The sequence below is a fragment of the Streptomyces hiroshimensis genome (assembly GCF_014650335.1).
GTDB classification, from domain to species: Bacteria; Actinomycetota; Actinomycetes; order Streptomycetales; family Streptomycetaceae; genus Streptomyces; species Streptomyces hiroshimensis.
Map to the genome: position 1 here is coordinate 6309 of NZ_BMUT01000015.1, position 57671 is coordinate 63979.

Sequence of the window (57671 nt, forward strand, 5' to 3'; positions counted from 1 at the left end):
CGCCGGGGGTGCGGATCACTACGGCGGATCTGGTGCCTGCGGAGGCCGAGCGGCTTGCCGCCGATTTCGCTTCTGTGCTGGGTGAGGCTCAGGAGACGTACGGGGGGTGACGGGTGGGGGCTTTTCCCCTACCCGCCCCTTCCCGTAACCGGGGCTCCGCCCCGGACCCCGTATCGCGCTGAACGCGCTCGTCCTCAAACTCCCCCAGCTACCGCTGGGAGGTGCCCCCAACGGGCTGAAATGGTGCTCGGACGAGCTGGATGGGTGCCCGGGCAGGCTGATTGATGCCCGGGCGCGCCGAATAGGTGCTCGGTCTAGCGCGTGCGGCCCAGTTCCTCGTAGAACTTCAGCAAGTCCGCGTTGTCCACCGAGCCCGGGTTCACCGCCTTCTCCAGTGGTGTGCCCTGGAGGAGGCGTTTGACCGGGACCTCGATGCGCTTGCCCGTGAGGGTGTGCGGGATCGCCGGGACCTCGATGACCTCGTCGGGGACGTGGCGGGGCGAGAGGTTCTCGCGGATGGTGCGCTTGATGCGGTCCAGTAGGGCGTCGTCCAGTCGTGCTCCGGGGGCGAGGTGGACGAAAAGGGGCATCCAGTAGCCGCCGTCGGGCTGTTCGACGCCGATGACGAGGGACTCGCGGATCTCGGGGAGCCGTTCGACGACCTCGTAGATGTCGGCGGAGCCCATGCGGACGCCCTGCCGGTTGAGGGTGGAGTCGGAGCGGCCGTGGATGACGACGCTGCCGCGCGGCGTGAGGGTGATCCAGTCGCCGTGGCGCCAGACGCCGGGGAACATCTCGAAGTAGCTCTCGCGGTAGCGGGTGCCTTCGGGGTCGTTCCAGAAGCGGATGGGCATCGACGGCATGGGGTTGGTGACGACCAGCTCGCCGACCTCGCCGACGACGGGCTTGCCGTGCGGGTCCCAGGCCTGCAGGTCGGTGCCGAGGCAGGGGGCCTGGAGCTCGCCGATGTACACCGGCAGGGTCGGTACGGCGCCCGCGAAGCAGCTGCAGACGTCCGTGCCGCCGCTCACCGACGCGATCCACATGTCTTCCGCAACCTCCTCGTGCAGCCAGCGGAATCCGTCCGGCGGCAGCGGCGAGCCCGTCGTGGCCACGCACTTCACGCGCGAGAGGTCGAAGTCCCGGCCGGGGTGGACCTCCGCCTTGCGGCAGGCCATGACGTACGCGGCCGAGGTGCCGTAGAGGGTCGTGCCGGTGCGTTCGGCGATGCGCCACTGGGCGGCGGTGTCGGGGTGGCCGGGGCTGCCGTCGTAGAGGACGACGGTGGAGCCCACCAGGAGGCCGGAGACGAGGAAGTTCCACATCATCCAGCCGGTGGAGGTGTACCAGAAGAAGCGGTCGCCGGGGCCGAGGTCGCAGTGCAGGGAGAGCTGCTTGAGGTGTTCGAGGAGGATGCCGCCCTGGGACTGGACGATGGCCTTGGGCAGGCCGGTGGTGCCCGAGGAGTACAGCACCCACAGCGGGTGGTCGAAGGGGACCTGTTCGAAGACCGGTTCGACGTCGGAGGACACCAGGTCGTCCCATTCCAGGGCACCTTCGGGTGCCTCGGTGCCCAGCAGCGGGATGTGCACGACCGCGCGCAGGGTCGGCAGGCCGGCGCGGAGTTCGGTGACGGTCCCGGCGCGCTCGTGCTCCTTGCCGCCGTATCGGTACCCGTCGACGGTGAACAGGACGACGGGTTCGACCTGCTGGAAGCGGTCCAGGACGCTGCGGGCGCCGAAGTCGGGCGCGCAGGAGGTCCACACGCCGCCGACGGCCGCGGTGGCGAGGAGGGCGACGACGGCCTGGGGGACGTTGGGCAGGTAGCCGCTGACGCGGTCGCCGGGGCGCACGCCCAGGCGGCGCAGGGCGTCGGCGAGGGAGCCGACCTGGCGGCGCAGCTCGGTCCAGGTGACGGGGCTCGGCTCGTGGGTCTCGTCGACGTGGAGGAGGGCGGGGCCGGCGGCCCGGCCGGGGTCCTCGGCGGCGCGCAGCGCGTGCTCGGCGTAGTTGAGGGTGGCGCCGGGGAACCAGGTGGCGCCGGGCATCGAGCGGTCGGCGAGGACGCGCTCGTAGGGGTGGGAGAAGCGGACGCCGGACCATTCGGCGAAGGCCTGCCAGAAGGTCTCGAGCTCGCCGACGGACCAGCGGTGCAGGGCGGCGTAGCTCGCGGCGGGGTCGCCGGGGACGGCGGCCGGGGCACCGTGGCGCTCCGCGGCCCAGGCCTGGAAGCGGGTGACCTGTGCGCGGGCGACGCGGTCGGCGCCGGGGGTCCACAGGGGCTCCGGCGTTTCGGCGGGCTGCGGTGCGGTGGTCATCTGGCGGCTCCCGGGCTTCTGCGCGTCGTGGGCGTCGTGGGCATCGCGTGGTGGGCATCGTCCTGGTGGGCCGCGCGCACGGGCGGGGTGTGCGCGTGGCTCGACTGACCAGGACGATGCCACGTGATCGACTCCCGCACCAGAGCCGACGGCACAGTGCGGCGCGCATCGCACCGGCCACGGGTGAGGGCGGTGCCCCGCCCATCCCGTGCGCGCCGGGCTTCCCGGGTGCCTCCCCCTTCTCCCTGCGGGGGTGAACGGCGTCTGAACGCGGGGCGCCGACGATCGTGCGGGTGGCAGTCTGAGCAGCATGGATGCGCGTGATCTGCTGCGGTTAGTGAGAACGGTCCGTACGGCTCGGGGGGTGCGGTCCCTGCGGTCGGCGCTGCGGCGGCGGTGCGCGGACAGAGCGGGGCTGCCGCGGCCGGGTGCGGAGCGGGCGCGGGTGCCGGGTGCGGTGCGGAGGGCGGATCCGCTGCCGGGCGGCGGGGTGGTGCACTTCGCGAGGTCGTCGCTGCGGGTGCGGGTGGCGGCGGGCGGGGCGGTGTTCTGCGGCTGGGACGGGGCCGGTCCGGAGCCGTCGTACGCCTTGGCCGGGCCTGGGCCGGAGGCGGACGAGCGGGCGGTGCTGGAGCCGGACACCGACGGCGGCTGGCGGGTGGTGTCGGAGCGGGTGCTGGTGGTGGTGGGCCGGCACGGGACGGTGGAGGTGCGGACGCCCGGGGGCGTGCTGCTGCGGCGTGATCTGCCGCCGCGCTGGTGGGAACCGGCGGAGGCGGAGGCTCGTGAGCGACAGGGGCGGCCCGGTGAGACGCGTGAGTGGCAGGGGTCCGGTGAGACGCCTGAGCAGCAGGCGGCCGGTGAGGCGGATCAGCAGCAACGGGCTGGTGAGGCGCGTCGGCAGCAGGGACCCGCTGGGGCGCGGTGGGCGCTGCGGTCGCAGGTGGCGGCGGATGCGCGCTTCTTCGGGCTGGGCGGCCGGTCGGCGGGTCCGCGGCTGCGGGACGGCTCGTACCGGCTGTGGAACACCGATCCGGACGGCGCCTTCGGACCGGGCGACGATCCGCTGTACATCACGATGCCGGTGCAGCTGGTGGTCGCGGACGCGGGCACGCACCTGGTGTTCCACGACGACTCGTGGGACGGGCGGGTGACGCTGGCGGAGGGCGAGGAGGGCGCGGGCTCGGGCCACGACCGGCCGGGCCGCTGCGAGGTGCGGATGGACGGGGGGCCGCTGCGCTACTGGGTGCTGGTGGGGACGCCGGCGCGGGTGCTGCACAACTGGGCCTTGCTGACGGGGGCCGCTGCGGTGCCGCCCGCGTGGGCGCTCGGTCACCATCACGCGCGCTGGGGGTTCGGCAGCGAGCACGAGGTGCGGCGGGTGGTGGAGGGGTACGCCGAGCGCGGGCTGCCGCTGTCGGCCCTCCATCTGGACATCGACCACTACCGGGGGCACCGCGTCTTCACGGTGGACCGGGAGCGCTTCCCCGATCTGCCGGGGCTGGCGGCGGAGTTGCGGGAGAAGGGGGTGCGGCTGGTGTCGATCGTGGACCCGGCGGTGAAGGCGGAGCCGGGTCAGTGGGTGTTCGACAGCGGGGCGGCGGCCGATGCGTTCGTCCGGGACGCGCGGGGGCGCCGGGTGCGGGGGGAGGTGTGGCCGGGCGAGTCGGTCTTTCCCGACTTCACCGATCCGCGGGTGCGCAAGTGGTGGGGCGGGCTGTACGGGGAGCGGCTGGCGCAGGGTTTCTCGGGCGTGTGGCACGACATGAACGAGCCGGTGTCGTTCGCGCCGTTCGGGGATCCGTCGCTGCCCCTGTCGGCGCGGCACTCCCTGGAGGGGCGCGGCGGCGACCACCGCGAGGCGCACAACGTGTACGGCCTGGCCATGGCCCGGGCCGGTTACGAGGCGCTGTGCGAACTGCGGCCGGGTGAGCGCCCGTTCCTCTTCTCGCGCTCGGGCTGGGCGGGCATGCAGCGCTACGGAGGTACGTGGTCGGGCGACGTGGCGACGGGCTGGCCGGGGCTGCGGGCGTCCTTGTCGCTGGTGCTGGGCCTGGGGCTGTGCGGGGTGCCCTACTCGGGCCCGGACGTCGGGGGTTTCACCGGGTTCCCCTCGCCCGAGCTGTATGTGCGCTGGTTCCAGCTGGGTGCGTATCTGCCGCTGTTCCGTACGCATTCGGCGATCACGGCGGGGCGCCGGGAGCCGTGGGAGTTCGGCGGGCAGGCGCTGGAGCACGCGGGAGCGGCGCTGCGGGAGCGGATGCGGCTGCTGCCGTACTTCGTGACGCTCGCGCACCTGGCGCAGCGCACGGGGGCGCCTTACGTCCGTCCGGTGTGGTGGCGCTCGCCGGAGGACCGTGCGCTGCGGGACTGCGAGGACGCGTTCCTGCTGGGCGATTCGCTGCTGGTGGCGCCGGTGCTGGAGCAGGGGGCGGACCGGCGGGCGGTGCGGCTGCCGCGCGGGCTGTGGTACGACACGGCGACGGGGCGGGCGTACGAGGGGCCGGGGCAGGTGCTGCTGGACGCACCGCTGTCGCGGATCCCGGTGCTGGCACGGGCGGGGTCGGTGATTCCGGTACAGGGCGGGGCCACCGGATCCGTGGAACTGGAGGTGTGGGCTCCGGCCCCGGGCCGTACGGGCGGCGGTGTGCTCGTCCCCGACGGGGGTGACGGGTGGGAGCCGAAGAAGGCCGTGCGGTTCACCACGCGCACGCGGGACGGTGTGGTGGTCGTGGAGCAGGAGGGTGCGGAGGAGGTGGGGTATCCGGTCCGGGTACGGGGAGAGGGCGCGCAGTGAAGTGCAGGGGCGTGCAAGTGAAGTGCAGGGGCGTGCAGTGACATGAGGGGACGGGCGCTCTTCCGCGGGCGCCCGTCCCACTGCTATCTGGGAGGGATGAGCAGATCCCGTTTCCCGGCCGTACTGCGGGCCGTCGTCCTGCCCGCCGCGGCCCTCCTGACGCTCCTGTCCCTTCCGTCCGCTCCGTCGGCGCAGGCCGCCACCGCGCCGGAGCCACGCCCGCCCCGCGGGTTCGTGGCCCTCGCCGATGTGGATCCGACGATCCTGCAGGAGATGCGGTACGTGACCGTGCACAACTTCACGGGCCACCGCGTCGACGGCTACCGGCGCCCCCTGTGCATCCTGACGCGGGAGGCCGCCGACGCCCTGCACCGGGCGCAGCGCTCGCTGCTGCGCCGGGGCTACGGGCTGAAGGTGTACGACTGCTACCGGCCGCAGCGGGCCGTGAACGACTTCGTGGAGTGGGCGAAGGATCTCGGCGACACCCGGATGAAGGCGGAGTTCTACCCGCGCGTGGACAAGTCCCGGCTGTTCGAGGACGGGTACATCGCGGCGAAGTCCGGGCACAGCCGGGGCAGCACGCTGGACGTGACGATAGTGAAGCTGCCGGCGTGGCCGACGCGGCCGTACGTGCCCGATGAGCCGCTCGTGCCGTGCTACGGGCCGCGGGAGCAGCGCTTCCCCGACAACTCCGTGGACATGGGCACGGGCTTCGACTGCTTCGACACCCTGGCGCACACCCTGGACCCGCGGATCACGGGCGTGCAGCGGGCGAACCGGCTGCTGCTGAAGTCGGCGCTGGAGCGGGAGGGGTTCGTCAATCTGCCGGAGGAGTGGTGGCACTACACCTTCAAGCCGGAGCCGTTCCCCGACACGTACTTCGACTTCCCCGTGCTGCGCCACCCCCTGCCGTGATCCCCTGCCGTGACCCCCGTCCTTGATGCCCTGTCCTCGATGCCCGCGCCGTAGTGCTCATCGCCCCGCGCCTTGACGCTCCGTCACGGCGGGTGAACACTTCCCGTCCTGACAGGTCCGGACAGGTTCCGAGGTCAGGAGACGCCATGACGGGTCCGTACGTCGCCGCGATCGACCAGGGCACCACCTCCAGCCGCTGCATCGTCTTCGACCGGGACGGCCGGCCCGTCGGCGCGGACCAGCGCGAGCACCGGCAGATCTTCCCGAAGCCGGGCTGGGTGGAGCACGACGCCGCCGAGATCTGGGCGAAGGTGCGGGCGGTGGTGGCGGGTGCGCTGGCCGCGGCGGGGCTGCAGGCCGGCGAGCTGAGCGGCCTGGGCATCACCAACCAGCGGGAGACGACGGTCCTGTGGGACCGCTCGACGGGCAAGCCGGTGCACAACGCGATCGTCTGGCAGGACACCCGCACCGACGCGCTCTGCCGCGAGCTGGGCGGCGCGGACGGGCAGGACCGGTTCCGGGCGGCGACGGGGCTGCCGCTGGCGAGCTACTTCTCCGGGCCCAAGGCCGCCTGGCTGCTGGAGCACGTACCCGGGCTGCGGCGGCGGGCCGAGAACGGCGAGATCGCCTTCGGCACGGTCGACTCGTGGCTGATCTGGAATCTGACGGGCGGTCCGGACGGCGGGGTGCACGTCACGGACGTGACGAATGCCTCGCGCACCCTGCTGATGGATCTCGGCACGCTCCAGTGGGACGCCGGGATCCTGGCCGCGATGGGCATACCCGAGGCGGTGCTGCCGGAGATCCGGTCCTCCTGCGAGGTGTACGGCAGGGCCGTGGGGCCGCTGGCCGGGGTGCCGGTGGCGGCGGCGCTCGGCGACCAGCAGGCGGCGGTGTTCGGGCAGACCTGCTACGGGGCGGGCGAGGCCAAGAACACGTACGGCACGGGCAGCTTCCTGCTGCTGAACACCGGGACGCGGCCCGTGCCGTCCAAGAACGGCCTGCTGACGACGGTGGGCTACCGGCTGGGCGGCGAGCCGGCCGTCTACTGCCTGGAGGGGTCGATCGCGGTCACGGGCGCGCTCGTGCAGTGGTTCCGCGACCAGCTGGGGCTGATCCGCTCGGCCGGCGAGATCGAGGAGCTGGCGGCGAGCGTCCCCGACAACGGCGGCGCGTACGTCGTGCCCGCCTTCTCCGGCCTGTACGCGCCCTACTGGCGCTCGGACGCCCGGGGCGTGATCACCGGCCTGACCGGCTACGTGACGCGGGCGCACCTGGCGCGGGCGGTGCTGGAGGCCACCTCCTGGCAGACGCGCGAGGTGGTGGACGCGATGTTCCAGGACTCCGGCGTGCGGATCAGCTCGCTGAAGGTGGACGGCGGGATGACGGCCAACGGGCTGCTGATGCAGCACCAGGCCGACGTGCTGGGCGTACCGGTCATCCGGCCGGTGGTCGCCGAGACCACGAGCCTGGGCGCGGCGTACGCGGCCGGTCTCGCGACCGGCGTGTGGCGCGACCCTGACGAGCTGCGGGCGCACTGGCAGCGGGACGCGGAGTGGACGCCCCGGCGCGCGCCCGAGGAGCGGGAGGCCGAGTACCGGGTGTGGCGCAAGGCGGTGGAGCGGAGTTTCGGCTGGGTGGAGCCGCCTGCGCAGGGCGAGCCGGTCTAGCCCGCCTGCTGCGCGAGCTCGGCGAACCGCTGCTCCACCACGGACACCAGCACCCCCTTCACCGACTCCTTCTCCCGTGCGTCGCACAGGATCACCGGTACGCCGGGGTCGAGGTCGAGGGCGTCGCGGACGTCCTCCTCGGGGTAGCGCTCGGCGCCGTCGAAGCAGTTGACGGCGAGGGTGAAGGGGATGCCGCGGCGTTCGAAGTAGTCGACGGCGGCGAAGCAGTCCTGCAGCCGCCGGGTGTCGGCGAGGACGACGGCGCCGAGCGCGCCGCGGGCCAGCTCGTCCCACAGAAACCAGAAGCGGTCCTGGCCGGGGGTGCCGAAGAGGTAGAGGACCAGGTCCTCGCGGAGGGTGATGCGGCCGAAGTCCATGGCGACGGTGGTGGTGCGCTTGCCCTCCACGCCGGAGGTGTCGTCGACGGGCCTGCCCGCCTCGGTGAGCAGCTCTTCCGTGCGCAGCGGCCGGATCTCGCTGACCGCGCCGACGAGGGTGGTCTTGCCGGCCCCGAAGCCCCCGGCGACCAGGAGCTTGAGGGCCACCGGGGCCGTCGCGGGGCGCGTGCGGCCGCGGTCGGAGCGCAGGGGCCTCATGGTTGTTCGTCCTCCGGTCGTGGGGGCGTTCGCGGTGTGTCCCGCTCCCCCGGTGGAAGGTGATCGTTCCGCAGAGACCATGGTCACGACAAGTCTCTTCCGGTGCGCGGGCGCCGGGCCCGGCGCCCGCGCGCTGCGCTCAAAGGGCCCGCAGCCCGTGGATCACCTCGCGCAGAATGCTTTCGTCGGGCAGTTCCGCCGGGGGCACCGGGCGGGTGACCCGTACGAGCCCGGCGTCGAGCAGGTCGCCGACGAGCACGCGCACCACGCCGACCGGCAGGTCGAGACCCGCGGCCAGCTCCGCGACCGAGCGCGGCATGTCCCGCGTGAGCTCCGCGATGTCGAGGTGTTCCGGGGACAGCGTCTGGTCGGCGAGGGCGTGGGCGGCGCCGGGGTGCTCCGCCGGATCCTCGGCGACGACGACCGCGATGAGGTCGAGGCCGGCCCCGTCCGCGCTGCGGGTGCGCCCGCGGGTCATGGCGTACGGGCGGACCACCGGGCCCGCCGCGTCGTCGTACCAGCGCACGTCCCCGTCGCCGGAGCCGTCCCCGGTCAGGCCGGCGGTCACCCGTCGGCGGCTACGCCGGTGCGCGGAGCGGTGGCCAGGTGCGTGCCCACCCGCTTGACGAGCAGCGTCATCTCGTAGGCGACCTGGCCGATGTCGGAGTCGGCGTCGGCGAGCACGGCCAGACAGCTGCCGTCGCCGGCGGCGGTGACGAAGAGGAACGCCTCGTCCAGCTCGACGACGGTCTGGCGGACCTTGCCCGCGTCGAAGTGCCGGCCGACGCCCTTGGCGAGGCTGTGGAAGCCGGAGGCCACGGCGGCCAGGTGCTCGCCGTCCTCGCGCGAGAGGTCCTTGGAGGTCCCGGTCGCCAGCCCGTCGCCGGAGAGCACGAGCGCCTTGCGGATGCTGCCGACGCGCTCGACGAGTTCGTCGAGGAGCCAGTTCAGCTCGCCCGTGCCGGCCGGTGCGCCGTTCGCTGCGGTGGTTGTCCCGTTGTCGGCCTTCGGTGCGGTCATCGACCGTCCCCCTCAGATGTGGTTCCTGGTGCGGTTTTTCTCGGTGGTCTGTTCGGTGCGTCCGCCTCATTGTGCTCCCGGCCGCGCTGCCAGCCGCGCTGGAGGGCGGCCATCCTGGCCCGCACCTCGTCGGCGTCGCGCTCGGGTTCCGGACCGGCGGGATCCGGGTCGGCGGGTCCGTCGTGGGCGCCCGCCGGGTCCTTCCTCAGCTGGGGGACGAGGCTCGCCTGGCGCACGCGCCGGGGCAGCCCGCCGGTGGGCGTCCGCTCGGCCCCGGGACCGTCCGCGCGGCCCCCCGGCCCGGCGGTCGGAGCGGCGGCCGTGGCGGAGGGCCTGCGGCGCGGCAGCGGCACCGGCCCGTCGCCCGCCTGGTGGTGCTCCTCGCCCTCGTCCGGGCGCAGTTCGAACGGGCAGAGCGCGGAGTCGTCCGCTGCCGTGACGGCGGCCAGTGGGGGCCTGTCGCGCGAGGGCGCGGTCCGCGCGGGCTGCACCGGGCCCCGGCCCTTGGTGAGCGCCTGCTCGCCGGTGTCCTCGTCCCCGGAGCGGGGGTCGGTCTCGGTGAGCAGGTCCAGGGGGATGAGGACGACGGCGGTGGTGCCTCCGTACGGGGAGGTCTGGAGCGAGACCCGCACGTCGTGGCGGCGCGCGAGCCTGCTGACGACGAACAGGCCGAGCCGGTCGGTGTCGGAGAGCTCGAACTCGGGGGTCTCGGCGAGCCGGAGGTTGGCCTCCAGGAGGGCGTCCGGGGACATGCCGAGGCCGCGGTCGTGGATCTCCAGGGTGAAGCCGTTGGCGACGCGCTGGCCGTGCACCTGCACGGCGGTGTGCGGCGGGGAGAAGACGGTGGCGTTCTCCAGGAGTTCGGCGACGAGGTGGGTGAGGTCGCCGACGGCGGGGCCGCGCACGGCCAGCCGGGGCAGGCGGCGCACCTCGATCCGCTCGTAGGCCTCGACCTCGGCGACGGCGGCGCGGACGACGTCCATGAGGCGGACGGGCTTGCGCCACTGGCGGGCGGGGGCGGCGCCGGAGAGGATCACCAGGCCCTCGGCGTGGCGGCGCATGCGCGTGGTGAGGTGGTCGAGGCGGAAGAGGTCGGCGAGCTCCTCGGTGTCCTCGGTGCGCCGCTCCATGGCGTCGAGGAGGGTGAGCTGACGGTGCAGCAGGACCTGGCTGCGGCGGGCGAGGTTGACGAAGACGTCGGCGACGCCGCGGCGCATGTCGGCCTGTTTGACGGCGGCCTCGACGGCGGCCCGCTGCAGGGTGTCGAGGGCCTTGCCGACCTGGCCGAGCTCGTCGGGCCCGAACGCGCGCGGCGGGGCCTCGGCGTCGAGGTCGATCCGCTCGCCCGCGGCCAGGCGGCGCATGATGCCGGGCAGCCGTACGCCGGAGGCCTCGTGGGCCTCCTTGCGCAGCTTCCGCAGGTCGCGCACGAGGCCGCGGCCGATGCGCAGGGAGATGACGAGCGAGCAGACGAGCGCGGCCAGGCCCAGGACGCCGGCGACGGCGGCCTTGGTCAGGACGCGGGCGGCGATCGGCTCGACGCGGTCCGCGTAGCGGTCGGTGGCCTCGGTGTTCATCCGGGCGAGCTCGTCGAGCACGGCGCCCGCGGCCCGCTCCCAGCGGATCGGGTCGATGGTGTGCGGGGCGCGGGAGGAGCCGGCGAGGATCGCGGTGTCCTCGGCCTCGCGCAGGGCGTGCGGGCCGGCGCCGCGCCAGTACTCCTCGAAGATCTTCTGGTCGCCGGCGGGCAGCACGGAGAGGTTGGTGCTGTAGAGGATCTGCCGCTCGGCGACACGGTCGGAGACGGCCCGCAGGTCCTGGCGGCTCATGGTGCCGGTGGTGAGGGCGGCGGCGAGGAGGGCGTCCTCGCGGGAGAGCGCCTCGCGGGCGCGGGCGACGCCGATGAGGGCGCGGGCCTGCTTGTCCATCTCGGCGTCCTCGAAGGCGCCCAGGCTGCCGAGGAAGGCGTAGTAGGGCTCCACCAGGTCGTTGTAGGCCTGGAAGGCGCCGTGGCGGCTGATGCCGCCGGCCTGGACCTTGCCGCGCAGGCCGTCGAGGTCGCCCAGGGCCTTCTCGATGCGCCGGAAGCGGACGTCGGTGGCGGGGCTCATGTCGCCGCGGACCTTGCCGGCGCCGGTGCGGAAGGCGGCGGCCGCCTTGTCGGTGGCGTCCTGCTGCTCGTGCAGGACGGCGAGGTTGTCGGCGCGGCGGGGGTCGGCGAGGTGGACGAGGGTCTGCCGGCGCTCCTTCTGCAGCGCGCGGACGAGCCCCTCGGCGGGGAGGCCCGCGGTGCGGATGGCCTCGGCGGCGGAGAGCAGCCGGGCGGCCTCGGTGCCGGTGATGACGGTGGCGAAGACCCACAGGCCCGTCAGGGACACCAGCGGCACCAGCAGCAGCGCCACGATCTTCCGGCGGATCGACTTCCCGCGAAAGCGCATGGCCTCCCCAACGTCAACCCCGCTCTGGTGGGGTGGTGTTCCGACAACAATGCGGCGTGAGCCTACTACTGCGGGGTACGGGACTCGAAGGCCAGTACGGTGATCGGACCGTCGGGGTGGCCACCCGTATGGCGGTAATTCCCTGCCCATGGGAACTATCGGGCACCGTCCCTCGCTCTTGTGGAGGGAGCCGGACCGCTGCGGCCGGCCTCGGCACGGAAGGCGGCGGGGGCCGCCGACGAGGGGGTGAGCCGTCGTGGAGCGGGATCATGACGAGCCGTCGCACCGGGCGCGACCGCCGCTGTGGGTGGAGGGGCCCGCGCGCCGGCGCCGGATGCCGGATCCGGTGCGCACCGCCGCGGTGCGCGCGGTCCTCTTCGTCGCCGTGACGCTGGTCCAGGCGATGGTCGCGGCGCTGTTCGCGTTCGCCGGTTCGTGGCTGGCCCTGCCGGCGCTGCTGTGCACCCTGGCGAGCGTCGTGGCGACGACCTGGGCGGTGCTTGACGTGTGGGTCACGCGGCAGGTGTGGCGGCAGAGGCACGGGGTGGTGTCCGTGCCCAGCAGTTCCGCGCGCGCGGGCAGACGGGCCCGGCGACCCGGCTTCCCCTGATCGTCAAGCGCCGGGTAGGTTCGGCGGTTGACGGTGTCGTACACCGGGCACGGGCGGGCGGACGGGCCATGGGGGGATGTACGGATGGCGGAGCGGGAGCGGGCGGTGCATCGCATTCCGGAGGTGCTCCGGGATGCCGGGTGGACGGTGTGCCTGGTCGGTGAGGAGCAGTCGGGCAAGCTGGCCCAGGTGACCGCCGGGTTACGGCGCGGCCCGGATCCCTCGGGCTCGGGAAAACTGATCACCTCCGGCTTCTCGTACTGGGGCCTGGAGTCCACCGTGGCCTGGGCCCACGCCTGCAACGACCTGTACTACCCCGTGATGCGCGAGAGCATCGCCTCTTTCAGCCGCCGCTGGCGCGGCCTGAGCGACAGACTCCCGGACGGGCCCCTGCACTATGTGAGCCTCGGCCCCGGGACCGGGCAGAAGGACCAGGCCCTGCTGCGCTCCCTCGACGGCCGGGGCCGCTGCGGCTGCTACATACCGGTGGACGTCAGCGCCGAGATGCTGCGTCTGGCCCAGCGCGAGGCGCTGCAGCACCTGCACGTGCCCGTGGCGGACGTGCTCCCCGTCCAGCTGGACTTCTCGATGCCCGCCAACCTCGACAGGCTGGGCACGCTCATCCGCCGCACGGTCGGCAGCGAGCCCGTCGTGTACTCCCTGCTCGGCAACACCCTCGCCAACTTCGACAGCGACACCCAGCTGCTGGCGCTGCTGGCCGAGAAGCTGCTGCGGCCGCAGGACCGCTTCCTGCTGGAGGTGGCCAGCACGGCCGGGCAGGACGAGGTGGCGGCCCGCGCCGCCGCGCAGGAGTACGAGAACAGCCCGCGCTTCCGGGAGTTCGTCACCAGTGCCCTGCTGCAGTACACGGACCTGCAGATCGACATGAACAGCCTCTCCTGCGAGGGCCTGGTCGAGGACGACCGGGCGCTGAAGATCAAGGTGATCTACCGCAACCGCACGGGGGCCGAGCTGCAGCTCACGCTGCCCGACCGCAGCACGGTCCGGTTCCCCGACCAGGACACCATCCGCCTCCTCCTCAGCCGCAAGTACACCCGCACCGGGCTGGAGAAGATGCTGGTGGACGCGCGGGTCACCACGGTGGGCGAGACCCACGAGGCCGGGCACGCCGCCTTCGACGGGCCCGCGTTCGGGATGACGCTGCTGCTGCTCGCCCCCGGCGACGGCACCCGCCCCGCCGGGCCCAACCCCTTCGACTGACGGCCCGGCGCCGATGGGACTCCTCGGCCGGCTCAGCCGGCAGTTCTTCGCCGCCGCCACCATCACCTGCCTGCTGGTCGCACTCGGCATCTGCGTGTGGTGGCTGACCGTCGCCCAGGGGCGCGACGACCGCTTCGAGCCCGCGACCTCCGGGCTCGCGCTCGTCGCCGCCGTCACCGGGGTCTACGCCGAGCGGCGGGCGGCGGCCCGCGAGCGGCGCGCCCAGGCGCTGCACGCCCTCGCCGACGAGCTGGTGAAGAACACCGAGCTGCTCGCCGCGGGCTTCGCACCCCTGGACCGGTTCGCGCCCCGGGCGCGCGTGTACCCCCGGCTGATGCAGTCCGCGACGGACGCCGCGCTGGTGTCCGGGGTGTTCTCCGAACCCGGGCACGGCGAGCTCGTCGCCCTGCTGCACCGCTGGCGGGACGCCGTGCACGACTTCAACCGGCGGCTGGACCTCACCGAGCTGCGCACGTACGTCTCGCGCGTGCCGCCGGAGGAACTGCTGGCGATCGACGAGGCCATGCACCGGCCCGGCGGGCAGCTCGACGGGCTGCGGCGGCTGCGGGGCAGCGTGGAGGAGCTGCTGCGGGGGCGGTACGGCGTACCGGGGCTCCGCCCCGGCACGCCCCCGCCGGCCGGAGGGACGTGAGCCTCGGGCCGGCGGGGGCATGAGCCCTAGGCCGGCACCTCCTCCGGCGGGCGGCGGTACATCCGCGTCGCCGTGATCTGGCCGTGCACCTGCTCCTCGTCCGGGTCCTGCTGCGGCGGCAGGCCCGGGCGCAGGTGCTCCTCCACGCTGATGTACTTCAGGCCCGCCCTCAGGTCCGCGTCGTTGCGCAGCCGGATGACCAGCGGGAACTCGGCCAGGGCCGTGGTGTCGAACAGGCCGGTGGTGTAGAGCAGCTGGACGCCGAGGGCGTCGGCGACGGCCCGCTGGAGCTCCAGCAGGTACGTGGCGTTGGCGCGGCCGATGGGGTTGTCCAGGAACAGGGTGCCCGCGTGGCGCTGCTTGTCGCGGCCCCGGTCGTTGCTGCGCAGGGCCGCCATGGTGCAGTACAGGGCGATGGCGGCGGTGAGCAGCTGGCCGCCGGAGAAGACGTCGCCCATCTGCCGGACCGGCACGCGTTCGGCGCGCAGCACCGCGTCGGGCTTGAGGATCTCCACGGCGACGCCGCGCGGCTGCAGGGCCGCCTGGACGCCGCGCAGGAGCAGGGACATGCCGTCGCGGCGCAGGTCGGAGTTCTTCTTGACGGCCGAGCGGGTCGCCTCGTCGATGACTTCGCCGAGGCGCTCGGTGAGGGTGCTCTGGTCGGGGTCGTCGAAGCGGATGCGCAGGAACTCCTGGCCCGACCACTCCCCCAGGCCCTCGGGCAGGCGGGAGAGGCGCTGGGCGGAGCGCAGGGTGGTCAGGGAGGACTCCACGAGCCCGCGCAGCCGGTCCACGATGCTGTCGCGGTTGCGCTCCAGCTGCTCCAGCTCGTCGGTCAGGACGCGCAGGCGGGGGGCGAAGGCCTCGGCCCAGGCGGCGGCGTGCTCGGGCAGGGCGGCCGCGGGCAGCTCGCGGATCTGCTGGCGGGCGGGGGTGCGCACCTGCTCGTAGCGGGTGGAGTTGGCGTGCCGGACGAGGACGTCGCTCGCCTCGCGGACGGCGGACTCGGCGGCCGACAGGTCGCCGGCGCAGCCGCGCAGGGAGCGGCGGGCCTCGGCCGCGGCCTGGCGGGCCTCTTCCAGGCCGCCGGTGTACGGCTCGGGCTGCTCCGTGTCGTCCTCGGGGGAGTTGTCGCGCAGGAGGTCGCGCAGGAGGGCCGCGGTGTCGTCGAAGCCGGTGGCGGCGTCCTCGGCCGAGCGGTGGGCGCGCAGCAGGTCGCCGTGGGCGGTGCGGGCGCGCTCCAGGGCGTCGGTGCGGGCGGCGAGCTCACCGGTGACGGTGCGCAGGAGCTCCTTGGCGCGGTCGGCATCGCCGGGGACGAGCTCCTCGGGGAGCTCGGTGTGGGCGTCGCCGTCGGCCGGGGCGAGGCGCTCGGCCTCGCCGCGCAGCCGGCCCAGCTGCTCGCTGGCCGCGGAGGCGCGGCTCTCCAGCATCTGGACGAGCTCCTCGGCGCGGGCCGCGGCGGCCTGCCGGGAGGGCCCGTCGGCGCCTTCGGTGCCTTCCAGGAGCTGGGCGGCGCGGGTGCGCACCTTGTTGGTGAGGCGGTCGAGCTCGTTGCGGGCGGCGCTCTCGTCGCTCTCGGCGCGGGCCTGCTCGGCGCGCAGGTCGGCGCCGACGCCGACCTTCTCGTAGACCTGGGAGGCGGTGCGGTAAGCCTCGCGCAGGGCGGGCAGCGAGGCGGTGGGGGGCTCGCTCGCCTCGGGCACCTCGTCGGGGGCGCCGGCGATCTCGGCGCGCTCGGCGCGCAGGGCGCGGGACGTGCGGCGGGCGTCGTCGGCGGCGCGCTGGGCGGCGCGGCGGTCCTCGTCGGCGGCGCGGGCGCGGTCGACGAAGACGGCGGCGCGCTCCTCGGCCTCGGCGGCCTCCTCGGCGAGCTCGCGGGCGCGGGTCTGCCAGTTGGCGCGCTCGCGCAGGCGGTAGGCGAGCCCGGCGAGGGCGTCGGCGACGCGGCGGGCGCGCTGGGCGGTCTCCTGCCGCTCGTCGCGCACGCGGGCGGCCTCGGCGGCGGTCTCCTCCGCCTCGGCGCGCTCGGCGCGCAGGCCGGTCAGCCCCTCCTGGGCGGTGTCGGCTGCGGCGCGGGCGCGGGTGGCCTCGGCGGCCAGCTCGGCGAGGCGGCCCGCGGGGCAGCCGGCGCGCCACGAGGCGAGGCGGGCGGCGAGGGTGCGGTCGCCGGCGAGGCGGGCCGCTATGGCGCGGATCTCCTCGTCGCGGGCGAGGGACCGCTCGCGCAGGGTGTGCCGCTCCTCGTCGGCCGCGCGCTCGTCGTGCATGGCGGGGTTGGGGGCCACGAGGAACACGCCGGTGTCCTGCCGGCCCGCCTCCGGTACGGGGGCGAGCAGGGCCTCGGACGTGCCGACGGCGAGGGCGGAGCGGGGCAGCAGGGAGGCCGTGCCGAGCACCTCGCGGGCCCGGGCGTGGGAGTCGCCGTCGGTGATGACGACGCCGTCGACGAGCTCGGGGCGGGCCGCGAGGACGGCGGCGTGCCGGGCCGGGTCGACGGCCTGGGCGAGGTAGCGCCAGCCGGGCAGGGCGGGGATGCCGTGCTCGCCCAGGTACTCCACGGCCGCGAGGACGTCCGGGCGGGGCGGCAGCAGGCCGCCGTCGCCGAGGGCGCCCAGGATGCGGGAGTCGTCGGCGGCGGCCGTACGCAGGTCGAACAGGTGCCGCTCGGAGGTGGCGACGCTGTCGTCGAGCAGCTCGCGCAGCGCGTCGGCGTTGCGGTCGAGCTCTTCGGCGGTCAGCGGGCCGGAGGCGGCGCGGCGGGCGGGGGCGGGGCCGTCGGGGCGGCGCCGGGCGGCCGCCCGGACGGCGCCGGGGTAGTACGGGGCCTCGCCGTCGGGTGCGTCCTCGGAGGAGCGGCGCGGGGCGGGCGGGCGGCCGTCGCCGTCCGGGCCCGCCTCGGTGCGCGGGCCGGGCACCTGGCCGGAGGCGTCCGGCTCGGGCAGGCCCAGCAGCTCGATCAGGCGCTGCTCGGCGCCGATGGACTCGGCGGCGCGGCGCTCGGCGTCGTAGGCGCCCTCGGCGGCCGTGGCGGCGTCCGCGGCGCGGGCGGCGGCCAGCTCGGCCCGGCTCTCGGCTGCGGCCGTCTCCTTGGCCCGGTCGGCGGCCTGACGGGCGGTCTCCCGCGCGGACTCGTACGCGGCGACGGCCGGCTTCTCGGCATCGCTGGCGGCGAGGGCGGCGCGGGCCGGGTCGGTCTCGCCGGCGTCGTCGATCCAGCCGGCGCGGACGGCCTCGGCGATCTCCTGCTCGACCTCGGTCAGGCGCTGGCGCAGGTGGCCGGATTCGCTGCGGGCGCGCTGGGCCTCGGTGGCGGCCGACGTGGCGTCGCGGTGGGCGGCCTCGCTCGCCTCCTGGAGGGCTGCGGAGCGCTCCTCCTCCTCGTTGGCACGCTGCTCGCCGCTCTCGGCGGCGGTGTTGAGGGCCCGTACGAGCTCGGTGGCGGCCTGGGCGCGCGCGGCCAGCGCCGGGGCGGCGTCGCGCTCGGCCTCGCGGATGGCTGCGGCGACGCGCGCGGAGCGGTCGGCCGCGGCGCGGTGGCGCAGGACGGTCTCGGCGGCCTGCCAGGCGGAGTGCAGCGTGCGGGCGTCGTTGAGCTCGCGGCGCTGGGCGGCGGCGGCCTTCTCGGCCGCGGCCAGGGCCAGGGAGGCGTGCCGGTAGGCGATCTCGGCGGCGACCAGCGAGCTGCGGCCGCGCTCGGTGTCGGCGGCGGTGACGGCGTGGGCCGCGGCGGCGACCTGCTCGGCCAGCTCGGCGGTCCGGCCGCGCTCTTCGAACGCGCGGGCGGACAGGCGGCGGGCCAGGCCGCGGGTGCGGCGCTCGGAACCGGCGTGCACGCCGCGGGCCTGCTCGCGCTTGACGGCCGCCTCTGCGATGCGCGACAGCAGGTCGAGCGAGCCGGCGGTGAAGTCGCGCTCGGCGGTGAGCTCGGCGCGGCGGCCGAGCTTGTGGGCGAAGCCGTGCACGAGGTCGGCGAGGCCGTCGGTGTCGCGGGTGTCGGTGACCGCGCGCAGCAGCAGGTCGGTGAAGTCCGAGTCGTTCTTGACGGCGAAGAGGCCTGCGGCCTCGCCCTCGTCGGCGTTCATCTCGCGCTGGTAGCGGAAGAGTTCGGGGTCCAGGCCGAGCTCGCCCAGGTGCTCGTTCCAGCGCTCGTGGATCTCCTCCCAGACCACGTCCAGGTGGGGGTAGGCCTTGCCGGCCTCGGTGAGGGCGTCGCGGAAGCCCTTCATCGTGCGGCGGCGTCCCCGTGCGCCGGAGGCGCCGGAGAGCACAGAACCGGAGCTGCCGTCGGCGGCGGAGCGCATTGCGGTGGACTCGGCGACGGGCAGCGCGTCGAGGCTGAGGCCCGGGCCGGGGCGGAAGGAGTACCAGGCCTCGGCGAACTTGCGCGGGTCGTTGGAGACCTGGCGGCCGCGCCACTCGCTGACCTTGCCGACCACGATGGTCTCGCCTGTCAGGACGTGCTGCCACTCCAGGGCGACGTGCCCGCAGTCGTCGGCGAGCAGGAACTTGCGCAGCACGCCCGAGCTGGCGCCGCCCAGGGTGTTGCGGTGGCCCGGCAGCATGACCGAGAAGATGAGCTTGAGGAGGACGGACTTGCCGCCGCCGTTCTCCAGGAAGAGCACGCCAGCCGGCGCGGGGCGGCGCGGCGGGCCGACGGGCTCCTCCTCGAAGAACTCCGCCTGCGCGGGCGCGGGGGTGGGCACGGGCGCGCCCACTCCCCGCAGGTCCAGCACGGTGTCGGCGTAGCGCGCACCGGCGGGCCCGATGGAGTAGAGGCGGACCCGGGACAGCTCGTACATGGCGGTCTCTCGTTGTCGTGACGGGCGGTTGTTCAGGCGGTCGGGCGGGCGGCCGGTCAGGCCGAGTGGAAGGGCAGGCCGGCGTCGGCGACCAGGTCGAGGTCGTCGGCGGCGTCCGGCGGCAGAAGCGTCGCGCTGCCGTCGCCCACGGGCACGATGCCGAGCTCCAGCAGCTCGGCCATGGCGGCGGTGCCGGCCATGTCGCGGACCTGGAGCTGGTAGCGGGCGGTGGTGCGGTAGGCGCCGCCGGCGTCGTCGCCGGTGCGCTGCAGGAAGCCGGAGTCGACGAGGAAGGCGACGGCCTTGGCGATGATGCCCGTGGTGGAGCCGGCGAGGCGGCGGGCGTCCTTGGTGGCACCGGTCGCGCTGCGGCGCGCGTAGACCCGCCAGGCGGCCTCCAGGCCGGGGGCGTCCGTCGTGGGGTCGGTGTTCTCGCCCTGCTCGGCGGCGCGCTCCTCCAGGCGGCGGCACGCCTGCCGGACGAAGGCGTCCACGCCGTTGACGGTGATCCGGCCGATGTAGCCGTCGTCGGCGAGGTCCTCCGGGCGGGGGAAGGCCAGGGCGGCGACCGCGAGGTGGGCGAGGCCGTGCAGGAAGCGGTCGCCGGAGTCGACGGTGGCGCGGCGGGCGTAGTCGCCCATGCGCACGGCGAAGACGGAGTCCTCCGCGGCGGTCACGGCCATGCCGGCGCGGGTGGACACCTCCAGGACGATCAGGCCGAGCCCGGCCGCGACGGCGTCCGCGAGGCGCGCGAAGGCGGGGTCGTCGCGGTGGCGGCGGAGCAGCTCGGCGTACTCGGCGTCCCGCGCGGGCACGAGCTTGGGCTGCAGCCCGAAGGCGATGAGGCGCGCGGCGTCGGCGGCGTCCGCGGGGGTGACGGTGCCGGTGCCGCCGCCGCTGGGCGCGGGCGCGTCGGCCTCGCCGGCGACGTCCACCTGCGGTGCCGGCTCCGCCGGGGCTTCGGCGTCGTACTCAGTCACGGTGTGCTACTCCTGCGGATGTGAGACTTGCGGTGACCCGGCACCGCCGGGATGCGACGTCGCGGCCGGTCGCCGACGCAGCGGAAAGAACCTCACGGCCCTGCCCGGAGGAAATGCACGAGGCCGGCCACAGCGGCTCGAAGCTGCGCTCGGCCCGGCACCGCCGGAATGCGACGTCGTGGCCGGTCGCCGACGCAGCGGAAAGAGCCTCACGGCCCTGCCCGGAGGGAATGCACGGGGCCGGCCGGGACAGCTGTCTGCCGCGCCCTCTCTCCCGCCGCAACGGCGAGCAGGCGTACGGCGCAGCCCGGCGGTGCCGGACCGGCGCCGAGCCGTCGGGGCCCGCCGAAGCCGAGCCGGGGCCCCAGGCCGCCCGCCCCAGGCGCGCCGTAGCGCCGCGCCGAGCGCAGGCCCGAGCCGCCCGCCGCAGGCGCGCCGTCACGTCGACTCCGCTCGGTCCGCCGCCATGCCGGCCGCGTCCAGCAGGGCCGTGCCCACGATGAGGTCCGCGCCGCCGAATTCGGCGTCGTCGAGGACCGTGCCGTCGTCGACGGCGAAGAGCAGGGACTGCTCGCCCTGGCGGTAGGCCGTGCCGACCGCGGGGCTCGCGGCGTGGACGGCGAGGAGGGCGACGAGGTAGGGCAGTTCGGGGTCGCGGCGGCGGGCCTCGGCGAGGAGGCCGGAGAGTCGGCGCGGGGCGTCGGGCGGCAGGGTGAGCAGCTCCATGGCGCTCGCCAGCTGCTCCTCGCTGAAGCGGCTGTCGTCCGGCGTGGCGATGAGGTCCGGCTCGGGCATCTCCGCCCCGAGGTGCTCCCGCTCGGCGGGCGGGGTCAGCAGCATGTCGACGAGGTCGCCGACGCGGACCGAGACGGGCGTGCGCAGGCCCGTGCCGCGGGCGAAGAAGGCGTCGGTGACGCGCCCGGCCTGCTCCAGCGGCAGCGGCAGAACGGGGGCGAGCAGCTGCCCGTAGAGGTCGAGCCCGGCCCGGCCGGGGGAGGTCGCGAACGCCTGCCGGTCCTGCTCGGCGCGGAACAGCGGCCCCGCTTCCAGCAGGCGGGACTGCAGCTGGGTGTGGCGGCGGATGCAGTCCTTGACGATGTCGACGAGCTCGGCGGCGCGGCGCTTGTTCTCGGGCTCCTCGGCCTCGTCGCGCGCCTTGCGGATGTTGGTGAGGATCGCGTTCTCGTGGCGGTAGCGGTCGGCGACGTGGTCGAGCGCTTCGGCGATCATGTCGGGCACGGCCCGCAGCCAGTCGACGGCGCGGACGTTGCGCCGGGTGGCGTCGAGGGTCTTGCGGAGCGTCTCGGCGTACTGCACGGTCCGGTAGCGGGCCTGCTCCGCGGCGAGCTGGGCGTCGGCGAGGCGGCCCCGGCTGATGAGGACCTCCAGCTTCACCTCGGCGGCGATCTGCGCGCTGGTGACGTCGGTGTCGAGGGCGCCGACGAGGACGTTGACGGCCTCGTCCGTGGTGCGCAGGAAGACGGTGCCGCCGGACCCGGGCACCTCTTCGACGAGCTTGAAGTCGTAGTCGCGCCGGACGTAGACGCCGTCGGCCCCGAAGGTGCCGTAGACGGCGCGGAAGCCGCGGTCCACGCTGCCGACGTTGATGAGGTTCTCCAGCACCCAGCGGGCCACCCGCTCGTGCTCGGCCTGCGGCCGCTCCGGCGCCTGGGCGGCGACGCGCGGCTGCAGCCGGGCCACTATCTGCTCGTGGTCGGCGCCGGTGTCGAAGTCCATGTTGAGCGTGACCAGGTCGATGGCGGCGAGCGCCACCTCCGCCATGGCGTAGACGCCGTACTCGCCCGCGAGGTTGGCCTTGCGCGCGTCCAGGTCGTGCAGCGGCGCGGTGCAGGCGAGCGCGCGCAGGCGGCGGGCCAGGCCCTCGTCGGCGGCCGGGCCCGGGGCCGGTCGCGACGGCCCGTTGAGCTGGGGCGGAGCGGCCGCCGGGGCTGGAGAAGTCACGTCGCACAGAGTAGGCGGTCACACCGACAACGGACGAAACGGCACGGGCGGAATGTCCGCCACGCCCCTAGTGTGTGGCTCCGCCTTCCGCACGGATGTCCGTGGTGCGCCCCGCAGCGGTGACGGCGATCACACAGAGTGCCTCCGCGGCGGTGGAGACGGGCAGCGAGGGCAGGGCCCGGTCGGCGACCTGCCCGGGCGCGTAGGGGATGTGCACGAAGCCTCCCCGCAGCCCGGGCCGTTCGGTGGCGGCGAGGTGCATCAGGCCGTAGAAGACGTGGTTGCAGACGAACGTGCCGGCGGTCTGGGAGACCGACGCTGGCAGCCCGGCCTCGCGCACGGCCGCGACGCACGCCTTGACGGGCAGGGTCGCGAAGTAGGCGGCGGGCCCGCCGGGGACGACGGGCTCGTCGACGGGCTGCGCGCCCGCGTTGTCGGGGATGCGGGCGTCGTCGACATTGACGGCGATGCGTTCGACGGTGATGTCGGGGCGGCCGCCCGCCTGCCCCACGCAGAGGACGAGGTCCGGCGCGGTGCGGTCGACGGCCTCCCGGAGGGCGTCGAGGGCGGTGCCGAAGGCGCAGGGCAGTTGCGCGGTGGAGAGGACGAGCCCGTCGGCGCCGCGCGCGGCGGCCGCGCGGACGGCCTCCCAGGAGGGGTTCACCCCCTCCCCTCCGAAGGGCTCGAATCCGGTGAGCAGGACACGGGTCACGGCTGGCTCCCTCCCGGCGGGCCGCCGGACGGCGGAGACGTACATGGTTCAGACGGCGAAGACGTACATGATGACGATGTTGCAGCCGAGCAGGGCGACGGCCGTCGGCATCTGGGCCTTGATGGGTCCGTACTGGTCCTTCAGTTCGAGGAGCGCGGCCGGGACGATGTTGTAGTTGGCGGCCATGGGCGTCACCAGCGTGCCGCAGAAGCCGGCGAGCATGCCGATGGCCAGGACGGCCGGGGCGTTGCCGCCCTCCTGGATGACGAGGACGGGCCAGCCGACGGCCGCGGTCATGACGGGGAAGGCGGCGAAGCCGTTGCCCATGACGACGGTGAACAGGAACATCCCGACGCAGTAGACGACGACGGCGAGGAAGAGGGAGCCGTCGGGCAGCACCGCGGTGGTGATCCTGCGGACCTGGTCGCCGACGCCGGCCACGGAGAAGATGCTGCCGAGGGTGGCGAGGAGCTGGGGCAGCAGCATGGCCCAGCCCATCGACTCCAGCATGGTCCGCCCGGCGTGCACGGGGGTCGAGAGCCGCTTCTCGCGCAGCATCACCATGCCCACGACGAGGGCGACGACGGCCCCGATGCCGAGGCCGAGGATGGTCTCGCTGCCCTTTTGCAGGACGGGTTCGCCGTCCACGGAGAGCTTCTTGACGCCGACCGCGCAGAGGAGGGCGACGACGGGGATGGTGAGCGCGGGGACGAAGAGGCGGCTGCCCCAGCGGGCGGCCCGCGCCTCCCGCTCCTCGGGCGTTGCCTCGGCCCCCTTGCCGCGGCCGGTGAAGCCGAAGCCCGCGAGGCAGACCATGACGAGGACGGCGGCGCCGAGCGGCTCGGCCGGGGCGGACTTGTCGGCGACCCAGGTGCCGTAGATGAAGCCGAGGCCGAGCAGGCCCCAGAAGGCGGCCGTGCCGACGCGCTTGGGGTTGGTGCGGTCGGTGAGCATCTGCGCGGCCATCACCAGGAAGATGCCGCCGACCAGCCAGTAGAACCACTCCGCCTTGATCACTTGACGGTCTCCCCGGTCTCGGCGGCGGCGCTCCGGCCGGGCCCGGAGGTCCCCCCGGACAGCTGGCGGTCGAGCCGCAGCAGCCGCCAGCCGTGTATGGCGAGGGCGCACAGGGCCGTGGGTATGGCCCACAGCGCGAGCTGCAGCGGTTCGAGGTGCGTGTGGTAGGTGGTGTTGACGAAGCCGGTGATCAGCAGGATCGACCCGACGGCAAGGAAGACGTCCTCGCCGAAGAACAGGCCGACGTTGTCCGCGCTCGCGGCGAACGAGCGCACCTTCTCGCGGGCCTTCTCGCCGAGCGGCCCGTGCCGGCGCTCGGCGGCGCCCTCGGCCATGGGCGCGGCGAGCGGCCGCACGGTCTGGGCGTGCCCGAAGACGTTGTTGAGGCCGACGGCGGCGGCGATCTGGCGCAGCAGGAGGTAGAGCGCGAGGAAGCGGCCCGCGGTGAGCCCGGCGAAGCGGGTGATCAGGCGGCGGGCCTGTTCCTGGAGGCCGTGGTGTTCGAGCAGGCCGATGACGGGCAGCGTGATCACGAAGATCGTCACCGAGCGGCTGGAGGCGAACCCGGTGCCGAAGGCGGCCAGGACGCGCTGGGGGGAGAGGCCGCCGAGGAGGCCCGTGACGATGCCGGCGGCGCCGACCACCAGCAGGGGGTTGCGTCTCGTGGCGAAGCCGAGCACGACCACGAGGACGCCCAGGAGAACGATCATGCGCTCCGCCTTCCGGGAGCCCGGACGGCCCTCACCCGATCGGGTGAGGGGATTGGCGAGGAGGCTAAGATATTGTTCAACAATTCTCAATAGGTATGGGCGATCAACAAGTACTTGGGGATGCCGATGACCTTGTCCACTGCGCAGCGCGTGGCCGACGTGCTCCGCGAACGCATCGAGGGCGGCGGCCTGCCGCCCGGCACCCGGCTCTCGGAAGAGGCCCTCGGCCGGGACCTCGGGATCTCGCGCAATACGCTGCGCGAGGCGTTCCGCCTGCTCATCCACGAGAGCCTGGTCGTACACCGGCTCAACCGCGGCGTCTTCGTCCGCGTCGTCGACCCCGCCGACGTCACCGACATCTACCGCGTGCGCGCCGCCCTGGAGTGCGCCGGGGTCCGGGCCGCCGCGGGGGCCGGGCAGCCGCTGCGCGAGGCCGTGACCGCCGCGGTGGACGGGGCCGAGCGCGCCGCCGCTGCGGGCGACTGGCAGGAGGTCGGCTCGGCCGACCTGCGCTTCCACCGGGCGCTGGCCGCCCTGTCCGGCAGCCCGCGCATCGACGCCGCGATGGACCGGCTGATGGCCGAACTGCGTCTGGCCTTCCACGCGATGCCCTCGGCGCACCGCTTCCACGAGCCCTTCCTGGAGCGCAACCGCGCCCTCGCGACGCTCCTGGAGGACGGCGAGTACGGGCGGGCGGAGAGCGAGCTGACCACCTATCTGGACGACGCCCTGGAGCTCATCCTGGGCGCTCTGCAGGAGCGGGAAGGGGAGAACGCATGAACGCCCACGGCACCGCCGTGCTCGACCTCAACGCCGACCTCGGGGAGGGCTTCGGACGCTGGCGCCTGACCGACGACGACGCCCTGCTGTCCGTGGTGACCAGCGCGAACGTCGCCTGCGGCTTCCACGCCGGCGACCCCTCCACCATGCGGCAGGTCTGCGAGCGCGCCGCCGAGCGGGGCGTGCGCATCGGCGCCCAGGTCTCCTACCGCGACCTGGCCGGCTTCGGGCGCCGCGCCATGGACGTGCCGCCGGACGAACTCGCCGACGAGATCACCTATCAGATCGGCGCCCTGCGCGCCTTCGCGCAGGCGGCCGGCTCGGACGTCGCCTACGTCAAGCCGCACGGGGCGCTCTACAACCGCACGGTCGCCGACGCCGAGCAGGCGGCGGCCGTCGTCGCCGGGGTGCTGCGCGCGGGCGGGGCCCTGCCCGTACTGGGCCTGCCGGGCTCGCGGCTGCACGAGGCCGCGGCCGGGGCCGGACTGCCGGTGGTCACCGAGGCGTTCGCCGACCGCGCGTACACGGCCGCCGGCACCCTGGTGCCGCGCCGGACCCCCGGCGCGGTCGTCCTCGACCCGGACGCCGTCGTCGCCCGCTCCGTGCGGATGGCCCGGGAGGCGGCCGTCACGGCCCTCACGGGCGAGGAGGTCGCCGTCCGGGCCCGCTCCCTGTGCCTCCACGGCGATACGCCGGGCGCCGCGGACCTCGCCCGCCGGGTCCGCGCCGCGCTGGAGGCCGCGGGGGTCCGCCTGGAGGCGTTCGCGTGACCGCGGACCGCGCGGACGCCCGCTCCGGCCCGCCGCAGGAGCCCTCCGCCGCGCCCGGCCTGCGTCCCCTGCGCGTCGGCCCGCACGCCCTGCTCGTCGAGGTGGCGGACACCGGGGAGGCGCAGGCACTGCACGCCGAGCTGCTGCGGCGCCGTGCCGCCGGGACCCTGCCGCCCGTGACCGAGATCGTGCCGGCCGCGCGGACCGTCCTCCTCGACGGCCTGGCCGACCCGCGGGCCCTCGCCGCCGACATCGTGCACTGGGACGTGCCGCCGCTCGCGGCCGCCGACAGCCAGCCCGTCGTCCTGCCGGTCCGCTACGACGGTGCCGACCTCGCGGAGGTCGCCGCCCTGTGGGGGGTCGCCGAGGAGGAGGTCGCGCGCCTGCACTCCGGCCTCGAATTCCGCGTCGCGTTCTGCGGGTTCGCCCCCGGCTTCGGCTATCTCACCGGGCTGCCGGAGCATCTGCACGTGCCGCGCCGGGCCACGCCCCGCACCGCCGTGCCCGCAGGCGCGGTCGGCCTGGCCGGCCCGTACACCGGCGTCTACCCCCGCTCCTCCCCCGGCGGCTGGCAGCTCATCGGCCGTACGGACGCGGTCCTGTGGGACGCCGCGCGAGAGCCGGCGGCACTGCTGGCCCCCGGCACCCGCGTACGTTTCGAGGTGGACGCATGACCGGAACCGGAACGGACGGCCGAACGCCCGGAACGGAACGCCAAAGGCCCGGAACAGACGGTCGCGTGTCCAGAACGGACAGCCGCACGACCGAAACGGACAACCGTGCGCCCGGCCCGGCCGGCCGCGCGGCCTGCGGCGCGCCCTTCCTGGCCGTCGTCCGGCCCGGCGCCCTGACGACCGTGCAGGACCTCGGCCGGCCCGGCCATGCGCACCTGGGCGTCGGCCGCTCCGGTGCCCTGGACCGGCCCGCGCACGCGCTCGCCAACCGGCTCGTCGGCAACCCCGCGGGCCACGCCACGCTGGAGACCACCGTCGACGGCTGCGCCGTCCGTACCACGGCGGCCGTGACCGCCGCGGTGACCGGCGCGCCCTGCCCGGTGCGGGTCGACGGCCGCCCGGTGGCGTGGGGCGCCCCGGTGCGGGTGCCCGCGGGCGCGGTGCTCGACGTGGGCCGGGCCGCCCTGGGGCTGCGCAGCTACGTGGCGTTCGGGGGCGGCATCGCCGTGCCGCCCGTCCTCGGCAGCCGCTCACGTGACCTGCTGTCGGGGCTGGGGCCGGAGCCGCTGTCCGCGGGCGCGGAACTGCCGCTCGGCGCGCCCTGCGGACCGAGCGCGGGCGTCGACGCCGTCCCGTGGGCGGGCCCGCCGGCCGGCGGGCTGGTACTGCCGGTCGTGCTCGGTCCGCGCGACGGCTGGTTCACGCCCGCCGCGCTGCGCACCCTGGCCCGCGGTGACTTCCGGGTGGCGGGCGCGAGCAACCGGATCGGCCTGCGCACGGAGGGCCCGGCCCTGGAGCGCGCCACGGAGGGCGAGCTCCCGAGCGAGGGGATGGTCCTGGGCGCGGTCCAAGTCCCCCCGGACGGCCGCCCCGTCGTCTTCCTCGCCGACCACCCGACGACCGGCGGCTACCCCGTCGTGGGCGTGGTCCCCGAGGCGGAGCTGGCCGCCGCGGCGCAGGCCGTGCCCGGGACACCGGTGCGGTTCGCGCCCGCGCGGTTCGTGCCCGCGCGGGGCTGAGGCGCTCCGGCCGCAGACCCGGTGCCCGGCCTCCGGCCGCCGCCCCGGGTCTGCGGCCCGCGCGTTCAGTCCAGGCCGCGGATGATGTGCGACTCCGCATCGGGGTCCTCGCCGGCGCGCTCCGGTGCCTCACTCGGAAGCGAACGGCGGGCCCGCGCGGTCTCCTCCCGGGCCTCGCCCCGGTGCTGCATCCGCTCGCCCTGTCCCTTGAGCTGTTCCACGGCCGCCTCCTCGCGTTGCCGAACCCCCGGAAACCGACTGGCCGGGTTCCCCCAGGGTGACGGGCCGAAACCGGACCCCAACACAGGGGAAATCGCCAGATATGACGACCTCCCTCCAGGTGAAAATCCCTCTAATCAGGTTAAAATGCAGGCAGGTCCGACCTGACACTGAAAGAAGGTGGCTGACGTGACCGCCCCTACGTCGCCCCGAATAGAACAGCACCCGGACATCGTGGCGCTCCGCGCCCACTCCGAAGTGGCGACGAGCACGCCCGTCGCCCAGGCCGTCGAGGCACTCGCTCTTCTCTGCGGTGTCTACCTGGCCGCTTCACCATGGATCGTGGGCTTCAGCGGCGCATCCACCCTTGCCATCCACAACCTGATCGTGGGAGCAGTCTTTGCTTGCCTGGTCGGCGGCTTCGGCCCCGCCTACGAGCGCACGCACGCGATGAGCTGGGCCGCCCTGTGCCTCGGCGCCTGGACGATCATTTCCCCCTGGGTCGTCGCCGGGCACGCGTTCGCCACGCGTGCCGTCGTCAGCAACGTCATCGCCGGAGCAGTGGCCTGCCTGCTGGCCCTCGCCCTGGCACGCATGGGGATGGCGAGGTCACGGCGCTGACCGCCACCCGGCCTGAAAGAGGCTGAATTTCGCCGCTGGTCCCCTTTCGGCCCCGCCGCCCGCACCCCGGGCGGCGGGGCCGAAGCACGTCCCGAACGGGCTCACGAGGCCGACTGCGGCACGGCCCCGATACGGCCGCGGCACGGCCGCGACACGACTTGCGGCACGGCTGCCAAACGCCGGGCGACAACATCAACCGCCCGATTCACCCCGGGGGATGAAAACTCGGGTGATGTTCGTACCTGATGACTCCGCCGGACGGGAAGTGGCAATGCTCCCCCTCCCACTGATCACTTCAACCTCATGGGGTCCGACGCATGACGATCGAGGCGCTGCCCGAGGGGCCGCGCGACCGGGGGAAGGCCCAGGGATGAGTCACCTCTACAGCTACAGCGCGCCCGGGGTCGGTACGGGCCGGGGGACGGCGCTGCCCGCCGCTTCCGCGGGGGAGAACCTCCGGCTCACCCTCGTCTACTTCCTCCCCAACTACCTCAAGGGCGTCTTCCGCTCCCGGCCCCGGATCGCCGCCCTCCTCGCCCGGGCGGACACCGCCCGGCACGGCCTGGAGGCCATGCGCCGGATGCGGCGCCGGCACGGCCGCGGCCCGGTCATGGTGCGCGGCGCCGCCGGCCCCACCCTCCTCGTGCTCGACGCGGACGACGCCCGGCAGGTCCTCTCCGGGCCGGTGGGGGTCTACGCGGTCGACACCTGGGAGAAGGTGAGCGGGTTCGCATCGGTCCAGCCCGAGACCCTGGTCGCCTCGCACGGCCGTCAGCGCGTGGTGCGCCGGATGTTCAACGACGCGGTCCTGGACGCCGGCTGCCCGGTGCACCGGCTCGCCGACCGCTTCCTGCGGGTCGCCGGCGAGGAGGCCGCGGCCCTGCTGGGCCCCGAGGCGGTGGCCGGGCTGCGCCCGGAGGCCCTGCGCGAGAGCTTCGAGCGCGTGGGGCGCCGCTGCTTCCTGGGCGAGGCGGCCGCCGAGGACGAGGAGTTCTCCCGGCTCCTGGGCGAGCTGCTCGCCGAGGCCAACTGGATGGGTGCCCGCCGCTGGCGCAGCCGCCGCGCCCGCCGGCTCCGCCGCAGAATGATGCAGCGTCAGGCCCGCTATCTGTACGAGGCCGATCCGCGCAGCCTGGCGGGGCTGTTCGCGGCTGCTCCCCGCGGCCCCGAGACCGCCCCGGAGTGCCAGGTCAGCCACTGGTTCATGGCCCTCGGTGCGCTGAGCGCGGTCACCGTGCAGACACTCGCCCTGCTCGCCGCGCACCCGCGCCACCACGAGCGCGTGATGGAGGAGATCCGGGCGGCGGACCGCACACACGGGCCGCGCACGGTCCCCGGCTTCCTCGGCATGCCCTACCTGCGCGCCTGCGTGCAGGAGGCGGCCCGGCTGTGGCCTCCGGTGACCGGCCTCGCGCGCCGCACCACCGGCGAGACCCGCTGGCGGGACTCGGTCGCGCCGGGCGGTGTCAATGTCCTCGTGCCGGCGGCGTTCCACGCCCGCGACGGCGAACGGATCGAGTACGCCCACCGGTTCGCGCCCGAGAAGTGGCTGGACGGCACCGCCGACCGGGACTGGGCGGTCAGCCCCTTCAGCCGGGGCGAGGCCCAGTGCAGCGGCATGGAGCTCGGCCTGCAGCTGGCCACGGCGTTCGTCGCCGAGCTGCTGCGCGGCGGCGAACTGGCCGTCGCCGGGGTCCGCCTCGCCCCCGGCCGGCCGCTTCCGTACACCTTCGACACCTCGCGGCTGCGGATCGGGATCCGCGCCGCCCGTACGCCGGAGGAGGGCGCATGACGACCGAAGGCACGCCGGATTCCCGGGACACGGGAGCCGGCCGGGAGGCGGCGGCCGCCCGGCTCGCCGCCGTGGCCCGCGAGCTGGGCGAGGCCGCGGGGGCCGTCCGTGCGGCCGGTCTCGCGGTCACCGCCGTCGCCGCCGACCCCGCGCTGCTCGCCTCCATCGGCCGCTCGCCCCGCCGCGGGCTGCGGGCGGCGCAGGCCCTGTCCCACGGCCTCACCGACCCCGCGGGGCTCGGCTACGCCCCGGACGGCGGGCGGGCCGGCCAGGTCGCCCGGCTGGCCGGCGCGGCGGCCGTCCGCAGAAGCCTCGCCTCCGATCTCGCGGCCACCGCGCTGCGGCTGCGAATCCGGCTGTGCGCGACGCGGCACGCGGAGTTCACGGCGCAAGGCCCGGTGCGGCGGCTGCTCGTCGCCGTCGAGGCGGGGCTGCCCGAGCTGGCCCTGCGCATCCTCGGGGAGCGCCTGCGCGTCCGGGGCGCCGGGCACACCCTGGCCGCGCTCGCCCCCGCCCTCGGCGAGGTGAGCGCGTGGAGCGCCCTGGCGGACGCGAACCCGTTCAACGACGCGGCGGCCTGGCACACCATCACGGGCACCCCGACGGAGCACGGTTCCCTGCCTGGCCCCCGGGGCGGGGCCCGGTCCGGCGCGCTCCGGAGCCGTCGCCGGGAGAAGGCCGTCGCCGAGCCGCCGGACCCGGCGTTCCTCGACGGCCTGGACGAGAGCGGCGGCATCACCGCCCACCTGCGCAACCTGGCGGCCCTCGGCCACGGCAGGATGCTCACCCGGCACGTCACCGGCCCGGACGGCGTCGCCCGCTGTCTGGTCCTGCTGCCCGGGCCGGCGTTCGTCCTGCCGCGCACCGCCTCCCCGCAGGAGCTGGTCGGGGCCGTCACCGAGCTCGGCCGCGGCGACTCCCCGTACACCCGGGCCGTGCACGAGGCCCTGCTGCGCTCGGTGCCGGAAGGGATGCCCGTCGCGCTCGTCGGGCACGGCCACGGCGGGGTGACGGCCGTCCGCTTGGCCGGGGCTCCGGAGGCGGGCACCCGTCTGCGGCTCACGCACGTCGTCGCAGTCGGCTCCCCGGCGGCCCCCCGGCGCCCGCACGACCCCCGCACCCGCGTCGTGGCCCTCGCCGAGGAGCACGACCTGACGCCCCGTCTGGGAGGCCACAGCCCCGTCCCGGTCCTCCCCCCGCCCTCGGGCCTGCTGGAGATCGTCTGGGCGGACCCTTCGTACGACGTCCCGCAGTGCCACGGCGCGGAGGCCTATGCCCAGAGCCTCGACAAGACCGCCCCCGAGGCCCGCGACCGGGTGGACGAGCTGCTCGCCCCCTACCGGGGCCGGGCCGGGCGGACCGTCGTCCACCGCCTCCCGGGCGGATAGGCCGGTGCGCCCGCGTGTCCGAAGCACCTTCTGCAACCCTCACGGAGAACTGTCGATGACGCCGGTACCGCGCCGCCGCGAGTGGCACTCCCTTCCCTTCCCCCTCGCGCTGCTGGAGCTCAGAAGACAGCGGCAGCTGCTGCGGGCGCACAATCTGCACGACACCTACGGGGCCGGCGGGGAGCGCCCCCGTACGCCCACCGCCGAGCTGCTCCCCCACCGCAGCTACGACGGCTCGGGGTACGACCCCTCCGATGCCGACATGGGCCGGGCGGGCACCCGCTTCGACCGCAACTGCGCCCTGCCGGAGACCTTCCCCGAGCCCGAGGACGGCGGCCTGCTCTCGCCCAGCCCCCGCGAGGTCAGCCGGCAGCTGCTGCGCCGCCGCTCCGGCTTCCGCCCGGCCACGGGCCTGAACCTGCTGGCCGCGGCCTGGATCCAGTTCCAGAACCACGGCTGGTTCACCCACGGGGAGAACAAGGCCGACGGCCCCCTGGACGTGCCGCTGGCCGCCGACGACGACTGGCCGCAGTGCCCGATGCTCGTACGCCGCTCCCGCCCCGACCCCGCCCGGCGCCCCGATGCCACCGGCCCGGCGCACCCGCCCACGTACGAGAACACCGTCACCCACTGGTGGGACGGCTCCCAGCTCTACGGTTCGAGCGAGGAGCGCTGCCGGTCCCTGCGCACGGGCGAGCGGGGCAAGCTCGCCCTGACGAACGGCCGGCTGCCCGACGAGAGCGCGCCGGGGCTGTCCGGCATCGACCTCACGGGCTTCAACGACAACTACTGGGTCGGGCTGTCCCTGCTGCACACGCTCTTCGCCAAGGAGCACAACGCCATCTGCGACAGGATCGCCGCCGCCCACCCCACCTGGGGCGACGAGCGGCTCTTCCAGACGGCCCGGCTCGTCAACGCCGCGGTCATGGCGAAGATCCATACCGTGGAGTGGACCCCGGGGGTGGTCGCCCACCCCGTCACCCGGGCGGCCATGCACATGAACTGGTACGGCGTCCTGCCCGCCCGGGTGCGGCGCCGGGTCGGCCGGTTCGGCACCGGCGAGTCACTGTTCGGCATCCCCGGCTCGCCCACGAACCACCACACCGCGCCGTATGCGATGACCGAGGAGTTCGTCGCCGCCTACCGGCTGCACCCCCTCATCCGCGACGAGTACGCGATCCACTCGCACCGCACGGGCGCGCTCGTCGAGCGGACGGGCTTCGACGAGCTGCAGGCGCTGGCGACCCGGCCGGCGGTGGACAAGTACGGCCTCGCCGACCTGCTGTACTCCTTCGGCGTGATGAACCCCGGCGACATCACGCTGCACAACCACCCCGACTGCCTGCGCGACCTCGTGCGGATCTCCGGCGAACACGTCGACGTCGGCGCGGTGGACATCCTGCGCGACCGCGAGCGGGGCGTCCCCCGCTACACCGCGCTGCGGGCCGCGCTGCACCGCCCGCCGGTCTCCGGCTTCGAGGAGCTGACCGGTGGTGACGTGGGGCTCGCCGCCGAGCTGCGCGAGGTCTACGACGGCCGGCTGGACCGCGTCGACACCATGGTCGGCCTGTACGCCGAACAGCGGCCGCGGGGGTTCGCGTTCAGCGACACGGCCTTCCGGGTCTTCGTCCTGATGGCGTCCCGGCGGCTGAAGAGCGACCGCTTCTTCACCCGGGACTACCGCCCGGAGGTCTACACCCCCGAGGGCATGGAGTGGATCGACCGCACCGGCATGACCGACGTGCTGATGCGTCACCACCCGGAGCTCGCCCCGGCGCTGCAGGGGGTGCGCAATGCGTTCGCGCCCTGGCGGATGCTGCGGCCCGGGGGGATCCGGTGATGGGCGCGGGCGCGGAGCACGCGCCCTGGTCGCAGCCCGTCCGGGCGCAGGCCTGCTCGCTGCGGGAGCAGGCGGCCCGGCTGCGCTCGAGCGCCGAGGAGGTGGCCTCGCTCGGCGCGGAGGGCGCGGCCCTGCACAAACGGATGATCGCCCACGCGGACCGCGCCGAGACGGCCGCGCGCTCGCTGGAACGCGCGGCCGAGGCCCTGGCCCGGCACGAGGCGGTTCTGGCCGCCTTGGACCGACGGCTCGCGGAGGACGGCTCCGGCGGCCGGGGTGGGCCGGGCCGGCCCCGATGGCACTAGCCCACCCGGGCGGGCCCGGGCACGGGTGACGGCGCCGTTCCGCTTCCGCGGGGGCCTTTGCCGTCGTGGTCACGCGCGGCTGCGGCGGGGAGACTCCCGGCCGCAGCGGCCGAAGCCGGCACTACAGCGGTCGTGCCCGGGCCCTGAATTCCGCCGGACCCGCACCGCTGTGGTCGCGCATCGCTGCGGCGGGGAGATTTCCGGCCGCAGCGGCCGAAACCGGCCCCGTCGTCCTCGGCCGTGCCCTCGGCGGCCGGCCTGACCGTACCGTCACGGCCGTCGGTCCCACAGCGGCCGTGCCCATACCCCGGATTCCGCCGGACCCGCACCGCCGCGGTCGCGCGCCGCTGCGGCGGGAGGTTCTTCCGCCGCAGCGGGCCGCGAGCAGTCGCCGCGAGCAGTCGCCGCGAGCAGTCGCCGCGAGCAGTCGCCGCGAGCAGTCGCCGCGGCGGCGGTATGAGAGGGCGCCCCGCGCCCTTTCCACCGCCGCCGCGGCGGGCAACCACAGCCGTGGAGCCCGGTGGTGTCGACGCTGCGGCAGGCCGGCGCTGCCCTAACGGGCCGCCAGCGCGCCCGCCGGCTCGCGGGCGTACCAGCGGTCGGCGCGGAGTTCGGCCAGGCCTTGGTCCGCCAGGCCCTGGACGTGTTTGGTGACGGTGCGCGGCTGATATCCGGCCGCCGCGCACAGCTCCTCCAGGGAGGCCCCCGCGGCACCGCACGTCCGCAGGCTCTCCCAGGTGCGCGCGGCGTGCCGGCCGAGCCCGGGGGCGGCGGCCGGCGGGGCGGCGCGCTCCGCGGCGGCACGCTCCGGCACCGCGGCCGACCGGGCCGCGGGCCGCGCCGCCGCCTGCTCCATGGGCTGCTCCGGCGCCTTCTGCGCCACCGGCTGCCGGGCGGCCGACGCGGCGGGCTGCGCGGCCGTATGCGCGACGGCCGGCTGCGGGACCGCGGCCGTGGAACGGCGGCGGACGGCCGCGCCGACCGGGCGCGGTGTGCGGTTGACCCTGCGGTGCCTGCGGCCCTTCTGGCGTTTGCTCATGGATGTACCACTGCTCCGTCCTGTGGCGGGGTGCGTTGCTGCGTGCTCTCCCCCGGGTCAACCCGGCGGTCATCAGGCGGTTACGGCCATGTCTTCGAGTGTGCGGGACATCACGCGCGAGCCCGGCAGGGCACGCCGCAAGTGCTTCTCGTGGCATATGTGACGCTTGGGACGTGCGCATTCTGATAGTCGAGGACGAGACCGGGCTGGCCGATTCCCTGCGGCAGGGCCTGACCGCCGAGGGCCATCTGGTGGACACCGTGCACGACGGCCACCGCGGCCTGGAGGCGGCGCTCACCGGCGTGTACGACGTGATCGTGCTCGACGTGATGCTGCCGGGCCCCAGCGGGTACGAGATCTGCCGCCGGCTGCGCGGGCTCGGCCAGTGGACGCCGGTGCTGATGCTGACCGCCAAGGACGGCGAGTACGACGAGGCGGAGGGGCTCGACGCCGGGGCCGACGACTATCTGTCGAAGCCGTTCTCGTTCGTGGTGCTGCTCGCCCGGCTGCGGGCGCTGGGCCGCCGCCGGGGCGCAGGCGGCGCTCCCCCGCTGCGCGCCGGCGACCTGGTGCTGGACCCCGCGGCGCGGCGCTGCCTGCGCGGCGACGTGGAGATCGAGCTGACCGCCCGCGAGCTGTCCGTCCTGCAGTACCTGATGGCGAACGCCGGGCAGGCGGTGGCCAAGCGCGACATCCTCGACGAGGTCTGGGACTTCCCCGGCGACACCGACCCGAACATCGTGGAGGTGTACGTCTCCTCGCTGCGCAGGAAGATCGACGCACCGTTCGGCCGGCGCACGATCGTGACCGTGCACGGCACGGGCTACCGCATCGCCGCGGACGGCGGCAGCCCGTGACCGCTGTGCGCCGGGCGAAGCCGCCGCGCCGGGCGAGGCTGCCACGCAGGGCGAAGCTGCCACGCAGGGCGAAGCTGCCGCGCACGCTGCGCGGCCGGTGTGCGGCAGCGGCGGCCCTGGCGATGGCCGTGGTGCTCGGCGTGGGCGGCACCTGGCTGTACACGGTGCTGCGCGCCAATCTCCTGGACACCACGACCGGCCGTACCGAGCTGGCCGCCCGCGAGGTGGCGGCGCAGGCGGACGCCGGGGAGCTGCCCTCGCTGCTGGCCTCGCCGCGCACGGGCGTGGACGTCGTACTCGTCCTCGACGCGCACGGCGCGGTGGTCGCCACCACCCGGCCGTCGGCGGAGACGCTCGCCCGCGAGGTCGCCCCGCTGCGGCCGCAGGACGGGCACGACGCGGCCCACCGCATCCTGTCCGGCGGTCTGTCGACGGGCGGCGACCGCGGCGACGTCGTGGTGGTCCGGGCCGCGGCGCCGTCGGGGCCGGGCGGGGTGCGGCACGAGCGGTACGTGTACGCGCTGACGGTGCTCAACGACGTCGACGGCGCCACGCACGCCGTCGCGCTCGGCCTCCTCGCGAGCGCCCCACCGCTGATCGCCCTGGCCGCGGCCATCGCCTGGGCGGTGACGGGCCTGGCGCTGCGGCCGGTGACCACGATCCGCACCGAGCTGGCCGCCGTCACCGCGAGCGCGCTGGACCGGCGGGTGCCGGTGCCGGCGGCGGGCGACGAGGTGGCGCAGCTGGCCCGTACGGTCAACGCCACGCTGGACCGGCTGGAGCTCGCGGTGGGCCGGCAGCGGCAGTTCGTGGCCGACGCCTCGCACGAGCTGCGCAACCCCGTCGCCGCGGTGCGCTCCCGCCTGGAGGTGGCGCTGGCCGCGCCCGGCGGGCCGTCGCCCGAGGCCGTGCGGGCGGCCCTGGAGGACACCGTGCGGCTGCAGCACGTGGCGGCGGACCTGCTGCTCCTGGCCCGGTTCGACGCGCGGGCGCCGATGGCGGCCGGGGAGCCCGCGGACCTCGCGCTGCTGGCGGCCGAGGAGGCGGCCCGGCGTCCGGCGGCCCGGGTGCCGGTGACGGTGCGCGCCGGGGCCCCGGTACCGTTGCGCGGCCGGACGGGCCAGCTGGAGCGCCTGCTGGCGAACCTGGTCGACAACGCGCTGCGGCACGCCGCCTCGCGCGTGGTGATCACGGCGTCGCTCGACGCGGCCGCGGGGCGGGCGGTGCTGGAAGTGGCCGATGACGGGCCGGGCATCCCGGAGGAGGAGCGCGAGCGGGTCTTCGAGCGCTTCGTCCGGCTGGATGCGGCGCGGGCCAGGGAGAGCGGCGGCAGCGGGCTCGGGCTGGCCATCGCCCGGGAGATCGCACGTGCTCACGGCGGGAGCCTCGACGTGGCGCCGGGCGGGGAGGGGGCGCGCCTGGTGGCGTGGTTCCCCCTGTCCGGAGGAGGGTCCGATTCCTGAAGGTTCGCTCAGGATTCTCAGGTTTCCTTCAGGCGGCGCCGACGATAGTGATCGGTGTGACCGTGGACTCCGTGCACCTCTATGGCCGTGACGAGCACCGTGCGCAGGCGCGGGACCCGTCGCCCGTGGCGCGGCGCAACCGCGAGGCGCTGCTGCTCGCCCTGGCCGTCCTGATCAGCTGTTTCGGCTACGCGTACACCGGCCTCGCGACGACCGGCCGGATACCCGGCGGCTTCGCGGGGTTCGCGGGCGCGATGGTGTGCCTGGCGCTGGTGCCGCACCTGGCCGCGCGCCGCTGGGCCCCGTACGCCGATCCGCTGATCCTGCCCCTGGCCGTCCTGCTGTCGGGGATCGGCCTGGTGCTGCTGTACCGGCTGGACTTCTCCTACAGCGAGCGCTACTCCTCCGACCCGACGGCCTCCAACCAGCTGATGTGGACGGTCATCGGCGTGGGCCTGTGCGTGGGCGTCCTGGTGGCACTGAAGGACCACCGCCGCCTCCAGCGGTACATCTACCTCACGATGGCCGTCGCGCTGGTGCTGCTGATGGCCCCGGCGTTCTTCCCCGACGACACCTACGGCGCCAAGCGGTGGATCTACATCGGCTCGCTGTCGTTCCAGCCGGGCGAGTTCGTCAAGACCATGATCACGGTGTTCTTCGCGGGCTATCTGGTCATCCACCGCGACGCGCTGGCCCTCACCGGCCGCAAGGTGCTGGGGGTGCGGCTGCCGCCGGGCCGGCAGCTCGCGCCGATCCTGGCGGTGTGGGTGCTGAGTCTGCTCGTCCTGGTCTTCGAGCGGGACCTGGGCACCTCGCTGATCTTCTTCGGGCTGTTCGTGGTGATGCTGTACGCGGCCACCGAGCGGTTCAGCTGGGTGCTGTGCGGCCTGCTGATGGCGTCGGCGGGCGCGGTCGTGGTCGGCTCGGCGGAGCCGCACGTCAAGGGCCGGATCGACGCCTGGCAGCACCCCTTCGAGGCGCTGCACAGCCAGCAGGCAGGTTCGGACCAGCTGGCGAAGGCCCTGTTCGGCTTCGGCAGCGGCGGGGTCACCGGCACCGGGCTCGGCCAGGGCCACCCCGAGCTGATCGGCTTCGCCGGCCGCAGCGACTTCATCCTCACCACGGTGGGCGAGGAGACGGGCCTGGCCGGCACGATGGTCGTCCTGATGCTCTACGCGCTGCTGGCCCAGCGCGGTCTGAGCACCGCGGTGGCCGCGCGCGACCCCTTCGGGAAGCTGCTGGCCGTCGGGCTCGCGGCGGCCCTGGCCCTGCAGGTCTTCGTCGTGGCGGGCGGGGTGATGGGGCTGATCCCGCTGACCGGCAAGGCGCTGCCGTTCCTCGCCAAGAGCGGCTCCTCGCTCGTCGCCAACTGGCTGATGGTCGCGCTGCTGATCCGTATCAGCGACAGCGCGGGCCGGGCCCGGGCGGTGCGGGCGCGGGCGGACTGAGCCCGGGCGGTGCGGGCGCAGGCGCACTGAGCCCGGCGAGGCAGGGGGTGCGGGCGAACTGCACCCGGGCCCCGCGAGGGCTGACGCCTTGTTGACTGAGGCACCCATCTCTGCCGAGGCTTGCCTACAAGCAGGGACACTCAGGAAAGAGGCGCGCGGATGTCCATCTCCCACGACGAGCCCACTGCCTATCCCTTCAACGACCCCACCGGACTGGCCCTGTCCGGGAAGTACGCGCAGGCGCGCAGCGGCGAGGGGCTGCTGCGCGTGCGCATGGAGTACGGCGAGCCCGCCTGGCTCGTCACGCGCTACGCCGACGCCCGGCTCGTCCTCGGCGACCGGCGGTTCAGCCGGGCCGAGGGCGTCCACCGCGACGAGCCCCGCCGCGGCGAGGGGCCGCGCGACACCGGTCTGCTGAGCATGGACCCTCCCGACCACACACGGCTGCGGACCCTGGTGACGAAGGCGTTCACCACCCCGCGGGTCGAGAAGCTGCGCCCGGACGTGCGCGCGCTCGCCGAGAGCCTGGTGGACGCGATGGTGGCGGCGGGCCCGCCCGCCGATCTGGTGGAGGACTACGCGCTGCCGATCCCGGTGGCCGTGATCTGCCGGCTGCTCGGGGTGCCGGAGGGGGACCGGCCGCGCTTCCGCAAGTGGAGCGACGCCGCGCTGTCGACGAGTTCGCTGACCGCCGAGGAGAAGACGGTGAACCGCGACGAGCTGCGGGCCTACATGGCCGGGCTCGTCGAGGAGCACCGCGCCCGGCCCGCCGACGACCTGATGACCGCCCTGATCGAGGCGCGCGACGTGGGCGACCGGCTCTCCGAGAGCGAGCTGATCGAGCTGTGCGTGGGCATCCTCGTCGCCGGCCACGAGACCACCGCGACCCAGGTGCCCAACTTCGTGCTCACCCTCTTCGACCACCCCGGGGAGGTGGAGCGGCTGCGCGCCGACCCCGCCCTCCTGCCGGGCGCCGTCGAGGAGCTGATGCGGTTCGTCCCGCTGGGCGCGGGCGCGTCGTTCGCGCGGTACGCCCTGGAGGACATCGAGGTGGGCGGCACGCTCGTGCGCAAGGGTGACGCCGTCCTGGTGGCCGTGGGCGCGGCCAACCGGGACGCCCGGCGGTTCGCCGACGCGGAGGCCCTCGACATCGGCCGTCAGGCCAATCAGCACCTGGGCTTCGGGCACGGCGTGCACCACTGCCTCGGCGCCCCGCTGGCCCGGCTGGAGCTCCAGGAGGCGCTGCGGGCCCTGATCCTGCGGCTGCCCGGGCTCCGGCCGGCCGGCGACATCGTCTGGAAGACGGAGATGCTGGTCCGCGGGCCGCGCTCGATGCCGGTGGCGTGGTGAGCGCGGTGGCGGACCCGGCGGAGGGCACGGCGGGGGGCGCGGCGGACGGCAGGACGGACAGCTGGACGGACGGCAGGACGAACGGCGCGGCGGCGTGGCGGGTGACGGTGGACCGGGGCGCGTGCCTCGGCTCGGGGATCTGCGCGGCCCTGGCGCCGGGGCTGTTCACGCTGGACGGCGAACGCTCCCGGCCCCTGAGAGCGACGACGCAGCCCGAAGAGGCGGTGCTGGACGCGGCGGACTCCTGTCCCGCGGCGGCCATCACCGTCACCGAAGGAAGGGAGGTCGTCGGGCCACGGCCATGACGTGACGCCAGGTAGTGGTGCACGGCGGAGATACGCGTGGTTCGGGATGGGTACCTACCCGGGTGCCCGGGCCCGACCGCGCGCCCGCCCGCCGAAAGGACATACGCATGCAGCATGTCCGGCTCCCGCACCGCCGGGGCGGGGCTCTCCTCGCCCTGCTCCTGGCCCTGCTGTCCGTCACCTCCGTCGTCTCCGTCGCCGCCGCCGCGCCACCGGGGCAAGGGCCCGGCACACCGGACCGGCCGGTGGTCGGCACGGACCACGGCCAGGTGCGCGGCAGAGCACACGGCACGTACGCCACGTACGAGGGCATCCCCTTCGCCGCGCCCCCGACCGGCCCGCTGCGCTGGCGCGCCCCGCAGCCGGCCCGCGCCTGGCAGGGCGTACGGGACGCGGGAGCGCCCGCCGCCCATTGCCTGCAGACTCCGGTGCTCGGGACGGGTCCCGCCACCGGCTCGGAGGACTGCCTGTACCTCAACGTCACCACGCCCACGGGCCGCGCCCCCGGCCGGGGCCGGCCCGTCATGGTGTGGGTGCACGGCGGCGGGTTCATCGGCGGCAACGGCAGCGACTACAACGCCGGACGCCTGGCCGCGCGCGGCGACGCCGTCGTCGTCACGGTCAACTACCGGCTGGGCGTCCTCGGCTTCTTCGGCCACCCCGGGCTCGGTGACGCGCCCGCCTTCGGCCTCGCCGACCAGCAGGCCGCCCTGCGCTGGGTGCAGGCCAACGCCGCCCGCTTCGGGGGTGACCCGCACAACGTGACCCTGTTCGGCGAGTCGGCCGGGGCCATCAGCACCTGCGCCCAGCTCACGTCGCCCACGGCGGCCGGCCTCTTCCACCGGGCCGTCCTGCAGAGCGGCTCGTGCGCGACCGCCTTCCCCCGCGGCGCGATCGCCCCGGGGTCGCCGGGCTCCTCGTTCTTCGTACCGCAGCGCACCCTGCAGGACGCGGGTGCCGCGGCGGCCGGGCGGCTCGGCTGCCCGCAGGGGGCCGGGGCGCTGGAGTGCCTGCGCGGGCTGAGCGCGGAGAAGCTGGTGACGCCCGAGCTGGGGCAGGCGTTCAACAAGCCGGTCTACGGCAACGCCCTGCTGCCCGCGGCGCCGGAGCGCGCCCTCGCCTCCGGCCGCTTCCACCGGGTGCCGGTGGTCCAGGGCACGAACCTCGACGAGATGCGGCTGTTCGTGGGCCTGACCCTGCAGCAGTTCCCCCTGCGGGACGAGCGGGACTACCGGGCCCGCCTGGCGGAGTCCTTCGGGCCCGCCGCGGGCGCCGTCGAGGCGGAGTACCCCCTGGCGAAGTACCCCACGCCCGCGGTGGCCTGGTCCGCGCTGCTCACCGACACCGCGTTCGCCTGTACGGCGCTGCGGACCGACCGCGCGCTGGCCGGGCGCGTACCGGTGTACGCGTACGAGTTCGCCGACCCTGACGCGCCCGTCCTGGACGGCCTGCCGGTGGTGCCCGGCTTCTCCTACGGGGCCTCGCACGCCTTCGAACTGCCGTATCTGTTCAGCCCCTTCCCGACCCAGCGGGCGCTCAGCAGCGCACAGCGCGCCCTGTCGGACCGGATGACCGGCTACTGGACGCACTTCGCCCGCACGGGCGACCCGAACGGCTCCGGTGCCCCGCACTGGCCCGCCTTCCGGGACCGGAAGCTCGCGCAGTCCCTCGCGCCCGGCGCGCACGGCATCCGGCAGATCGGCTTCGGCGCCGAGCACCACTGCGGGTTCTGGGACCGGCAGCAGGGCTGAGCCGGACTGCGCGGCGGGCGCGCCCGTTGCACGATGAGGGCATGCTCCTGGCCGATGTCGCCCGCGTGTCCGCCGAGGTGGCCGCGACGTCCGCGCGGTCGGAGAAGACCGCCCTGCTGGCGGGTCTCTTCCGCGGCGCGGACCCGCGGGAGGCACCGGTCGCCCTGACGTATCTGTCAGGGCGGCTGCCGCAGGGCAGGGTCGGCATCGGCTGGAGCGTGCTGCGGTCCTCCCCGGCGCCGGCGACCGCGCCCACGCTGACCGTGGCGGAGGTCGACCGCGCGGTCGACGGGATCGCCGCCGTGACCGGCAAGGGCGCACAGGCCGAGCGCAAGCGCCGGGTGGACGCCCTGATGGGCGCGGCCACCGAAGGGGAGCAGCGCTTCCTGCGGGGGCTGCTCGGCGGGGAGCTGCGGCAGGGCGCCCTCGACGCGCTCGCCGCCGAGGGGCTTGCGGCGGCCGCCGGCGCGGATCCCGCCGAGGTGCGCCGGGCCGTGATGCTGGGCGGCTCGCTCGCCGCGGTGGCGCGCGAGCTGCTGACCCGGGGCCCGCAGGCGCTGGCGGACTTCCGGCTGGAGGTGGGCCGCCCGGTGCTGCCGATGCTGGCGCACACCGCCAAGGACGTCGAGGAGGCGCTGGACCGGCTCGGGCCGTGCGCCGTCGAGGAGAAGCTCGACGGGATCCGCGTACAGGTGCACCGCACGGGCGATGCCGTGCGGATCTGGACCCGCAAGCTGGAAGAGATCACCGAGCGGCTGCCCGAACTGTGCCGGGTGGCGCGGGAGCTGCCGGTGTCGTCCGCGGTGCTGGACGGCGAGGTGATCGCCCTGGATGCGCAGGGGCGGCCGCGCCCGTTCCAGGAGACGGCGGGCCGGGTGGGTTCGCGGCTGGACGTGGCCGGGGCCGCGGTGACGGTGCCCCTGTCGCCGGTGTTCTTCGACCTGCTGGCCGTGGACGGCCGTGATCTGCTGGCACTGCCGGTGGCGGAGCGCCACGCGGAGCTGGCGCGGGTGGTGCCCGAGCCGATGCGGGTGCGGCGCCTGGTGGTCGCGGACCCGGCGGCGGCGGAAGCGCGCGCCGCGGCACGGGACTTCGCGGAGGCGGTGCTGCGGCGCGGCCACGAGGGCGTGGTCGTCAAGGCGCTGGACGCGCCGTACACGGCGGGCCGACGCGGCGCCGCGTGGCTGAAGGTGAAGCCGGTGCACACGCTGGACCTGGTGGTGCTGGCGGCGGAGTGGGGGCACGGGCGGCGTACGGGGAAGCTGTCGAACCTCCATCTGGGGGCGCGGCGGCCGGACGGCTCGTTCGCGATGCTCGGCAAGACGTTCAAGGGCATGACGGACGCGATGCTGGCGTGGCAGACGGAGCGGCTGCAGGGGCTGGCGGTGAGCGACGACGGCTTCGTGGTGACCGTACGGCCGGAGCTGGTGGTGGAGGTCGCCTTCGACGGTCTCCAGCGGTCCTCCCGGTACCCGGCGGGGGTGACGCTTCGGTTCGCGCGCGTGGTCGGGTACCGGGAGGACAAGCGGGCGGAGGAGGCCGACACGGTGGATGCCGTGCTGGCCCTCGGTGCCACGGGGTGAGGGCCGGCCTTACGGGTTGAGGCCCCGCCTTAGGGGTTGACGTTGACCGTGGCGGGGCACAGGCGCCGCGGCTTCTTGTCGTCCTTCAGCTTCGCGTCGACGCACCCGCCGGGCAGGCCCTCGTACGCCTTCGTGCCGAAGTTGGCGGTGACGGTGAGCGTGCCGTCGCCGAAGGCGGTGCGCTGGACGGTGCGGTCGCCGGTGAGGGTGCGGAAGTCCGTCATGGGCTCGGTGCCCGCCGCCTTGTGCAGGGGCGAGAAGTACTTCTGGAGGGCGGCGAGCTCGCTGCCCTGCCTCTCCAGGGAGTCGCCGCCGATGACGAAGTTGAGCGGGGTGTTGTAGAGCATCGCCAGCAGGGCGCGGTCCGTCTTCTGCTGCGGCAGCTTGTCGTAGGACAGCTCCCAGCGCTCGACGTTGACGAGGGAGTCGTGGAGGGCCGTCTCGTACAGCGGGACGCGGTAGGCCGGGTCGTACATGGCCTTGGCGACGTCGGCCGGGAGCTCGGCGGGCTTGAAGAAGACGCCGGGTGCCTTGGCGGGGGTGTAGCCGCCCCACTTCTCCTTGTCGCGCTGGGCCGCCCACAGGCCGTCGTGGACGGGGGTGCCGGAGCCGTGGTCGTAGGAGAGCACCTCGTTGGCCCAGGCGCCCGCGGACTCCGAGCCGAGGGCGAGACGGTCGCCGTCGGCGAGGCGCTTCATGCGGGCGAGGCGGTTCGCGCGGTCGCGGGCTTTGGTCTGGGGGTGGGCGCTGCTGTGGTCGCGGTAGAGCTCGCCGGCCGCGTCGACGTCGAGGAAGTAGCTGTCGGCGCCGTTGGCGGTCATCTTGCGCGTGCGGTCGGCGAGGTAGTGGCGGGTGGGCTCGGCCTTCTCGAACGCCTCGGTGCTGAGGTAGCAGCCGCGGTCGTGGAAGCCGGGTTCGGGCGAGCCGTCGGCCCGCTGGACGCAGAAGTCGGGGTAGACCTTGTCCGGCCAGACGGAGGTGGGCGCGTCGGACTTCTGCGGGTCCTGGCCGTTGGCGAAGGAGTCGTAGGGGCCTACGAGGTAGCCGGCCTCCTTGGCGGCCTTGACGGCGGCCGGGGTCATGGGCTGGTCGTCGGCGTCGTAGCCGAGCCACATGCGGTCCACGCCCAGCGCGCGCAGCTTGCGGACGCCGTCGGCGGTACGGGCCTGGCCCCAGGTGTAGGCGTGGAAGGCGCCGAGCAGCTTCTCGTTCGCGGGGACGGCCTCCATCTTGCGCTTGAGGCTGCCGAGCTGCCCGTGCTCCTTGAGCCAGGCGCGGTAGTCCAGCGCGGGGGCGACCGGGGAGCCGTCGGTGAGGCTGAGGGCGACGGTGTAGTCGGTGGTGCCCTCGCCGCGGGAGAAGGCGTGGGCGGCGGTGGCGCGCAGCGTGCCCTTCTCGGAGGTGACGTCGAGCGTGGTGCCGATGTCGGTGGGGACGAGGTAGCTGACGCCGCTCCGGCCCGCGGACCAGCCCCACAGGGGCAGCGTGAGGCCGGAGTCCATGGCGATGCTGCTGCCCGCGAGCTTGGCCCCGGGGCCGTTCCAGAACGTGTCGGCGGCGGGGATCGACAGCCCTTCGCCGCGCGGCAGCTGCAGGGCGGAGGCGGTCGAACCGGTGCCGGTGACGGGCCACTTCAGGGTGCGGTCCGCGGTGCCGGTGGAGCGGAAGGAGACGAGGAGCCTGCCCTTGTCCGCACGGGCGGTGACGGCGAGGCCGGTGCCGGGGTAGGTCCAGCGGGCGCCGTCCGCGGTGGCGGTGACGGCGCCCGGGGCGCCGGGGGCGGAGGCGGCCGGCGCGGAGAGCTCCACGGTGCCTGTGGCCGTGCGGGCGGTGACGCGCAGGGTGGCGGTGTCGACGGTGGCGGTGCCGCCGCGGACGGGGATGTCCACCGACTGGCCGTGCACGCGGACGGCCTGGCCGGTCCCGGCTGCGGCGTGGGCGGGCTCGGCGAGGGTGATGCACGGGAGGGTGGCCGCCAGCACGACGGCGGCGGCGCGGGCGGTGCGGCAGGAGGTGAAGAAGTGCATGGGGATGTGATAGCGAACGGAGGTAAGAGGGTTTTAAGAACTCCTCGTTGGACTCCTGCTGCATGCCTCGTTGCGCTCTGTTCCGCGGGTCCGGGCCCACCGTAAATGACTGGCGCGCATCGTGACATAGCGGGATGCTCCGGAGAGCCGGGGCCGACCGACGCGAACCCTGCGGTCGTGCTCCACCCGCCTGGAGAGGGAGCCGTGATGACCGTTGCCGCATCAGAGCCGTCCGGGTCCCGGCCCGAAGTCCGCGCGGCGGCCGGGGCGCTGCGCGGCAGCCGGGAGGCGGGGGTGGCGGTCTTCCGCGGCATCCCGTTCGCCGAGCCGCCGGTCGGTCCGCTGCGCTTCGCCGCGCCCCGGCCGGTACGGCGGTGGGACGGAGTGCGCACAGCCGTGTCGTACGGGCCGCCGCCCCCTCAGGGCGGCCACTTCGGCATGGACGCGCTGGCCCGGGAAACGGCGGGCGACGACTGGCTGACGGTCAACGTCTGGTCGCCGGAGCCGGTCCCGGGCGCAGGGCTGCCGGTGATGGTGTGGATCCAGGGCGGCGCGTACGTGATCGGCATGTCCGGCCTTCCCGAGTACGACGGCGGCCGCCTGGCGCGGGAGGGCGGCGTCGTCGTGGTGACGTTCAACTACCGCGTGGGGCTTGAGGGTTTCGGGCAGATCGAGGGAGCGCCGGCCAACCGCGGCCTGCTCGACCAGATCGCCGCCCTGGAGTGGGTGCGGGACAACATCCGGGCCTTCGGCGGCGACCCGGACCGCGTCACGGTCTTCGGCCAGTCGGCGGGCGCCGGATCGGTCGCCGCGCTGCTGGCGATGCCGCGCGCGGCCGGGCTCTTCGTCCGGGCCGTCGCGCAGAGCGTTCCGGGCACGTTCTTCTCGCCGGAGCTCGCCGCCGACATCGCCGCCGCCTGTGCCGCCGAGCTGGGGCTGAAGCCCACGGTGGCCGGCCTGGCCGCGGTGACCCCGGAACGGCTGTCCGCCGCCGGTGACGCGGTCGGCGCCGAGACGGCCCGGTGGGCGGATCGCTGGGGGCCGATCGCGCACAAGTCGATCCCGTTCGCGCCGGTCGTCGACGGCGATGTGCTGCCGTCCGCTCCCTGGCAGGCCCTGGCCGGTGGCGCCGCCCGGGACGTCGCACTCCTCGTCGGCCACACCCGCCACGAACAGCGGCTGCTCACCGCGCTCGAAGGCCTGCTGGGGCAGGTGACACAGGAGCAGGCGGAGGCCGCCCTGCGCGTCTTCGGCCCCGGCCCGGACGGCGCACGCCGCTACCGCGACGGCTTTCCGGACGCCGGACCGGACGAGCTGTACGAACTGGTCCACTCCGACTGGCTGTTCCGCATGCCGAGCCTCCACCTCGCCGAGGCGCGGGCCGCGGCCGACGGCCGCACCCACGTCTACGAGCTGACCTGGGACGCCCCGGGCATGGGCGGTGTTCTCGGCGCCTGCCACGGCCTCGACGTGCCGCTCGTCTTCGGCAACCTGGACCGCGGCCAGCCTGCCGCGCTGATCGGCGAAGGCCCGCCCCCGGAGGCGGAGGAGCTGTCCGCCCGCATGCGGGCCGCCTGGACGGCGTTCGCCGCCCACGGCGACCCCGGCTGGCCCCCGTACGACTCCGGCCGGCGCCTCGTGCAGCTCTTCGGCGCGCGGCCGGACGTCGCCGCCTACCCGGAGGAGACGTCCCGCCTGATCTGGCAGGACCACACCTTTCCCGTCCTGCCGCTGACCGGCCCGTAGCGCAGGCCGGCCGTAGCTCAGACCGGCCCCGTAGTGCAGGCCGGCTCGCGCCGAGCGTCCGTCACCGCCGGGCGCCCGTCACCGGTCCTGGGACAGCTTGTACAGCTCCGCGAAGAGCCCGCCCCCGACGGATAGTTCCTCGAAGGTGCCCTCCTCCACGACGCGGCCGCCGGCGAGGACGACGATGCGGTCGGCGATGCGGGTGTTGGTCAGGTTGTGCGTGACGAACACCGCGGCACGGCCCGCGGCGAGCTCCTTGAAGCGGCTGATGACGGTGTGCTCGGCGCGCGGGTCCATCGCGGACGTGGGCTCGTCGAGGACGAGGACGGCCGCCTCGCGGTAGAAGGCGCGCGCCACGGCGAAGCGCTGCCACTGGCCGCCGGAGAGGTCGTGGCCGCCCCAGAACGACTTGGCGAGGAGGGTGTCCATGCCGTCCGGGAGGCCGTCGAGGACGCTGTCGGCGCCCGCGGCGCGGGCCGCCGCGCGCACCAGGTCGTCGCCGCCGCGGGGCTGGCCCAGGGTGATGTTCTCGCGGGCCGCCATCGGCCAGCGCGTGTAGTCCTGCGGGACCAGTCCGACGCGGGACCAGACGTCCTGCGGGTCGGTGTCGGCGAGGTCGGTGCCGTCCCAGGTGACCCGCCCCGCGGTGGGCAGGTACAGCCCCGTCAGCAGCCGGGAGAGGGTGGTCTTGCCGGAGCCGTTCTCCCCGACCAGTGCGACGAGTTCGCCCGAGCGCAGGGTGAAGCTCACGCGGTCCAGGGCGGGTCTGCCGGACGGGGCGCCGGGGTGGCGGAAGGAGACCTCGTGGGCGCGGATCTCCCGGGGCCCGTCGGCTGCGAGCCGCAGCGGACCGCGTACGGCCCTCAGCTCCTTGGCCAGGTCCAGGAAGGCCTGCCAGTCCTGGAGGTAGAGCGAGGTGCGGAAGAGCCGGGCCCCCGCCATGACCAGGGACGTCAGGGCGGCCGTGGAGGCCCGTACGGCGACGACCGCGGTGGCGGCGACCGCCAGGCCCATGGCGCCGCCGAGGACCAGCGCGCCGACGGTCAGCCAGGTGAGCGCGAGCATGATGCCGGAGCCCGCCGCGCCGCAGAGCGTCACCAGCAGCACGCGCGGGGCGGCCGCGCGGTGCCGGGTGCGGATCCGGGCGGTGAGGTGCGCGTACCACTGGCGCAGGTACGGGGCCATGGTGCCGGCCCGGATCTCGGCGGCCATGTGCCGTTCGGTGCTGTAGCGGCGCAGGATGTAGCGCAGGCGGTTGTCGGCGAGGCTGGTGTGGGCGGCACGGTGGGCGATGCGGGCCGCGGCGACGGCGGCGGCTCCCTTGGGCAGCACGGCGAGCGCCAGCAGGGGCAGCAGCAGGGGGTTCAGGGTGGTGAGCACCGCCGCCGCGGCGATCAGCTGGGCGACGGCGGAGAGCAGCACCTGGGCGTCGGTGATCAGGTCCTGGGTGGCCTGGGCGCCCGTGCCGGCGGCCTGCAGGGCGTCGTTGAAGCCGGGCCGGTCGTAGGCGGTCAGCTCGACCTCGGGGGTGTCGGCCAGGATGCTCTCGTCGGCCAGGGCGGTGACCTCGGGGGCCAGCCGGAGGGCCGCGTACTGGGCTGTGGCTTCCGCGCAGGCGCGCACGGCTGCGGCCGCGGCGGCGAGGGTGAGCGCGGGCAGCGCGGCGTGCAGGTGCTCCGCGGCCGTGCCCGGGCCGAAGAGTCCGGTCATGACGCGGGCGGTGGCGGCGAGCGCGACCGCCGCGGCCACGGCCGCCAGACACTGGGCGAGCAGTATCTGCACCATGGCCGCCCGGTCCGCGGCCCACCCCAGCCGGGCCGCCCGGCCGAGGACGGCCGGCAGCCGGCCCGCCATCTGCCGCAGGCTCGCGGAGGCCACGCGGTGGAAGTGCGGGTCGTCCCAGCCGAGGTCGAGCTCCGGCTGCGCGGCGGGGGTGGGGATGCGCGGGGCGGCGGTGTTCGTCGTCACCGGGTCATGGTGTCGTCACACCGGGTGCCGCGTGGCGGAACTCTCCGGTCGGTGGCCCTTTAGGAGGAAGAGGAGGAGAGGAGGAAGGGACGGTGCAAGCCAGTTCGCCGGCGTCCGGAAACGGCCGGATGTCTTCGGCGACGTGGACGCGGTCCGGACGGATGTCCTCGCGCTCACCGCGCTCTCTCACCGTCGACCGGCACGCGCGCGTAGACGTTGGTGTGGTTGGTGTGCGGGAAAGGCTCGCCGGGGACGGGGACGCCGAGGAAGGGCGCCAGCCGCTCGTAGCCCTGCCCGGCGGTGATGTCGAGGACCAGCAGGTCGCCGGGGCGACCGGCGAAGTGGCGGAGCACCTCGGCGGTGTGGCGGCGGGCGACCGTACGGAACCGCTCGGCGTGGAACTCGTGGCTCGCGTAGACGGCGGCGCGCAGGAAGCGCTGCAGCTGCGGATAGACCTCGTCCAGGCCGGCCTTGCCGTCGATCGAGGGTTTCCAGTGGGTGCGACAGGAGGTCAGCCAGCCCTCCTCCTCGCGGACGGTGAGGATGAACTTGGCTCCCGGCCAGGCCCGGTCGAGGTCCTGGTAGTACGGCACGACGGTGATGTCGGTGATGCCGTCGCGGTGGTCGAGCAGCGGGAAGCGGGCGGTGCCGGCGAGGAGCGCCGCGTAGGTGTCCGGGTCGGCCGGGTAGTGGGCCACGTCGAAGCCGAGCGTGCGCAGGGCGACGGTCAGCGACAGGGTGCCGGTGCGCGACAGGCCGATGCCGAAGATCTTCGGCCGGGCGGCGGCGCGGGGCGGCGGGCCGGGGCGGGGGACGGGACCGGGTACGGGTGCGGGTACAGGACCGGGTACGGGTGCGGATCCGGGGCGGACTACGCGTTCGGGTGTCATGTCGAGCGGCCTCCTCGCGGGGGGGCGGGACGGTACGGCGCCCGGCGGCCCGCGCGCCGTGGTCACCGTGCCGGATCACACGGAATTGTCAACGGCGCGCCGAACGGCCGGAATTCACTGCCGGGGCGGCGGTTGCGCCGGGTGCCGTTGTGCTGACGCTGCGCCTTTGGTCCAATCGAGGCGATGACCACACCGCACCCGGACGCCCCGGGAGACGCGCCGTCCCCGGACGGCTCCGGCCGTGCGCAGCGCTGGCGGCCCGAGGTGTTCGCCCCGTTCGCCGAGAGCCCGGGCGTGGTCTTCGCCCGCACGGCCGCGCGGTCACCGCAGTTCGGCCGGACGAGCGCGAGCGGCGCGGACCGGGTCCTCGTCGGCAGCGCCGCCGGCGACGACCGCGGCGACGTCGCGCTGCGGGCCCGGGGCGAGTTGCTGGAGCGCATGGGCAACGTGCTGGCGGGGCGGGCCGCCGAGAGCGCGGCGCGCTGGGTGGGCGACTACGACGGCTGGCGGCGGCGCGGGGTGCCCGCCCTGGACCCGGCGGAGCTCGGCGACGGCACGGAGGGGGCGGCCGGGTCGGCTGGGACGGCCGGGCGGGCGGTGCGCCAGCTGTGGGTTCCGGCCCGTTCCGTGCTCACCGGCGACGAACTGCTGGTCCCGGCGGGCGAGGTGTTCCTCCAGCACCGCCCGCCGCCCGGCTGCGGCACGACGTCGGGGGCGGGCTCGACGGGCCTGGGCGCCCACCCGGACCGGACGGCGGCGGCCGCTCACGCGGCCCGTGAGCTCCTCGAACGCGATGCGATCCGGCGCAGCTGGTACGGAACCGGCGCCCCTCCGCCGCGCGCCGTCCCCGCGGAAGACCTGCTGCCAGGGCCCGTACGGACGCTGCTCACCGCCCTGGGGCTGCGCGCCACGCTCCTGATGCTTCCTTCCCCGGCCGGCACGGAGTGCGCCGTGGTCTGCGTCCACGGCGGCGCGGACGGCCGCCCCGGCCAGAGCTTCGGCGCCCGCTGCGCGGCGGCGGGCGACTCCGCGGCGACGGCGGCCGGGGCCGCCTACGAGGCGCTGATGGTGCGCTGGAGCATGACCAGCCCCGTGGCCCTGCGCACCTGGGAGGGCTGGACCGGCCGCACCCCGCCCCGCACGGCTCTGGAACACGCCCTGTGGGTCTTCCACGGGCAGGACGCGCTGGGGCACTGGACGGGGCGGGAACGGGGCACAGCGGGGGCGGACGCGCCCGGCGACGGGCAGGGCGGCGGCCCGGCGGGCGCGGCCGGAGCCCCGAACGGGCGGGGCGCCCGCGAGAGGCGGTCGCCGGAGCCGTCCGGCGGACTCGCCGCGCTCGCCGCGCACACCGGCGGCGACGTGCTGCTCGTGGACACCGACACCCCCGGCATCCGGGCGGAAGGCGTCTGCGTGGTGCGGGTGATCGCCCCCGGCGCCCGTCCCCTGCCCGCCGACGACAGCCGGATACCCGGCGCGCTCCCCCATCCCTTCGGCTGACGGCCCACAAGGCCGGCCGACCGCGAGAAAGGGCTCGACGATGACCTCATCCGGCTCGCCGGACTACACCGCCTTCGCCGCCCGCTACGACTCCTGGTTCGCCGCGTCCGGCGCCACCGCGGCCACCGTGGCGGCCCTCGCCGGGCTCGCCGAGGCGGCCGGGCCGGGGCCGGCCCTGGAGCTGGGCATCGGCACCGGCCGGATCGCGGTGCCGCTCGCGGCCCGCGGCGTGGAGGTGCACGGCATCGACGCCTCCCCGGCCATGGTCGCCCAGCTGCGCGCCAAGCCCGGCGGCGAGCACATCCCGGTGACGATGGGGGACTTCGGCACGGCCGGGACCGGCGACGGCGCCGCCGCCGGAGCCGAAGCCGTCACCGAAGCCGCAACCGACGCCGGCTCCGACGCCGCCGCCGGAGCCGACGCCCCGGGTACGTACGCGCTCGTCTACGTCGTCAGCGGCACGTTCGCCGAACTGCCCAGCCAGGAAGCCCAGGTGGACTGCTTCGCGGGCGCGGCCCGGCGGCTGCGGCGCGGCGGGATGTTCGTCCTGGACGCGCACGTACCCGAGGCCCTCGCCGAAGACCGGTCCACGGGCGGCCAGGTGCTGCCGACCGAGGGCAGCGAGCTCGTCCTGCGGTTCCGGGAGACCGACCGGGCGGCGCAGCGCTACCGCTCCCACTACATCGTCCTCGACAAGACCCCGGAGGGCCTCGGCATGCACCGTACGACGGTGTCGTTCCGGTACGCGGCGCCGGGCGAGCTGGACCTGATGGCGCGGCTGGCGGGCCTGCGGCTGCGCGAGCGCTGGGGGGACTGGACGGGCGCGCCGTTCACGTCGTCGAGCGCGTACCACGTCTCCGTCTACGAGCGCCCGGAGTGAACCGGGGGAAGGGAGGGCGGCCATGGACCCCGAGGCGTACATGGCGGAGAACCTGCGGCAGTGGGAGGCGTGGACGCCCCTGAAGGCCGCCTCCGCCTTCTACGGCCTGGACGACTTCCGCCGCGGCGGCATGCGGATCCGCCGCCTGGAGGTGGAGGAGGTGGGCGACGTGTCGGGCCTGTCCCTGCTGCACCTGCAGAGCCACGTGGGGCTGGACACCCTCTCCTGGGCGCGGCTCGGGGCGCGCGTGACCGGCGTCGACTTCTCCGCGGAAGGGACGGCGACCGCGCGCTCCCTGGCCCGCGATGTCGCTCCGTCGGCCCGCTTCCTCTGTGCCAACGTCTACGAGCTGCCCGGGCACTTGGACGAGACCTTCGACCTCGTCTACACCTCGCACGGGGTGCTCGGCTGGCTGCCGGACCTGCGCCGCTGGGCGGCGGTGGTCGCGCGGTTCACGGCGCCGGGCGGCCGGTTCTACCTCTTCGAGTCCCACCCCACGGCCTGGCTCTTCGACAACCGCACGGACAGCCGGGAACTCACTGTGCGCTACCCGTACTTCGGCGCCGGGGAGCCGTTGCGCTGGCGCTACCGCAGCCCGCTGGCGGTGCCGGAGGCCGAGGCGGACGGCTGGGAGTTCTCCTGGGGGCACGCCCTGGGGGACATAGTGAACGCGCTGCTGGAGGCGGGGCTCGTCATCGAGTTCCTGCACGAGTGGCCGTTCGTGGCCTGGCCGATGTTCCCCTTCCTGGAGAAGCGCGACGACGGCTGGTGGCACCTTCCCGAGGACGTGCCCGCCGTTCCGCTTTCGTTCTCGCTGCGGGCCCGTAAACCCGCGCAGGGGGCCGGGAGGGATGCCCTTTGAGCCACATAGGCCGTGGATACGCGGGAATCGTTGGCCGACGGACGACGGCGAGCGGCACGGAACGGCCTGCTCCACCATGGCGATCACTGCATTCCGGGGGCACCATGTCAGCCGGGTGCGCCGGTGTTCCGACGCCTCGTCGCACGCATGACCCCTCACCGCCGAAGGAGCGGATATGCCCCAGGACATCGTAGAAGTCCAGGAAGTCCCGGCCGAGGAGCTCCCTGAGCTCGCCCTCATGATCGACATACCGTTCGAGGAGTAGCGCGGCCGCACTGCGCGGACCGCACTCCGGCGGCCGACCGGGCAGGGCTCCGGTCGGCCGCTCCTTCCCGGCAGCGACCGCAGCGGGGCGGGGATAAGGCAGGAGGACTGCGTGGACGTCGAGCCGGACCTCACGGCGGCGCACGCCGACCAGGACGCGCTGCTGCGGCTGTTGGCGGCCGTGGCGCAGGGTGCGGGGCTGCCGCCGCTCCCCCTGCACCCGGCCGCCGTGGAGGCCGCGCACCGGGCGCAGGCGGCGGCGCGGCACGCGAACGGTTCACCTCCGCCACAGGCACCGGCACCGGCACCGGCACCGGCACCGGCGAACGGGTGGGCCGGGCCGCCCGCGCCGGCCGCGACCGGGCCCGCCGCGTGGCCGGTCGAGCTCGCCGGCCCGGCGGACCACCCCCATCTGCTGCGCAGCCTGCGCCGCGCCCTGGCCCAGCTGCCGCCCCGGCCCGGGGCGGACGGGCAGCCGGTCACGGCCGCGCTCGGCCCCTGGCGTACCGCCGACCGGGAGGCCCTGGAGGCGGCGGTACGGCTGCTTCAGGAGGCATGGCCCGCGATGCTGGACGAACTCCGCGCCGTGGTCCGCCAGGTGGCCCTCCTGGACGGCATGGCGATCGACGGATTCACCGACTTCACCGTCCACGGCGCGGTCCTGGTCAACCGCAGGCGGCTCTCGGCGGCCCGCTCCGGCCTGCCCGGCCCGGCCCGGCTGGCCGAGGCCCTGGTCCACGAGGGCACGCACAACCGCTGCAACGTGGCAGGGGTGCGGGCGCCGTTCCTGCGCCCCGCGGCGGACGACGAGACGGGCCCTCTGACCACACCCCTGCGATCCGATCCGCGCCCGCTCAGCGGGCTGTTCCAGCAGACGGTGGTGCTGGCCCGGTGCGTCCTCCTCCACCGCCGGACGGCGGACGGCGGCGCCCTTTCCGCGGCCGCGGAGGCGGCGGTACGGGCCCGGCACGACCGCCTGCTGACGGACCTGGATGCGGCGGTGTCGTCCCTGAGCGCGCACCGTGCGGGCCTGACGGAGCACGGGGTGGACATGCTGCAGCAGTGCGCGGCGGTTGCGCGGAGCGCCGTGTAAGGAGCGCCGCGCGAGGCTTGCGTGGTGCGGCCCTGGCGGGTGGACACGCGCCGGACCCGTAGCGTCCGACGCCGCCGCGCAATCCACCCCTACGAACCGGACCGGCGGTGCCGTGCCGTCCTCAGCGTCTCCCTGACGCCCCCCGGGGTCAGGCGCGACCTCCACGTCGCCCAGCGCTCCCACCGCGTCCCCCAGAGCCGGGGATCCTCGTACGGGACCCAGCCCGTCGCCCCGGACGGGTACCTCGGCACCCCCACGCACAGCCGCTTCGTGATGACGAAGCGCGTCTCGTCCGTGCTGTTGGGCTGGGAGGCGTGCAGGTGGTCCCCGGCGAAGAGCAGGATGTCCCCGGGGTCCAGCTCCACGTCGACCGGCGCACCGACCTCCTGCCCCGGCACCAGCGTGTGCCCGTCGTGACGCAGCGGGCGCCGGTACGCGTCGGGGTAGAACAGCAGCCCGTTGCCGCTGCGGACCGGGCCGACGGCCATCCAGAGGTTGACGGAGTTGACGGCGGTGTTGAACCAGGAATCAACATGGGCGTCACGCGGCGTCAGGAAGCCTTCCAATCCGGCCAGTTCTTCTTCCCCGGCCCCGACCGAGCGCTCCGGCGGCATGATGCGGATCCCGAGGTGCCCGCTCAGGTACAGCCGCGCTCCCTGCGGCTCCAGGGCCCTGGCCACATCGTGCAGGACCGTGCGGGAGAAGGGCCGCAGCCGGGTTTCCAGGTCGGTGCGGACCGCCGCGATCTGCCCGGTGTCCGCGTGCCGGTGCGCGTTCTCCAGCGCCCCGGAGACCTGCGCGGCCTCCGCCGCCGGCAGGGCGGCGGCCACGGCTCGGGCGGCCTCCCGCCGGATCGTCTCCAGCGCGCCGATGTGGCGCAGTCCGCCCTTGACGGCCACCAGCGCGCCGTCGAGGACGTGCCGCAGCGAGACGGGAATGCCGTACGGGCCGGGTTCGACGCTGTGCAGGGCGGCGGGGGCGCCCACGGAACCGGCCGCCGAACCGGCCCAACCGTCCACGGAACCGGCCGCGGGCCCGTCGGCCGGCCGGGTCACGGGGTCTCCTCCCCGCGCTCCCGGGTGCCGCCGGCCATGGCCTCGATCCCGTCGTGCAGAGCCGTCCGCGGGCGGAAGCCGAACGCGCGGGCGGCGAGGGAGATGTCGGCCCCGGTGTGCCGGGCGTCGCCCGGCCCCGGCGGCCGCGGGACGACGGCGACGGGCCCGGCGACGCTCTCCACGGCGGCGATGGCCTGCTTCATGGACACCGGCGAGCCGCCCCCGATGTTGGCCACCCCGGTGAAGCCGGACAGGGCCGCGTCGCGCATGCCGGTGACGACGTCCTGGACGTACGTGAAGTCACGGGTCTGCTCGCCGTCGCCGTAGAGCGGGAACGGCGCTCCGCCCCGCGCGGCGGCCAGGAGGCGGGCGAAGGCCATGTCGGGCCGCTGCCGGGGCCCGTAGACGGTGAACAGCCGCAGCGCGACGGCGGGCACCCCGTAGGCCGTGCGGTACAGCTCGCACAGGTGCTCGGCGGCGAGCTTGGTCACGCCGTAGGGCGAGACGGGCCGGGGGCACGCCGTCTCGGCCGTCGGGAAGGCCCGGGCGTCGCCGTAGACGGAGGAGCTGGAGGCGTAGACGAACTTGACCAGCGGGCGCCCCCGGACGGCTTCCAGCAGCACTTGGGTGGCCAGGATGTTCCGGTCGGCGTAGAGCGCGAACTCGCGGCCCCAGGAGGGCCGGATGCCGGGCTGGGCGGCGAGGTGGTAGACGACGTCCGCGCCGTCGAGCACGGGATCGAGTGCGGTGTCCAGCAGGTCGGCCCGGTGGAAGGTGAAGGCCGGGCAGCTCATCGGGCCGCGCAGGTTGCGCTCCTTGAGGGCGGGGTCGTAGGAGTCGGTGAGCGCGTCGACGCCGACGACGCTGTCGCCCGCGGCCAGGAGGTGCGTACAGAGGTGGGAGCCTATGAAGCCGGCCGCGCCGGTCACGACGGCGCGCATCACGGGCGCCCCTCTCCGGGCAGCTCCGCGGGTTCTCCGGGGGCACGTGGCGCGGCCCTGGCCCCGGGCGGCAGGACGCGGTCGGCGCGCGCTCGCCACGTGTGGCGCTCCAGCAGCTGCCGCCGGGCCGCCTCCCCGAGGGCCTGCCGCCGGGCCGGGTCGGCGGCCAGCGCCATGACGGCGTCCGCCCACGCCGCGACGTCGCCGGGCGGGCACATCAGGCAGGTGCGCCCGTCGGCCATGACCTCCCTGAGCACCGGCAGGTCGGAGACGACGATCGCCCTGCCGTAGGCCATGTACTCGAAGAGCTTCATCGGGGAGACCCAGCGGGCGATGTCGCCGATGCCTCCGGCGCAGGACACGCGCTGCTGGTACGGGGCGAGGACGAGGTCGAAGGCCCGGTAGTACGGGGGCAGCGCGGCGGGCGGCCGGTGGCCGTGGAAGTAGACGTTGGTGCGGGTGTTGCGGCTCTCCCAGTGCGCCCGGTCCTCCGCGGTGCCGCCGACCAGGTGGAAGTCGACGTCGGGCAGGCGGCCGGCGAGGGCGAGGATGACGTCCGTGCCGCGGCCGGGGTAGAGGTGGCCCACGTAGCCGGCCTTCAGGGCCCCCGGCCTGCCGGGGAGCTCCGCCACGGGCCCGCCCGCGGGCACCGGGTCGGCGCAGTCGTGGGCCGTGACGAGGTCGGTGCCGGGCCGGGCGCCGAGCCGGGGGAAGGCGGCGCGGTAGTCGTCGGCGAGCGCCTGGGAGACGAAGACGACGCGGGTGAGGCCGGGGCTGCGGAAGAGCAGCCGCTCGGCGGCGCGAACGGCCTTGCTGTGCCA

At 75.1% G+C, this 57671-nt stretch carries 46 protein-coding genes (1 of these 46 only partly in view); 27 read left to right on the forward strand and 19 right to left on the reverse strand.

Annotated features, from left to right (window positions below; all coding sequences use genetic code 11):
* Positions 1-314: 314 nt before the first annotated feature.
* Entirely contained in the window at positions 315-2318 is a 2004-nt protein-coding gene (locus IE241_RS28095) for an acetoacetate--CoA ligase (RefSeq protein ID WP_190024665.1), read from the reverse strand.
* Between the two features lie 310 nt (positions 2319-2628).
* Between IE241_RS28095 and IE241_RS28100 the strand changes: the two genes are divergently transcribed.
* The 3 genes from IE241_RS28100 (at position 2629) to glpK (ending at position 7700) form a co-directional block, all read left to right on the forward strand.
* A complete protein-coding gene (locus IE241_RS28100; protein ID WP_190024666.1) occupies positions 2629-5115 on the forward strand; it encodes a glycoside hydrolase family 31 protein in 2487 nt (828 codons plus the stop codon).
* 96 nt (positions 5116-5211) lie between these two features.
* Entirely contained in the window at positions 5212-6030 is an 819-nt protein-coding gene (locus IE241_RS28105; protein WP_190024667.1) for a M15 family metallopeptidase, read from the forward strand.
* 146 nt (positions 6031-6176) lie between these two features.
* Positions 6177-7700 carry a glycerol kinase GlpK gene (gene glpK / locus IE241_RS28110; protein WP_190024668.1) on the forward strand — a complete coding sequence of 508 codons (1524 nt, stop codon included), beginning with the start codon at positions 6177-6179 and terminating at the stop codon, positions 7698-7700.
* Here the strand turns inward: glpK and IE241_RS28115 are convergent.
* From IE241_RS28115 to IE241_RS28130, 4 genes are all read right to left on the reverse strand, one after another.
* The gene (locus tag IE241_RS28115) at positions 7697-8296 is read right to left on the reverse strand and encodes a GTP-binding protein (RefSeq protein WP_190024669.1); all 600 of its coding nucleotides are present in this window, start codon (positions 8294-8296) and stop codon (positions 7697-7699) included. The genes glpK and IE241_RS28115 overlap by 4 nt on opposite strands.
* Before the next feature lie 139 nt (positions 8297-8435).
* Positions 8436-8864 carry a DUF742 domain-containing protein gene (locus tag IE241_RS28120; protein ID WP_229899919.1) on the reverse strand — a complete coding sequence of 143 codons (429 nt, stop codon included), beginning with the start codon at positions 8862-8864 and terminating at the stop codon, positions 8436-8438.
* A complete protein-coding gene (locus IE241_RS28125) occupies positions 8861-9316 on the reverse strand; it encodes a roadblock/LC7 domain-containing protein (protein ID WP_190024670.1) in 456 nt (151 codons plus the stop codon). The genes IE241_RS28120 and IE241_RS28125 overlap by 4 nt, the downstream gene beginning before the upstream one ends.
* On the reverse strand, positions 9313-11754 hold the full coding sequence (locus IE241_RS28130) for a sensor histidine kinase (protein WP_190024671.1): 2442 nt from the start codon (positions 11752-11754) through the stop codon (positions 9313-9315). The genes IE241_RS28125 and IE241_RS28130 overlap by 4 nt, the downstream gene beginning before the upstream one ends.
* A 256-nt stretch (positions 11755-12010) precedes the next feature.
* Here IE241_RS28130 and IE241_RS28135 point away from each other — a divergent pair, with 256 nt between their 5' ends.
* The 3 genes from IE241_RS28135 to IE241_RS28145 all read left to right on the forward strand — a co-directional run bounded on the left by IE241_RS28135 (position 12011) and on the right by IE241_RS28145 (position 14237).
* A complete protein-coding gene (locus tag IE241_RS28135) occupies positions 12011-12364 on the forward strand; it encodes a hypothetical protein (protein ID WP_229899921.1) in 354 nt (117 codons plus the stop codon).
* A gap of 105 nt (positions 12365-12469) precedes the next feature.
* Positions 12470-13585 (forward strand): L-histidine N(alpha)-methyltransferase, encoded by a 1116-nt coding sequence (locus tag IE241_RS28140; protein ID WP_190024672.1) that lies wholly within the window; start codon positions 12470-12472, stop codon positions 13583-13585.
* Positions 13586-13598: 13 nt separating this feature from the next.
* Positions 13599-14237, forward strand: a complete 639-nt coding sequence (locus IE241_RS28145) for a hypothetical protein (protein WP_190024673.1) — start codon at positions 13599-13601, stop codon at positions 14235-14237.
* 26 nt (positions 14238-14263) lie between these two features.
* Here the strand turns inward: IE241_RS28145 and IE241_RS28150 are convergent, their stop codons facing one another.
* From IE241_RS28150 to IE241_RS28175, 6 genes are all read right to left on the reverse strand, one after another.
* Positions 14264-19039, reverse strand: a complete 4776-nt coding sequence (locus tag IE241_RS28150; protein ID WP_190024674.1) for a coiled-coil domain-containing protein — start codon at positions 19037-19039, stop codon at positions 14264-14266.
* A 56-nt stretch (positions 19040-19095) separates the two neighbouring features.
* A complete protein-coding gene (locus IE241_RS28155) occupies positions 19096-20019 on the reverse strand; it encodes a hypothetical protein (RefSeq protein WP_190024675.1) in 924 nt (307 codons plus the stop codon).
* Positions 20020-20457: 438 nt separating this feature from the next.
* Positions 20458-21981 carry a hypothetical protein gene (locus IE241_RS28160; protein ID WP_190024676.1) on the reverse strand — a complete coding sequence of 508 codons (1524 nt, stop codon included), beginning with the start codon at positions 21979-21981 and terminating at the stop codon, positions 20458-20460.
* Positions 21982-22048: 67 nt separating this feature from the next.
* Positions 22049-22693, reverse strand: coding sequence for a pyroglutamyl-peptidase I (gene pcp, locus IE241_RS28165; RefSeq protein WP_190024677.1), 645 nt, complete (start codon positions 22691-22693; stop codon positions 22049-22051).
* Between the two features lie 48 nt (positions 22694-22741).
* Positions 22742-23710 (reverse strand): DUF979 domain-containing protein, encoded by a 969-nt coding sequence (locus tag IE241_RS28170; RefSeq protein ID WP_190024678.1) that lies wholly within the window; start codon positions 23708-23710, stop codon positions 22742-22744.
* Entirely contained in the window at positions 23707-24420 is a 714-nt protein-coding gene (locus IE241_RS28175) for a DUF969 domain-containing protein (protein WP_190024679.1), read from the reverse strand. Before IE241_RS28175 ends, IE241_RS28170 begins: the two co-directional genes overlap by 4 nt.
* Before the next feature lie 126 nt (positions 24421-24546).
* On the opposite strand from IE241_RS28175, the gene IE241_RS28180 reads away from it, so the two are divergent.
* The 4 genes from IE241_RS28180 (at position 24547) to IE241_RS28195 (ending at position 27663) form a co-directional block, all read left to right on the forward strand.
* The gene (locus IE241_RS28180) at positions 24547-25200 is read left to right on the forward strand and encodes a GntR family transcriptional regulator (RefSeq protein ID WP_190024680.1); all 654 of its coding nucleotides are present in this window, start codon (positions 24547-24549) and stop codon (positions 25198-25200) included.
* Positions 25197-25970 carry a LamB/YcsF family protein gene (locus IE241_RS28185; protein ID WP_190024681.1) on the forward strand — a complete coding sequence of 258 codons (774 nt, stop codon included), beginning with the start codon at positions 25197-25199 and terminating at the stop codon, positions 25968-25970. Before IE241_RS28180 ends, IE241_RS28185 begins: the two co-directional genes overlap by 4 nt.
* A gap of 59 nt (positions 25971-26029) precedes the next feature.
* The gene (pxpB, locus tag IE241_RS28190) at positions 26030-26644 is read left to right on the forward strand and encodes a 5-oxoprolinase subunit PxpB (protein ID WP_190024775.1); all 615 of its coding nucleotides are present in this window, start codon (positions 26030-26032) and stop codon (positions 26642-26644) included.
* Positions 26645-26793: 149 nt separating this feature from the next.
* Positions 26794-27663: a 5-oxoprolinase subunit C family protein gene (locus IE241_RS28195; protein ID WP_229899945.1), complete on the forward strand. Its 870-nt coding sequence runs from the start codon at positions 26794-26796 to the stop codon at positions 27661-27663.
* Between the two features lie 65 nt (positions 27664-27728).
* Here IE241_RS28195 and IE241_RS28200 read toward each other — a convergent pair whose 3' ends face one another.
* Positions 27729-27884, reverse strand: a complete 156-nt coding sequence (locus IE241_RS28200) for a hypothetical protein (RefSeq protein ID WP_190024683.1) — start codon at positions 27882-27884, stop codon at positions 27729-27731.
* 187 nt (positions 27885-28071) lie between these two features.
* Here IE241_RS28200 and IE241_RS28205 point away from each other — a divergent pair, with 187 nt between their 5' ends.
* From IE241_RS28205 to IE241_RS28225, 5 genes are all read left to right on the forward strand, one after another.
* A complete protein-coding gene (locus tag IE241_RS28205; RefSeq protein ID WP_190024684.1) occupies positions 28072-28503 on the forward strand; it encodes an SPW repeat protein in 432 nt (143 codons plus the stop codon).
* A 370-nt stretch (positions 28504-28873) separates the two neighbouring features.
* Positions 28874-30295: a cytochrome P450 gene (locus tag IE241_RS28210; RefSeq protein WP_190024685.1), complete on the forward strand. Its 1422-nt coding sequence runs from the start codon at positions 28874-28876 to the stop codon at positions 30293-30295.
* Positions 30292-31683, forward strand: coding sequence for a hypothetical protein (locus tag IE241_RS28215; protein WP_190024686.1), 1392 nt, complete (start codon positions 30292-30294; stop codon positions 31681-31683). Before IE241_RS28210 ends, IE241_RS28215 begins: the two co-directional genes overlap by 4 nt.
* A gap of 55 nt (positions 31684-31738) precedes the next feature.
* The gene (locus IE241_RS28220; protein WP_190024687.1) at positions 31739-33523 is read left to right on the forward strand and encodes a peroxidase family protein; all 1785 of its coding nucleotides are present in this window, start codon (positions 31739-31741) and stop codon (positions 33521-33523) included.
* Entirely contained in the window at positions 33523-33828 is a 306-nt protein-coding gene (locus IE241_RS28225; protein WP_190024688.1) for a hypothetical protein, read from the forward strand. The genes IE241_RS28220 and IE241_RS28225 overlap by 1 nt, the downstream gene beginning before the upstream one ends.
* A gap of 553 nt (positions 33829-34381) precedes the next feature.
* On the opposite strand, the gene IE241_RS28230 is transcribed toward IE241_RS28225, so the two are convergent.
* Complete coding sequence (locus IE241_RS28230) at positions 34382-34867, reverse strand: hypothetical protein (protein ID WP_190024689.1); 486 nt, start codon at positions 34865-34867, stop codon at positions 34382-34384.
* A gap of 173 nt (positions 34868-35040) precedes the next feature.
* On the opposite strand from IE241_RS28230, the gene IE241_RS28235 reads away from it, so the two are divergent.
* The 7 genes from IE241_RS28235 (at position 35041) to IE241_RS28265 (ending at position 43624) form a co-directional block, all read left to right on the forward strand.
* Entirely contained in the window at positions 35041-35724 is a 684-nt protein-coding gene (locus IE241_RS28235; protein ID WP_190024690.1) for a response regulator transcription factor, read from the forward strand.
* Positions 35721-37187 carry a sensor histidine kinase gene (locus tag IE241_RS28240; RefSeq protein ID WP_229899923.1) on the forward strand — a complete coding sequence of 489 codons (1467 nt, stop codon included), beginning with the start codon at positions 35721-35723 and terminating at the stop codon, positions 37185-37187. Before IE241_RS28235 ends, IE241_RS28240 begins: the two co-directional genes overlap by 4 nt.
* A gap of 71 nt (positions 37188-37258) precedes the next feature.
* The gene (locus IE241_RS28245) at positions 37259-38635 is read left to right on the forward strand and encodes an FtsW/RodA/SpoVE family cell cycle protein (protein WP_229899947.1); all 1377 of its coding nucleotides are present in this window, start codon (positions 37259-37261) and stop codon (positions 38633-38635) included.
* 159 nt (positions 38636-38794) lie between these two features.
* A complete protein-coding gene (locus IE241_RS28250) occupies positions 38795-39985 on the forward strand; it encodes a cytochrome P450 (protein WP_190024691.1) in 1191 nt (396 codons plus the stop codon).
* Positions 39979-40290 (forward strand): ferredoxin, encoded by a 312-nt coding sequence (locus tag IE241_RS28255; protein ID WP_308433757.1) that lies wholly within the window; start codon positions 39979-39981, stop codon positions 40288-40290. The genes IE241_RS28250 and IE241_RS28255 overlap by 7 nt, the downstream gene beginning before the upstream one ends.
* A gap of 107 nt (positions 40291-40397) precedes the next feature.
* The gene (locus tag IE241_RS28260; RefSeq protein ID WP_190024692.1) at positions 40398-42041 is read left to right on the forward strand and encodes a carboxylesterase/lipase family protein; all 1644 of its coding nucleotides are present in this window, start codon (positions 40398-40400) and stop codon (positions 42039-42041) included.
* A 41-nt stretch (positions 42042-42082) separates the two neighbouring features.
* On the forward strand, positions 42083-43624 hold the full coding sequence (locus IE241_RS28265) for an ATP-dependent DNA ligase (protein WP_190024693.1): 1542 nt from the start codon (positions 42083-42085) through the stop codon (positions 43622-43624).
* A 29-nt stretch (positions 43625-43653) separates the two neighbouring features.
* Here IE241_RS28265 and IE241_RS28270 read toward each other — a convergent pair whose 3' ends face one another.
* Positions 43654-45651, reverse strand: a complete 1998-nt coding sequence (locus IE241_RS28270) for a glycoside hydrolase (protein WP_190024694.1) — start codon at positions 45649-45651, stop codon at positions 43654-43656.
* A gap of 207 nt (positions 45652-45858) precedes the next feature.
* Between IE241_RS28270 and IE241_RS28275 the strand changes: the two genes are divergently transcribed.
* Positions 45859-47397: a carboxylesterase/lipase family protein gene (locus tag IE241_RS28275; protein ID WP_190024695.1), complete on the forward strand. Its 1539-nt coding sequence runs from the start codon at positions 45859-45861 to the stop codon at positions 47395-47397.
* 78 nt (positions 47398-47475) lie between these two features.
* Here the strand turns inward: IE241_RS28275 and IE241_RS28280 are convergent, their stop codons facing one another.
* Together IE241_RS28280 and IE241_RS28285 are read right to left on the reverse strand one after the other, a co-directional pair.
* On the reverse strand, positions 47476-49365 hold the full coding sequence (locus IE241_RS28280; protein WP_190024696.1) for an ATP-binding cassette domain-containing protein: 1890 nt from the start codon (positions 49363-49365) through the stop codon (positions 47476-47478).
* A 173-nt stretch (positions 49366-49538) separates the two neighbouring features.
* Positions 49539-50255, reverse strand: coding sequence for a sulfotransferase family protein (locus tag IE241_RS28285; RefSeq protein WP_190024697.1), 717 nt, complete (start codon positions 50253-50255; stop codon positions 49539-49541).
* A gap of 183 nt (positions 50256-50438) precedes the next feature.
* Here IE241_RS28285 and IE241_RS28290 point away from each other — a divergent pair, with 183 nt between their 5' ends.
* From IE241_RS28290 to IE241_RS28305, 4 genes are all read left to right on the forward strand, one after another.
* A complete protein-coding gene (locus IE241_RS28290; RefSeq protein ID WP_190024698.1) occupies positions 50439-51755 on the forward strand; it encodes a YcaO-like family protein in 1317 nt (438 codons plus the stop codon).
* Between the two features lie 40 nt (positions 51756-51795).
* Positions 51796-52635 (forward strand): class I SAM-dependent DNA methyltransferase, encoded by an 840-nt coding sequence (locus tag IE241_RS28295; RefSeq protein ID WP_190024699.1) that lies wholly within the window; start codon positions 51796-51798, stop codon positions 52633-52635.
* Positions 52636-52657: 22 nt separating this feature from the next.
* Positions 52658-53497: a class I SAM-dependent methyltransferase gene (locus IE241_RS28300; protein ID WP_190024700.1), complete on the forward strand. Its 840-nt coding sequence runs from the start codon at positions 52658-52660 to the stop codon at positions 53495-53497.
* A gap of 376 nt (positions 53498-53873) precedes the next feature.
* The gene (locus tag IE241_RS28305) at positions 53874-54854 is read left to right on the forward strand and encodes an aKG-HExxH-type peptide beta-hydroxylase (protein WP_190024701.1); all 981 of its coding nucleotides are present in this window, start codon (positions 53874-53876) and stop codon (positions 54852-54854) included.
* An 89-nt stretch (positions 54855-54943) separates the two neighbouring features.
* On the opposite strand, the gene IE241_RS28310 is transcribed toward IE241_RS28305, so the two are convergent.
* The 3 genes in view from IE241_RS28310 to IE241_RS28320 are tightly spaced (each overlapping or abutting the next) and all read right to left on the reverse strand, a layout consistent with a single transcriptional unit that may run on beyond the window.
* Positions 54944-55909 carry a phytanoyl-CoA dioxygenase family protein gene (locus IE241_RS28310; RefSeq protein ID WP_190024702.1) on the reverse strand — a complete coding sequence of 322 codons (966 nt, stop codon included), beginning with the start codon at positions 55907-55909 and terminating at the stop codon, positions 54944-54946.
* Positions 55906-56850, reverse strand: a complete 945-nt coding sequence (locus tag IE241_RS28315) for an NAD-dependent epimerase/dehydratase family protein (protein WP_190024703.1) — start codon at positions 56848-56850, stop codon at positions 55906-55908. The genes IE241_RS28310 and IE241_RS28315 overlap by 4 nt, the downstream gene beginning before the upstream one ends.
* Positions 56850-57671, reverse strand: the 3' portion of a protein-coding gene (locus tag IE241_RS28320; protein WP_190024704.1) for a glycosyltransferase family 4 protein. It continues 354 nt past the right edge of the window; the window shows 822 of its 1176 coding nt (coding positions 355-1176); its start codon lies off the right edge, out of view; its stop codon occupies positions 56850-56852. Before IE241_RS28320 ends, IE241_RS28315 begins: the two co-directional genes overlap by 1 nt.

Excerpts from the sequence above, each read along its gene's own strand:
- IE241_RS28095 (WP_190024665.1), bottom strand. The coding sequence starts at position 2,318 with ATGACCACCGCACCGCAGCCCGCCGAAACGCCGGAGCCCCTGTGGACC.
- IE241_RS28100 (WP_190024666.1), top strand. The coding sequence starts at position 2,629 with ATGGATGCGCGTGATCTGCTGCGGTTAGTGAGAACGGTCCGTACGGCT.
- IE241_RS28105 (WP_190024667.1), top strand. The coding sequence starts at position 5,212 with ATGAGCAGATCCCGTTTCCCGGCCGTACTGCGGGCCGTCGTCCTGCCC.
- glpK (WP_190024668.1), top strand. The coding sequence starts at position 6,177 with ATGACGGGTCCGTACGTCGCCGCGATCGACCAGGGCACCACCTCCAGC.
- IE241_RS28115 (WP_190024669.1), bottom strand. The coding sequence starts at position 8,296 with ATGAGGCCCCTGCGCTCCGACCGCGGCCGCACGCGCCCCGCGACGGCC.
- IE241_RS28125 (WP_190024670.1), bottom strand. The coding sequence starts at position 9,316 with ATGACCGCACCGAAGGCCGACAACGGGACAACCACCGCAGCGAACGGC.
- IE241_RS28130 (WP_190024671.1), bottom strand. The coding sequence starts at position 11,754 with ATGCGCTTTCGCGGGAAGTCGATCCGCCGGAAGATCGTGGCGCTGCTG.
- IE241_RS28145 (WP_190024673.1), top strand. The coding sequence starts at position 13,599 with ATGGGACTCCTCGGCCGGCTCAGCCGGCAGTTCTTCGCCGCCGCCACC.
- IE241_RS28150 (WP_190024674.1), bottom strand. The coding sequence starts at position 19,039 with ATGTACGAGCTGTCCCGGGTCCGCCTCTACTCCATCGGGCCCGCCGGT.
- IE241_RS28175 (WP_190024679.1), bottom strand. The coding sequence starts at position 24,420 with ATGATCGTTCTCCTGGGCGTCCTCGTGGTCGTGCTCGGCTTCGCCACG.
- IE241_RS28180 (WP_190024680.1), top strand. The coding sequence starts at position 24,547 with ATGACCTTGTCCACTGCGCAGCGCGTGGCCGACGTGCTCCGCGAACGC.
- IE241_RS28185 (WP_190024681.1), top strand. The coding sequence starts at position 25,197 with ATGAACGCCCACGGCACCGCCGTGCTCGACCTCAACGCCGACCTCGGG.
- IE241_RS28210 (WP_190024685.1), top strand. The coding sequence starts at position 28,874 with ATGAGTCACCTCTACAGCTACAGCGCGCCCGGGGTCGGTACGGGCCGG.
- IE241_RS28215 (WP_190024686.1), top strand. The coding sequence starts at position 30,292 with ATGACGACCGAAGGCACGCCGGATTCCCGGGACACGGGAGCCGGCCGG.
- IE241_RS28220 (WP_190024687.1), top strand. The coding sequence starts at position 31,739 with ATGACGCCGGTACCGCGCCGCCGCGAGTGGCACTCCCTTCCCTTCCCC.
- IE241_RS28225 (WP_190024688.1), top strand. The coding sequence starts at position 33,523 with ATGGGCGCGGGCGCGGAGCACGCGCCCTGGTCGCAGCCCGTCCGGGCG.
- IE241_RS28230 (WP_190024689.1), bottom strand. The coding sequence starts at position 34,867 with ATGAGCAAACGCCAGAAGGGCCGCAGGCACCGCAGGGTCAACCGCACA.
- IE241_RS28250 (WP_190024691.1), top strand. The coding sequence starts at position 38,795 with ATGTCCATCTCCCACGACGAGCCCACTGCCTATCCCTTCAACGACCCC.
- IE241_RS28260 (WP_190024692.1), top strand. The coding sequence starts at position 40,398 with ATGCAGCATGTCCGGCTCCCGCACCGCCGGGGCGGGGCTCTCCTCGCC.
- IE241_RS28265 (WP_190024693.1), top strand. The coding sequence starts at position 42,083 with ATGCTCCTGGCCGATGTCGCCCGCGTGTCCGCCGAGGTGGCCGCGACG.
- IE241_RS28270 (WP_190024694.1), bottom strand. The coding sequence starts at position 45,651 with ATGCACTTCTTCACCTCCTGCCGCACCGCCCGCGCCGCCGCCGTCGTG.
- IE241_RS28275 (WP_190024695.1), top strand. The coding sequence starts at position 45,859 with ATGACCGTTGCCGCATCAGAGCCGTCCGGGTCCCGGCCCGAAGTCCGC.
- IE241_RS28285 (WP_190024697.1), bottom strand. The coding sequence starts at position 50,255 with ATGACACCCGAACGCGTAGTCCGCCCCGGATCCGCACCCGTACCCGGT.
- IE241_RS28290 (WP_190024698.1), top strand. The coding sequence starts at position 50,439 with ATGACCACACCGCACCCGGACGCCCCGGGAGACGCGCCGTCCCCGGAC.
- IE241_RS28295 (WP_190024699.1), top strand. The coding sequence starts at position 51,796 with ATGACCTCATCCGGCTCGCCGGACTACACCGCCTTCGCCGCCCGCTAC.
- IE241_RS28300 (WP_190024700.1), top strand. The coding sequence starts at position 52,658 with ATGGACCCCGAGGCGTACATGGCGGAGAACCTGCGGCAGTGGGAGGCG.
- IE241_RS28315 (WP_190024703.1), bottom strand. The coding sequence starts at position 56,850 with ATGCGCGCCGTCGTGACCGGCGCGGCCGGCTTCATAGGCTCCCACCTC.